This window comes from Cohnella cholangitidis (assembly GCF_014107495.1).
Lineage (GTDB): Bacteria > Bacillota > Bacilli > Paenibacillales > Paenibacillaceae > Cohnella > Cohnella cholangitidis.
The window spans coordinates 5,505,903-5,563,573 of the sequence record NZ_CP041969.1; the positions used below are offsets into that span (position 1 = coordinate 5,505,903).

The window sequence follows — 57,671 nt, forward strand, 5'->3', positions numbered from 1 at the left end:
ACCGGCGTGACGAACTTCCGGGCGATAGAATCGCTTTTATGGGTTTGCCCGAGCAGCCGTCCGTCCAAGCATTAACGCTAAGCCTGGTTCGATCCGACGTCTCCGCGCGAAGGGAAGAGAGAGATTGGCAGTTGTTGCGATTCGGGACGGGGAACATTATCCGAGAAATGCTGAATGCCCATTTGGGAAACCATCCGCTCCTGTCCGCCGAAGTGCTGGAATATTCGGACCAGGAGTTTGTCGTTATTTTCGTAGGCGATCTGACGCAGGAAGATACAAGGCAGGGATTCATCGTCGAACTATCGGATGCGATATTGGATAACATTCTTCAGTACATGAAGCTGTCCGTGCTGGCGGGGCTCGGGACCGTCCGCGGCGGGTACGATCAATTGATGGATTCTTACTTGGAAAGCCGCAGCGCGGTGGAGATCGCGGAGATGAACGAGTGGAATCGCGTATATTCTTTCGCGGATTCATCCGAGACGACGGAGCCGGGCAAGATGGTGTCCATGGACGCGGTTCGTTATCTTCACGACGCGATCTTTCAGAAACGGTGGCAGCAGGCTCACGAGCTGTGGAACCAGCTCGGCAAGGAGCTGTCGGGCGGCAACGTGTCTCTTCCGGTATGCAAAGGGGTTTGTTCCGGCATCGCAAGCGCCTTGTGGACGGCCGCGCAAACGTCCGAGATACAGGAGGAATCGGTAGGCCCCGGATTGGAAGAACTGTTGCTTAAGCTGAACCGGGCGGGTTCCGTCAGGCAAATGCTGGACGGGATGGACGTGGCGTTCGATCGGTTGATGGCTCAAATCCGGGAAGATCAGGCCGGCAAAAAAAGCAATTCTCTCGTGGAACGGGTCATCAAAGAATACATCGAAAAGTGCTACCACGAGGATATTTCGCTGGAACGGATCGCGGCTAATCTTCACGTGAACCGCAATTATTTAAGCCAACTGTTCAAGAAGGTGACGGGCGAGCCTTTCGTCACTTATTTCAATAAATATCGAATACGCAAAGCGATTGAATTGATCGGCACGGGCAAATACATGGTGTACGAGATCAGCGAGAGGGTAGCTTCCAGAACTCGACTTATTTCAGCCAGGTGTTCAAATCGATTACCGGGTACAGCCCGTCCGAATACAATCGGTAACGTATCGGACTAAGGAGCTTACGCACATGAGTACGGTATTGGAGAAGCTGAGGGCTAAGATTTCGCTCGCCTATGCGAGGCAGCGGAGCCCGGAACTCGCGCAGTCGTTTCACGCCGAATTCGACCGTTCGGGCGTCAAATTCGCCGTATCGCCGGATCGGCTGGAGAAGGTGCACGATTATGCCGTCGGCAAGCTGGCGGAATGCGTCAAGCCGGACGAGCGGGGCACGCTCGTCTTGCAGGAGGGCGGCGTCTATTTCGGCTGCTGGCTGGAAAGCACGGGCACGATTAACGCGGAAATCTTGGCGCGGTTTTGCCCGGATACGGCGCAGGCCACATTCTCGCAGTTTGCCGAGCTGCAGCGCGAGGATGGCTTGCTTCCTTATAAGGTGACGGGGGACGGTCCCGTCTTCAAGCAAATTCAATTGGTTACCCCTCCGGCAAGGAGCGCATGGAATCACTATTTGTTGAACGGACGGGACCGCTCGTTTTTGCAGAAAATGTACGACGCTCTAGCGAGGTATGACGAATGGCTGGAGACGTATCGCGATACCCGGGGAACGGGCTGCGTCGAAGCGTTCTGCGCGTTCGATACCGGGCACGACTTGTCTCCGCGATTCTGGCACGTGCCGGATACGCCGGAGCAGGACGATTCGAAGCGCTACGATCCGAATTCGCCGATCCTGCCGCTGCTTGCCCCGGATCTTACGGCTAGCGTCTATTGCAGCCGCGAATATTTGTCGTTAATGGCCGCCGAGCTGGGGCGGGACGACATGGCGCGGGTATGGAAAGACAAGGCGGCGGATACGCTCGGAAGCTTGTTCGAGCATTGCTTGGACGAGTCGGACGGGTTCTTCTACGACGTGGACAACAACGGCAGATTCAACCGGATTCAGACCGACGTCCTGTTGCGCGTGCTCGCTTGCGAGGTAGGGGACGACGAGTTCTTCGCTTCCTCGTTGTCGCGCTATTTGCTGAATACGCGGAAATTTTTCGCGAAATATCCGTTTACGTCCGTCGCCATGGACGATCCTCGCTTCGATCCGTTTACGAGCTACAATACTTGGGCGGGAGCCGTCAATTTCTTAAGCCTGATCCGGGCTCCGCATGCGTTCGAAGCGCACGGACGACATGTCGAGCTGACTTGGGCCATGCAGCCGATCGTCTCGGCGATCTCGCGCATGACCCGGTTCGGCCAGTGTTTAAGTCCATGGACGGGAGAAGAAGGATATACGGAGACTTATTCCCCGGCTATTCTATGCGTTCTGGATTATATAGAGAGATTGAGCGGCATCTTGCCGACGCCGGAGGGCGAGCTCTGGTTCACCGGGTTGATGCCGCAGACGTTGGATCATGGCGAGAAGTTAGCGGATGAAACGGCGTACAGCCGGAAGGTAGATGGTATTGTATACGAGCTTCACAATACGCGGGAGAGCTGTTCCATCTATCAAGACGGCAGATTGTTGAGCCGCTTCCCGGCAGGCACTCGGGTCGTGACGGATCGGTCGGGAGCCTTGCGCCGAATCGTCGGCATGTCCGTCCGGCCGGTGGAGGGAATTTTGCGATTCGAAGAGCGTGACATTCCATTCCGAGCCGAGGGTAACGAGACGTTGCGGTACGAGAATGGCAGCTTCGTAGTAGAATCGGCTCCGGGTGTAATTCTACCAACTTATGAGTAACTATAGATAGAGAAAGGAATGTTTGGCATGACGTTGACTAAGGAACAAATCCAAATGCGCGACCCTTTCGTCCTCAAGCAAGAAAGCGAAGGCTGCTATTATTTGTACGGTTCTACCGATCCGGATATTTGGAAGGGCAAGGCCATTGGGTTCGATGTGTACACGAGCCGGGACTTGGCGGATTGGGAGGGGCCGTTCCCGGCATTCCGCCCCGACCCCGATTTCTGGTCCGATACGAACTATTGGGCTCCTGAAGTGCACGCATATCAAGGCAAATATTATATGTTCGCCACGTTCAAGGCGGAAGGCGTGTGCAGGGGAACGCAAATCTTGGTTGCCGATCGTCCGCTCGGGCCATTCCGTCCTCTTAGCGACGGGCCGGTCACTCCCCGCGATTGGGAATGCTTGGACGGAACCTTGTATGTAGACGCGGAAGGCACGCCTTGGATCGTCTTCTGTCATGAGTGGGTGCAAGTCAAGAACGGAACCGTCTGCGCGCTGCGTTTGACGCCGGAGTTGGACAAACCGGTCGGAGAGCCGATCTTGCTATTCTCCGCGCAGGATGCCCCTTGGGTCGATCCGGTCAAGGGGAGAGCGGGCTACGTTACGGACGGTCCGTACGCTTATCGCTGCGACAACGGCGAATTGCTGCTGTTATGGTCCAGCTTCCGCCAAGGACGCTATGCGCAAGGGATCGCGCGATCGACGTCCGGCGACATTCTCGGGCCGTGGGTTCAGGAACCGGAACCGATCTTCGAAAACGACGGCGGCCACGGCATGATCTTCCGTACGTTCGACGGTCGAATCCTGCTCGCGCTTCACACCCCGAACAGCACGCCGGACGAACGTCCCGTCTTTATCGAGCTGGCGGAAGAGGATGGCTGGTTGAGCGTTCGGTAAATGTTTAATTGAAGAGAAACCGTTGCTTTAGTAGATGGGGGGTAATTCCTCCGTTTATTGAAGGGCGGTTTTTTGTATTATTAGGGCAATAGACATTTCTGGTTGATCTTTAAAAACGAATACGGTTAATGCCGTCCCGCAGACGAATATTTTAGCGACGTACACTTACGATAATGCAGGAAAAGTATTAACAGCGACCGAATATGCAACGTCACCGCCAGGTACGATCTTAACCCTTTCCGCCTCCGGCGTTAATCCATTGATTTAAAGCCCTTCCCCCTCCCCCTGTTTCTTGATTGTTATGCTTCGAAGATTCAACAAGATCATCCAATTCGAGCCCGGGCTCCGGAAGGATCACATGATAGAACACAAGTAAACTCATGCTTGGCGGGCATAACTTAGACGCTCATGCCTTTGCCAGCGTGCAGGAGATACTGCTGCTTGAGATAACATTTACGTTAGTTTAGGTGCACGTAGGCGCTGCCGCTCACCACGAATAGGAAAACGTTCGCCGGCAACCGGTAAGAGAGCAGGTCTTGCCCTTCCCACAGCACTTTATGGCGAATATCCGATACTTCGACTGCCGCTCGATTCCACTGCAGCATCTGCTCGTCCCCATTCAATGTCCGCACCTCGCTCACGATGGAAATTGCGTATTTGAGGTTATTTGAATCGACAACCATTCTCGTTACAAGGTTGCGTAAATAGATTCGAGGGATGTTAAGCAGCGTGACTCGCGGTTTTAAATTATTTTTGATACCGGAAAAGGCTTGATTTTACACGAATGTTGTCGAATTCTTTCATTATTCTTTTATTTGGTGGTTCTACAATGAAAGGGGAGACGATTGCAGTGTAACGTAAAGGAGATCGATCATGAGAAAATCGGTTTTATGCCTAGGGATGGCTTTGTTGGTGTTATGGACTTCATTGGCGCAGGTTCAACCTGCGCACGCTGAGGAAGAAGGCGGGTTTTCTTATACCGTTGCAGGAACTGCGGCTACCCTTAAGGGTTATACGGGAGGACAACTCGGAGTGAATATCCCGGCGACGTTAGGGGGATTGCCGGTAACCGTCATCGGAAGAGAAGCATTCGATGCGGACAAGCCGGGACAAACGAAAATTACGAGCGTTGCTATTCCGGACAGCGTAGCGAATATACAAATATATGCTTTTCGTAATAATAATCTCTCCTCCGTGGATCTTCCGGAAAGCTTGACGACGATCGGCGCCAGCGCGTTCGAGGGCAATTTGCTGACGAGCGTCGTTTTCCCGGACAGCATGATCTCGATCGGTAGTTACGCTTTCTATAGAAACAAATTAACTTCGATCAAGTTGAACGAAAACCTGAAGACGATATCAGGCGGCGCATTCGACACGAATCAGATCGCGAAACTGGTCATTCCGGCTGGAGTAACAAGCGTCGCCGACTACGCATTCTTTCGGAGCAATCTAACAAGCGTTACGGTACTGGGGGCTGCGACGACCTTCGGAGCAACGGCCTTTCATGAAAATCCCGCCAATATGAAAATTTTCGCAATCGCGAATTCCCCGGCGGCGACTCTTGCGGCGAGCAGAGGATACGCTTTCGTCGATGGAACGGCGTTGTTCCAAGGGGTAGAGACAGCCAAATCTCTATTGAAAGATCACTTGCCAGGTACCGGCGTAGGACAAGTGTCTGCGACCGCTCATGCGGACTTGACCAACGCGCACGCCGCAGCCAGGCTCTTCATCGACGGGATCGGGAACGCGACCGTAGCCTCAGACCTGACCTCCGCGGCCGCTCCGCTCGGAACGGCGATTTCGACTTTCGAAGCCGCGATCGTCCAAGCTGGCGATGCCACCGCATTAGGATCGAAGATCACGGAAGCGAATCAGGCGCTTGCGGACCATCCCGCGGGCACGAACGTAGGGCAGACTACCGTCGGAGCTCGCTCCGCTTTGCAAGTCGCGGTGAACGCGGCGCAGCAAGTTTACAGCCAGGCCGCCAATTATACGCAGGCTCCGCTCGATGCCGCCGCTGCGGACTTGAACGCGGCGATCGTTGCGTTCAAGGCTACGCTGATTCAGGCGGGGAGTGCGACCGCGCTAGGGTCGAAAATCGTAGAAGCGAATCAGGCGCTGACGGATCATCCCGCGGGTACGGGCGTGGGACAGACGTTAAGCGGTGATTATTACGCCTTGAAGGCTGCCGTCGACACAGCGCAGAACGTGTTCAATCAGGCTGCGAATTACACGCAGACTCAGCTCGATGGCGCGATCGCGGTCCTGGACTTCGCGATAGACACATTCGAGGCAAAAATCATTCAGGCGGGGAATGCTGCGGCGCTGGGTGCGAAGTTGGGTGATGCGCGGCAAGCGCTGACGGACCATCCCGAGGGCACGAACGTGGGAGAGACGTCCGGTGCGGATCGCACGACGCTGCTAAACGCGATTAACGCGGCGCAGGCGATCTTCGACGATGCGGCTAATCGGACGCAAGGCCAATTGAACACGGCGGTCGCGGATTTGAACGGCGCGGTTACTGCGTTTGGAGCCGTGATCGTTCCGGCGGGGAATGCTGCGGCGCTGGGTACGAAGTTGGGTGATGCACGGCAAGCGCTGACGGACCATCCCGAGGGCACGAACGTGGGAGAGACGTCCGGTGCGGATCGCACGACGCTGCTAAACGCGATTAACGCGGCGCAGGCGATCTTCGACGATGCGGCTAATCGGACGCAAGGCCAATTGAACACGGCGGTCGCGGATTTGAACGGCGCGGTTACTGCGTTTGGAGCCGTGATCGTTCCGGCGGGGAATGCTGCGGCGCTGGGTACGAAGTTGGGTGATGCACGGCAAGCGCTGACGGACCATCCCGAGGGCACGAACGTGGGAGAGACGTCCGGTGCGGATCGCACGACGCTGCTAAACGCGATTAACGCGGCGCAGGCGATCTTCGACGATGCGGCTAATCGGACGCAAGGCCAATTGAACACGGCGGTCGCGGATTTGAACGGCGCGGTTACTGCGTTTGGAGCCGTGATCGTTCCGGCGGGGAATGCTGCGGCGCTGGGTACGAAGTTGGGTGATGCACGGCAAGCGCTGACGGACCATCCCGAGGGCACGAACGTGGGAGAAGCGTCGGGACGGATCCAGCAGACGCTGCTAAGCGATTAACGCGGCGCAGGCGATCTTCGACGATGCGGCTAATCGGACGCAGACGCAATCGATTCGGCGGTCGCGGATCTGAACGGCGCAATCGCTTTGGAGCCGTGATCGTTCCGGCGGGAATCCGCAGCGCTGGGTACGAAGTTGGGTGATGCACGGCAAGCGCTGACGGACCATCCCGAGGGCACGAACGTGGGAGAAGCGTCGGGACGGATCGCAGACACTGCTAAGCGCAATTAACGCGGCGCAGGCGATCTTCGACGATTCGGCTAATCGGACGCAGACGCAACTCGATTCGGCGGTCGCGGATCTGAACGGCGCAATCATGGCATTCGAGGCTACGCTGATTTCGGCTGGCGATGCAGCCGCGTTAGGACAGAAAATCGGTGAGGCGAATCAAGCGCTCGCCGATCACCCCGCGGGAACGGGCGTGGGGCAGACGTTAATCGGTGATTTTAACGCATTGCAGGCTTCCATCGCGGCAGCGCAACAGATTTTCAATCAAGCCGCGAATTACACTGATACACAGTTGGCCGAGGCTATTGCCGATCTGAATGCGGCGCTGGCATCGTTCGAGGCAGCGATTATCCCGGCGGGGAATCCCGCGGCGTTAGCAGCCTTGTTATCCGATGCGCGGCAAGCGCTGGCGGACCATCCCGAAGGCGCGGGCGTCGGGGAAGCATCCGGTTCGGCTCGCTCCGCGCTGCAAAGCGCGATCGACGATGCCCAGGCGATCGTCGACGCCGCCGCCAACCAAACCGGAGATCGGTTAAGCGACGCCGTGGTCGCGTTGACCAAAGCCATGGCGAGATTCGAAGCCGCATGGGTCGGACTAGTCTTGACGGCGCCGGCAAACGGTCTTTACGGTGCAGGCGATACGCTGCGGTTTACGGTGTTTTACGGGTACGAGGTCACGGTGACCGGTATGCCGGTCCTTCCGCTCCGGGTAGGCGCCGATTCGGTCACCCAAACGGTGTATGCACCCTACACGGGAGCCCTCGGCACGGCGATCACAGAACTTACTTTCGAATACAAAGTACCTGCGGGACTTGCAGACACGGACGGCCTGGAGGCTGCGAACGCGTTAGAGCTCCCGGCCGGCGCGGGCATTGATCGCGTATCCGGCGGGGCAGCGCCGTTAGCGTATGTCGCTCCGGCAACGGGCGGAATTCGTATCGTGGCGATTCCACCCGAAATTACGTTGTCGACCTCGCCGAACGGATCTTCGCGTCAGGTCGTCAGCGTGACGGCCAACGTGTACGGAGAAGCCTCGGGCAATATGTTAACGGCGCTAAGATGGCTGCCGGGAAACGTTAGTACCGCAGAATTTGCCGGCGGAACAAGCGGAACTGATCTGATGGCCGCGTCGCAATTCACCGTTACCGTTAATGGCGATTATACCGTTTACGCCCAGGATGGCGCAGGTAACGAAACGGCGAAGTCCGTTATCGTCAACGGCATCAGCTCCGGCAACCCTGGTCCGTCGGCGCCGATCGTTCCCGATCGCCCCCCGACTTCTCGAACGACCGTAACGGTGCAACCGGCAGGCGGGATAATCGTCCGCGTCGATTCGTCCGACATCGAACGGACATCGCGTCCCGACGGGACGGCAATCGAACGGATACAACTATCCGAACGAATAAGAGAGCAAGTGCTAGAGGCGTTGAAGAGTATGAAGAATACGACGATCGAGATCATCGTCGACGATCGGGAAGCGGCCGTGCAAACGAAGTTCCCGGCTGCCTGGATCGCGGAAATCGCCAAAGCTTATCCGAACTCGGTTGTCGAGACGAAGCTGAATGACTCCAGCTACCGACTTCCGGTTAGCTTGCTTGATCTGGCCGCTCTGGCCAAGCGCCTGGGTACGGATGTGTCGGCTATGACCGTGAGTATCGTCCAAGAGCGGTCCGGCCAGGACATACGCCGCGAGATCGAACGGATCGGTGTCTCCCAAGGATTTGCCGTCCAATCCGACGTCATCGATTTCAAAGTAACGCTCGAAGCGAACGGGCAGACGTTGGAAGTGCGGGAGTTCGGGGGAATGTACGTCGCTCGGTCCATCCAGCTGGCGGGAGGAACAGCTGATCGCAATCTGGTCGCAGTGTACTACGACCGGGCGAACAGCCAAGTCTCTTTCGTTCCGACTAGGCTGCTAGCCGGGCCGAACGGTACGACGGAGGCGGCTCTGAACGTGCCTCACAACAGCTTCTTCACCGTAGTGGACGTGAAAGCCCGACAGTTCGCGGACCTCCAAGGACATTGGGCGAAGACGGACGCGGAGCTGCTGGCTTCCAAGCTGCTCGTGAACGGCGTAACAGCCGACCGTTTTGCGCCGGCCAGTACGCTGACTCGCGCCGAATTTTCCGCGATGCTCGTTCGCGGGCTGGGGTTGACGGCAAAAGAGGGCGAGGACGGTGTCCGGTTTGCTGACGTCTCCGCATCCGCATGGTACGCGCCTATGGTAAAGGCCGCTGTGGAGGGAGGCCTGGTAAGCGGAGTCTCTTCGGATAGGTTCGCTCCGAACGATCCGATCACCCGCGAGCAGATGGCCGTCATGATCGACGGCGCTCTGACTCTTGCCGGTTATACGGGGCAAGCGACCGAACCGACATCAGGATACGCGGATCGCGAGGCTATCGCGTCCTGGGCGCAAGCGTCGGTAGCCCGAGCGTCGGAAGCCGGCATCCTGCAAGGGACGGCCGACGGGAGATTCGTGCCGAAGGCCTACGCGACACGCGCGGAGGCGGCAGTTATGCTGAAGAGGTTCTTGTACGCTATTCATTTTATCGATTAAGCCAAAAGCGAGGCGAAGGTTGCCGTCAGCAGAAAATAAGTTTGGAAAAATCCCCACAGGAATAGCGCCGGTTCACGATGTTATCATGAGACCGGCGCTTATTCGATCGTTTCCACATATACGTTCAAATGGAGTCTCTGTTAGGAAGCCCTTTAATTGATGAAATGGAGCTGATTCAATAACCTTTCCAAGAGCACTGCCGCTTCCACCCGGTTCGTATGCGCCAAGGGTGCAAATTGATCAGCGCTGCGCCCCCGAGCCGGACCTACTCAGCTCCATTGGGCACCGCGGGACTCCGGCTGGTTGCTATTCAGGTAACGCGAGTCAATTGCGACGAGCGTTCGCTCTATGCCATCAGCGGTTACTTTGTACAGTTGGTGCGGCAGGTCGTGTCCCATGCCGTCAACCAACATTAGCTCAGCGCCCGGGATGGCAGAAGCCGTGTCCTCTCCACACGCCGGGACGAACAGGGGATCGTCCACCCCATGAATGACAAGTGCTGGTACTTTTATGGTCGCCAGCCGCGGACGACGGTCACCGGAGACGGCGATCGCAGCAATTTGTCGTCCGACACTGCCTGGATCGTAGGCTCGCCGGACTTCCTCCAGAATGAGTGCCCGATAAGCGTCTTCTTCAAACGGATAGCCAGTACCGGCGATGCGTTTGGCAAATGAGAGGCTGTGCGCCAAAAATCCTGCTTCATCCTCGAAGGGGTTCGGCGCCGGTTTAGTCATCATCGCCATGACATCCGGGGAAGCTTGCGGAAGGGTGGGATTACCGGAACTAGACATAATGGAGGTGAGTGATAAAACTCGTTCAGGGTACTCGCTGGCTGCAATCTGGGCGATCATTCCGCCCATCGACCTGCCAACGAAATGTGCCTGGTCAATTGAAAGGGCATCGAGCAGTCCGATAGCGTCGTTGGACATGTCATCTAGAGTGTAAGGGATGTCCGGTCGCTGTCCTGACATGAGAGCAGTCGCCAGTGCGTCAAAATCCAGCGCCCGATAATGGCTAAAGTGTGTCGAGCAACCTACGTCGCGATTGTCAAAGCGGATCACGCGAAAGCCCCGCGCTGCTAATATCCGACAAAACGGATCCGTCCATCGGATCATCTGGGTTCCAAGCCCGGCGATTAGGATAATAGCCTCGTCATTTTCGTTACCGAAACTGTCATAGGCCAAATCAATGCCGTTGACTTTCAGAATGTTCATGATCATGTTCTCCTCCAATTAATTCGGTATCGGAAGATCTGCCATAGGCAGAAGGCGTGAATCTTCGATCGCTGCAGTCCGATGCCCGATACCGGCCAGGTAGTCTTGATGACCTCCGCTTTCACGGAGAAACGGGAGGGTGTACTCAATATAACGGTTGAAAGCTTCGGCACCGCTGATTGGGTTCTCCGGTGTTAGTTCAGGATTGGCTATATAATCGGCAACATCGCGAAAACGCAGCAGGTTCAACATGACGATGCTGCCCTTAATGCCTCGTTGCATGAACCTCATGCCTGCGCGTTGCGATGGTTCGATGTAGGGAATGCATTAGCGGCTAATCTTTTGACATGGTTTCTGATATCAGGTGCCCAGTCATCGATGAAGTGGTAAAAACGATCCAAATCACTAGCATACAGTGCCCGCAGAGCTTCTTCGTATTGATGGAAGTTCCCGGCCATAGCTGTCATAAAGTTATACGTTGCTTCTTGCGACTCTCGGATATTGCTCTGTTTTTCTCCAGCACGGCGAGCCTCATCAATGAGTTTTCGTAATGTTACCGACGCCCTCCAGGTTGACTCTTGAGCCATTCCCAATGCCGTGGCAATAACGTAACCTCACCGGATACAACCCCCAGCTTGGGTCGGCCGACCCGCCGTGAAAGCTGGTGATTCACTTCCTTACCGGGTAAGTCACCAAACGGTTCTCCTAATCGTTTGAGCACATCATCTGTCTTCCCGCGAAAATCAACATCTACTGGCTTCCCCGTGGAATCGTCAAATAAAAGCAACTGTGTGAGGTCTCTGTCATCCAGAGCATCCTTCACTGTAGTAACAACGTGCTGTAACGAACCGCTGGCTACGACTCTCACACCCAAAAATGCCGTGCAGTATAAGCGCGTTAGGGCCATTTCTCATGCTGACCTCCTCTCTAATTACCTCATTAATTATACCCGGATAAAAATAAGGAATCAATATTACCCGGGTAAAATATATTTTATCGTTCGTTATTGAGTAAATGCAAAAGACGCGGCCTAAGAGGAACCGCGCTGTTGAGAACTATTGTTTTCTTTATGTTGTACATACTGTGTTTTGTCGCAAAACTGCCCATGGGGGCTTAGTGAGGCGTTACCAGTCTAATCATCGTGAAGAAGACGCCGGGGAAGATGCCCGGCGTCTTTCTTTTTGAACCCTAGTACGAGCGTGCTCTCCGTTAGCCTTAACCTTGTGCCGCATCCATGTTCATGTAGTTAATGGCCCACAGATGGCCGTCCAAGTCCACGAAGCCCCAATGATACATGAACCCATGATCTTCAGGTTCAGCGTGCAATTTCCCGCCCAAGGAGACCGCGGTATTCACGATTTCATCGACCTTTTCCCGGCTCTCGAAGGCCAATGCGATCGTCATCTGCGCATACTTGCTCGTATCGACGGATTCCTTCTCCGTGAGAGTATTAAAGAATGCTTGATTGATCAGCATGACCTGCAGGTTTTCGCCGATCACGATGGCTACCGAATTCTCGTTATCGGGGAATTGCGGGTTGAGTTCGAATCCGAGTCCGGTGAAGAACGCTTTCGATTGTTCTACGTTTTTTACAGGCAGGTTGAAGCTCGTGAATGCGGACGTTAATGCCATTTTCAAGACACCTCTTCGTCAAATTAGTTTGTGTTCATTTATGCCTTCGTTTATATAGACGACAGCCGATCCGGGAATTCATCGGTTTCATGGATTCGGAAGCGTAAATTTTGAAAAATAACTTGGTATTGAGTTAGGATAGTGTAGTTCTTAAGATCAAAAATAACAAATGCTGGCATGGCGTTTAAAGCTATATGATTTCCAAATTTTCAAATAAACGAATGGTCAATTCGCTCAGGCAGCCCAAATCGCGAAAATAATGGCGTATGAATGAAGTTTTGAACGTGCAGGATTTGATTTTCTTTGGTTTCGATGACGTGGATGCCCCAGGGGACCAGGCCAGAGCCCTCTTTGTCCGGCATATACTGGGCCAACGCCGGATAACCGCCATTCAACGTAATGGGCACAAATCGCGAACCTTCGCAATGCCAGCGAGTAAGCGAATAGAAGGCGGACAAATCTTCCATGCCGCGGATCCACATCTTGAAGGGCGGCATCGACATGCAGCCTTCCTCGTGGAACAACGCGACGAGCGCAGCAATATCGAATTGCTCGAAGGCCTCCACATACCGGGACAGCAGCTGCTGCTCCGGTTGAACGTCCATGCTGCTGAGTTCATCCGAGCGAAGCTGCGCCCGGTCCATCGTCTCTCGGGCTCTTTGCAAGGCGCTGTTCACCGCTGCCGGCGACATCGCCAACGTTTCCGCGATCTGCTTGGAGGACCATTCAAATACATCCTTCAAAATGAGTACCGCGCGCTGCCGCGGAGGCAAGGTCTGCAGGAGAGCGATGAAGCACAGTTGAAGGGTATCTTTGCGGACGAGCCGATCCTCCGGATTGCCCCCAAAGTCGGGAGACGGCCAGATCCAGGCAGAGTCCGGCAGCGTGTCGCGCGGCTCGACGATGGCGACGGCCGGGTCGAACAGGTCAACGGGAAGCGCGCGGCGTTTGGATTGTCTCAGCTTGTCCAAGCACAGGTTGGAGGCAATCCGATAGACCCAAGTTTTGAACGAGGAATCCTGTCTGAACGTGCTCCAGCTCTGCCAGACCCGAATACTCGTCTCTTGAACGGCATCGTCCGCATCGTCCATGGAGCCTAGCATTCGGTAACAGAACGAGGTTAAGCCCGGCTTCAAGCTTGCAAATAATGGTTCGTCAAATGCGGTCTCGTTCATCGCGGCCTCCCTTAACGTCGTAACTGAAAAAAGCTGTTGTATCTGGTTCTTCCTTCTAGTGAATTGAGTAGAAAGAAGCCATCTATCCCTTGAACCAACACTTAAATGGATATATACATTTATTTTTCGTGAAGATTGCCCTCATTCTGAAAATAACAGGAAATCTACAGTTATTTCTAAGCATCCGAGCCGAAATCGTGTTCGAATAAAGAAAATAACTGTATTTATCCTGTTATTTCATCCTGTTAGATGAATAGTAATCAATTAACTGTAGATTTCCATTTATCAACCGCAACTAAGCCAACCAGAAGTAGCCATTGCTATCTCTTATTTTTTATCCGGAACCTTAATCGACGTAATCAATTTAGGAACCTCATTACTAATATAATTCTGATAAGTAACGTTAATTAAACTTGATTTCAGCTCGTCTTTGACTTGGTCAAGCGTATGGACGGTACGTGCTTCGACTTTCATGATGTGGTAGCCGTACTCGGTTTTAACCGGATCGCTGATCTGGTTAAGCGCCAGCTCGGCTCCCGCTTTTTTGAACGGTTCGACGAAATCGGTCAGCTGCGAATCGGCATAAAGGCCGCCGGAATCTTTGGAGCCCGGATCGTCCGAATATTCTTTGGCTAGAGCGGTGAAGTCGCCGCCTGCTTTAAGCTTCTCCTGAACTTCCTTGGCGCGCGACAGTGCTTCATCATCCTTGCGAATAGATTCGCCGGTCTGAGCATTCGTCGTCGAGATCAGGATATGGCGAACGCTTGCGGTTACGAAAGCGGCGGAGTCCGCTTTGCGTTGGCGATCGTATTCGGCTTGCAAAGTTGTGTTGTCGATCATGTCCTCGAGCGCTTTGCCGGCCAGAAACTGTTGCTTAATGAAGAGCTTGAGCTCCGCTTCGGTCAGATTGGCGTCTTTCAACCGGCTGGCAAATTCTTCGTCGGCGCCGAAATAAGCTTTAACTTGTTGCAGGGCGGAAGCAACCGAGGCATTCGCTTCCTTGCTTAAGGCTTTTTCTTTCTTCGCGGCAAGCAGCTTTAGGGCGATCAATTGCTTAACAGCTGCCTCTTGGTCCGTTGGCGCGGGTTGTCCGAAGTAGAAGGTACTCGCCGCCACAAAGGCATCGTATTCTCTAGGCGTGATCGCACCGCCTTTGTATTTTGCGATTTCCGAGATGCCGATCGACACCGTTCCGGTCTTTTTATCGAAAGTCACGGGTTTGCCGGTCACTCCGGCAACGGATTTGATCGGAACGTATACCGTATCCTTATAGATAATCCCTGTTGAGCTAGCGTTAGGCTTAACCGTGCCGTCGAGCTTGAACTTCAAATCTTGCAAAATCACGTTAATCGTCTTGCTGTTAGCGGCGTAAGCCATGGAGCCCGTCACGAGCGAGCCGATCAATAAGCCTACTGCTAAACCTTTAAGCTTGTCTCTCATTAATCTCATCCTCACTTTAATAGAATAGATACTTCTTCCATTGTGACTCCTTAGCACTTGGTAATCAATAGAAATCGTTACAAGAAGACACATAAACTGTTGCCTAGATGCAAAACATACATTTAGACCGCAGCTCGCTTATTCGCAAAAGAGACTAAGTGTAGAACATACAATTAATTCCGCCGGATAGTCCGATTCGAGTGAGTTGCCGAACATCTAATTGCACTTTTTCCACTTAGGTGCTGAAATGGCGAGTTTCGATAAAATTAGCTGTATATTCTGCACTTAGCGGTTGCTGAAGCTGGCTCCCAGGGATCGTTCGCTTAGTCGGCACGGCTAATCAACCTCTCCTCTGCATAGATTTCTAAATACTTGTGTAATCTATATTAATGAGTTATACGAGTGGATTAGTGGTCTATCGAAGCTAAGGAGGAATTGACAATGGCAAACTTAAAAATAGGCATTATTCTAGGAAGCACCCGTCAAGGGCGGGTAAGTCCGCAAGTCGGGCAATGGGTGAAAGGAATTGCAGACAAGCATGGTTCGGCGGATTATGAAATCGTCGATATCGCGGAATTCAATCTTCCCTTCCTAGGAGTAGGTACGGGTCAAGAGCCGGGTTTAAAGGCGTGGTCTGAGAAGCTGTCCAGCTTGGATGGATTCGTCTTCATCGTCCAGGAGTACAATCACAGCATTACCGGCGCATTGAAGAACGCGCTCGATCTGGCTCGCGACGAGTGGAACAATAAAGCGGCAGGAATCGTAAGCTACGGGTCGACGGGCGGAGCGCGTGCGGCGGAGCATTTGCGCGGCATATTAGGCGAGCTGCAAGTCGCCGACGTTCGAGTGCATCCGACCTTATCGTTGTTCACGGATTTCGAGAACGGTTCGGTGTTCAAACCGGCCGAGCTTCACCTTAACAACGTCAACGCCATGTTGGATCAAGTGATCGCGTGGAGCGGTGCGTTAAAAACATTACGATAGTCGCAATAGACGAATCGGCGATTAACTCCCGGTATCCATTTCGGGATCAGGTCGCCGATTTTTGCTGCCTATAGACGAATGTTGTTGGAAAACAATGTAACTGTTACACTGAACCAATATGACGCGCATGTTCCCAGACATCAAACCGTAAAGGCAGGCCATTCCTATGCAAGCGCAGAAAGTCCCCTTCGGCTACGAGCCGCCGATCGAACGGAGCTCGGGCACGATGATCTACTACGATTCGTTCGAGTATACGACAGACGAGGAACTGGACGTTGCTGTCGAGACCGCGGATTCCCGTTCCTTCAAGAAGCTTGTGCTGTACCCGATCCACGAGGAAACGATGAGAAGAATGTCCAAGGACCCGATCAGCGCATACTACAAACGGGAAAAGCGACTGAACGAATGGGCGCGGGACAGAGAGAACGACAAAGTATCGATCGACGGTTGGGAAGGCAAACGCAAAAAATACACTCCGATCGATGCCGCCCTGCGACATTTGACCGAAACGCTGCCAGCCCCGCATTTTCTTTATGTCACGCCGGAGACGGCGAATCTGTTCTCTTCGTTCTCTTCCTTCGAGGAGTGGATCGTAAAGATTCGTTTAGTGTTATCTGCGGAACCGGATAGGCTGCACCCTCGGCTAGAGAAATACGGCCATCGATGGGACTGAACAAATAAAAGATGCTAATCAACCGCGCAAGCGGGATTAGCATCTTTGCATTTTAGCTCCTATTCGAACTTAATCCAATCAAAGTCCGCATATCCGTCTTTAGGAGCTCCATTCAGCGCGAGGCAGAACAAGCCGATTTTCGCACCGACCCAGCCGCCGGCGCTTGCCGCGAACTCGTACCCGAGAGGAAGGAAAGTAGCCCCGGAGTCGTTGCTATATTGGAACGTACACTTTGCTCCCTCGGATACTCTCACGCGAAGCAGCCAGTCCGTCGCAACTCCGTCGACCGGAATTTCCATGACGATGCTCTCGTTGGAGACTTCGCCTTTTTTTCCGTTCCCCGCGGTCAAAGCGAGAGAGATCCCTTGTTCGCCGCAGTAGAAGGACATGGATCGGAAGCTGTGCCCTAATACCGTGAGACCGGCGCGGAAGCCGCTGCGGTCGACCGGAATCGATAGTTTGACCGTCGCGGTAAAGATAGGCGCCGCGAACTTCTGGCACAGGACGTTCGGAGCGTCGAACAACGTGCCGTATCCCGGAACGGGTACCCCATAAAGCCGAAGCCAGCCTGGACGAGCTTCGAGCGAATGCCACTCCGGCTTCCGGTTCGCTTGCCATTGCCACTGCAAGCCCAACTCGGATCCTTCGAAATCATCATCGGCTTGAGGCACCGCAACCGGCCATACTGCGCCGACGTCGGGCTTGCGATAGCGCAGCACCGGTTCCCCGATCCCGTCTCCGTTCGTATCCACGCCCATGAGAGGCCAATCGTCCACCCAGCTCATCGGTTGAAGATGAACGATTCGTCCATACGCTTCGCGGTCTTGGAAATGGAGGAACCAGCTTTCCCCCGATTCCAGCTCGACGTATCCTCCCTGATGGGGCCCGTTGATCTCGGTGTTCCCTTGATGAAGCACGTTTTTCCACTCGTAAGGTCCCCGGATATCCTTGGCACGGAGGACAAGCTGCCAACCGGTTTCGACGCCTCCCGCCGGTGCGAATATATAGTAGAATCCGTTTCGCTTGTACAGCTTCGGTCCTTCGATCGTCGGATTGTCGACCGTGCCGTCGTATACGATCCGTCCATCGTCGAGAAGCTCGCGTCCGTCCGCGGACATGGCGCAAATCTGCAGCTTGCTCTTAATGCCGCTGCGGCTCATTGCGAAGCCGTGGACGAGATAGGCGTTGCCGTCGTCGTCCCAGAGCGGACAAGGATCGATCCAGCCTTTCACTTCCTTGACGAGATGAAGGGGGGACCAGGGACCGGAAGGGTCGCTCGCGTTCGTCATGAAGACGCCTTCGTCCGGCATGCTCACGTAAATCCAGAATTTCCCGTCATGATAACGCAAGCTCGGAGCCCAAATGCCGTCCGCATGTCGCACCCGGTCATAGTCGTAATCGCTTGGCAAAGTATCTACGGCGTGTCCGATGATCGTCCAGTTGACCAAATCTTTGGAATGAAGCACCGGCAATCCCGGAGTGCTGTTGAAGCTGGAGGAGATCATATAGAAATCTTCTCCGACGCGTATGACGTCGGGATCGGAATAGTCCGCGAACAAGATCGGATTGCGATAGCAGCCGTCTTCGGTGTCGGCTTGCCAAGGCCGTGCAGGTTGCGTGGATAGGTTGCTCATTTCGTCTTGCTCCTCTCTTATGAAGAAAAGGGCCCCGCGGAATCATTTCCTCCCGCGGAGCCCGAATACAATTATTTCGCGGCAGCTTGTGCGGCTTTTTCCGCTTCCAGCAGCTTAGCCCATTCGTTCAACATCTCTTGGGCCGTCATTTTCTTAGCCATGACTTTCTGAATCATCGGTTCGACCGTTTTCTGTACGTTGTTATAGCCCGGCAAGTAATACGGCGTACCTGCGAAGGACGTATCCGGGGAAGCGAGCAAATCCGCAGCGGATTTCATGTACGGCAAGTCTTGCACCCAAGCGTCTTTCGCTGCGTCCAAGTTAGCCGGAATTTCGCCGTAGAGCTTGCTGTAACGGCTGTTCACGTCTTTGGACAGGTAGAACGTCATGAACTTCCATACCGCGTCTTTGTCTTTCGCCGTCTTGGACATCGTAAGGCCGAGCGGCATGAGGCCCGGGTGGCCTTGCGTGCCTTTAACGGATTTCGGGAACGGAGCGGCTTGGAACTTCGTATAGTCTCCTCCGAAAGCTTTCTCGTGGGAGCTTGCGGAACCGAGGTTGTGCACGACGATAGCCGCTTTGCCCGATTGGTACGTTGCGGCAAGCTCGGTCCAGCCTTTGTTCAAATCGTCTTCCGGCGTATAGACGTTATAAGCGCCAAGATACTTGTCCACGAATTCGACGTGCAACGGATCGTTAATCGTCGCTTTGCCGTCAGCGGTGAAGTAATCTTTGATACCGGAGTAAGCGTACATGAGCATTTCTAACGTGTTGGCGCTGCCTGCGCCGCCGCGGATGCTGAGTCCGTAACGGTCTTTGGATTTATCCGTCAGCTTGGCGACGGCATCGAAAAATTGGTCCCAAGTTTCCGGGATCGGCATGCCCGCTTCCGCGAACCAGTCCGGACGAAGCCACATGTTCCAAGTTTGCGAACTGTAAGGTATCGCGTACAGCTTGCCTTCCTTCGTATCGAGCAGGCGGTTGCTTTCGATCGTGCCCGGAGCAATGAGATCCTTCTGATCCCAGCCGTCGAAGTAAGTATCGAGCGGCTCGAGAACTCCGCGAGTGATGTACTCCGCTTTGAAGTTGTTCGTAATATCCGGCGCTTGGTTGGAAGCGATCGCTACGTTGAGCTTCTGCTCGTACGCTGCAAGATCTCCCGGTACGCCTAAGTAATCGACTTTGATGTTCGGATTGGCGGTTTCGAATTCTTTAATGATTTCCTCGAAGAACGCATTGCGCTCCGGCGTAACCGCCGCCGCCCAGAAGCTGATCGTCGTTTGCTTGCCGGAAGACGCTTCGCCGCTCGCGGAAGGGGATGCCGCTTTGCCGTTGGAGCTGTTAGAACCTCCGTTATTGCCGCCGCACGCCGAAAGGACGAGAGCGAACGTAAGCAGAAGGAGAAGCGGGGATACGATCTTGCGGGCTTTCTTCAACATCTTTGGTTGACCTCCTTGAAGTAGTGTAGCTTGATTTATGTGAAAGAACGGGTCACCTTGAGGATGCCATTCTTAAACATACCACAGATAGCGGGGGGCCTGTCAGCCCTTGACTCCGCCGCCCAAACCGTTTACGAGGAAACGTTGGATGTACATGAACAGAAGGACGGGCGGGACTAGGCCGATCATGCTTCCGGCGGCCAGCTTGGCATACTCGACGCTGAATTCCCCGATCATGAACTTGAGGCCGATCGGAATCGTGAACTGATCGGGCGTCGTAATGAACGAGAACGCGACCAGGAATTCGTTCCATACGCCGATGAAAGCGAAGGCGCTCGTGGCGACGATGCCGGGCAGCACGATGGGGGCGATGATGCTGAAGATGACCCTCAACCGGCCGGCGCCGTCGACCATCGCGGCTTCGTCGATTTCCTTCGGCGTGCCGGAGATGAAGCCTTGCATGAGCAGCGTATTGAACGGAACCTGCGAGACGATATAGAACAGCACGAGCGAGTAAGGCGTATTGATCAATCCCATGTTTTTGAAGATCAAGAACAGAGGGATGATAAACAGAATGACCGGCATCATCTGCGTGCCGAGCAGCACGATCATGAACAGCCCGCGTCCGCGAAAACGAAACCGGCTCAGCGCGTATCCGTTCATGATCGACAGCAGCGTGATGAATACGATGGACACGACGGCGACGAACAGACTGTTGAAGAAGTAGGTCGAGAAGCTGTTGTCGTTCCAGACGGTCGCGAAATTGTCGAACGTGAGCGGATTCGGCCAATAGCGAATCGTCGAGCTGATAATATCTTCTTCGTTCTTGAGCGAAGTGGAGAGAGCCCAGAGGAACGGAATAAGCACGAATGCAAGCATAAGAGATAAAGGGACGTAGAACAGAACAAGCTTGGAAGCGATTTTCGAACCTTTCATGCGTTTCAATCCTTTCCTTCGCGATTCAGTCTAAGGTAGAACAAGACGAAGACGAGCAGCATGAGGAAAGTGACGACGCCGAGCGCCGAGCCGTAGCCGATGTTGCCTTCCAGAATCGCCTTTTGCATCATATAGATCGGCAAAGTGGTCGTCATGCTCATCGGTCCGCCGTTGGTCATCGTGAAGATCATGTCGATCGAGTTGAACTCCCAGATTCCGCGGAGCAAAGTCGCGAAGAGGATGCTTTCCTTCAAATACGGGAACGTAACGGATACGAGTTGGCGGAACTTGCCTGCGCCGTCGACTTCGCTGGCTTCGTACACTTCCTTGGGAATCGTCTGAAGGGCCGCGAGGAGCGTGATGGCGAAGAACGGAATTCCGCGCCATAGCTCTGCCGTGACGACCGAACCGAAGACGGTATCCACGTTCGCTAACCAAGCGATATTGTGATCGATGAACCCGATTCGTTTGAATAAATCGTTGATTACGCCGATGTGCTGGTTGAACATGAGCGACCATAGCATCGTCGTCAAGACGCCGGAGACGGCCCACGGAACGAGGGACAGCGAACGGATCAGTCCGCGCAGCTTGAAGCTCTGGTTAAGCAGCAGCGCTAGAATCAAGCCGAAGACGAGTTGCAAAGCGACTTCCGAGAATACCCACTTGACGGTAATGCCCAAGACGCTGTAGAACAGGTCGTCCTCGGTGAAAATTTTTCGGAAGTTGTCCAATCCGATGTACCCTTGTTCGTGCATCTTCGTAAAATCGTAGTTTTGAATGCTGAGGTCGAATACCCGCAAGACCGGATAGACCATAATGCCAACGATGAGCAGCAGCGTCGGGGCGATTAGGATGTAGGGTAGCCAACCCCCGTCTTGCGGCCCTGCGAACCGGAGACGTCTTGATCTTTGTTGCGTGTTTGCCTTCATGGAAGCACCTCCGGATTTCATCTTAGCCGGAATTCGGGAGAGGATGAATTCACTATCTTTCAAACGTTGTTTGTTTTTTTACACGGAAAATAAAACAAACACCCTTCTCAGGGTGTTTGCCGTTATGACGATCTACTTTTGATGTTTCTGACGATATTCGAGCGGGGAGCAGCCGGTATGCTTCTTGAACGCGACGCTGAAATACTGGGAATTTGGATAACCGACGCTTTCCGCGATTTCATAAGCTTTGCGGTCGGAATGGATGAGCAGTTCCTCGGCTTTCTCCATTCTTACGCGAATCAGGTAGTCGACGAAATTCACGTTCTGGTATTTCTTGAACAGCGTGCTCACGTACGTCGGCGTAAGATGGATGAGACCGGCGACGGTCGTCAGCGTCAGCTTCTCGTCCCCGTACCGGGAATGGATCACTTCGAGAATCCGGTTCAGCATGTTTTGATGGGACCCTTGCGAATGGCGGACGTCTTGGCTGAACGAGATCCCCGAAGACTCGGCCGCGTCCTTGAGCTGGACGGCGGCTAAAGCTTCGTTGTAGCTGTCGGGCAACAAGCCGATCGACTCTCTCACGCCGCCTACCCCTACCCGGATCGGCACCTTCAGCACTTTCGCGACGGTATCCCGGATAAGTCCCGCGACTTCCTCGATTCGCGCCGTCGTTTCGGCTTCCGACAATCCGTCGGGAAAGCTGTAGATGACGTTAATGCGCTGGTTGTAGGAGACGAAGAACAAGTCATGCCGGTCATCCGAAGGGAATAATTCCTCGCAGATATTGAGTATCGAGAACAGGAGCAGCTCGGGGTTCAGCATGGCGTAAGGACGGGAGAATCGCTTGACGTCCTCGGATTGGATGACCGCGACGGCAAATTTATCCCCCGCGAAGCGAATTCCCAGCAACGCCGATTCGCGTCGAACCCAGTCCGTCGTTCCCCCTACGCCGATCAGATCCGCGAAAAACTTGCCGCGAATGAGCGCTTGGCTTTTGCGGGCTTTTTCTTGCTCGTCCCTTTCCCGGATCAACTCTTGCCCAGCTGCCAGGACGGCTTGAAGGATGCGATCGTTGTCTTCGAATTTCATGACGTAATCCGACGCTTTCAGCTGGATGGCTTGTTTCGCGTACGCGAAATCGTCATACCCGGTCAAGAAAATCACTTTCGTGCGCGGAAGGCTTTCTTGAACGAGGCGGGCGAGCTCCAATCCATCCATGAACGGCATGCGTATGTCGGTCAGCAATAGATCCGGCGAGAGCGAACGGACGAGCTCCCAGCCCTCTTGGCCGTCCGCGGCCGTGCCGACGACCTCGATTCCGCTGTCGCTCCAGTTCACGTTTCTGCGGATCCCTTCGCGAATCCACTCATCGTCGTCCACGATCAATAGTTTAAGCATGATGGTTTCCTCCAATCGGCGCGTTGCCCGGCAAGGTGACGGTTACCCGCGTGTAGCAGCCTTCTTCGCTGTCCAGCTGCAGTCCGTATTCCGCTCCGAAATGAAGGACGAGCCGGAGGTGGACATTGCGCAGCCCGAAAGTGATCGGAGAAGGATCCACCTCCTCGGACCGGATCGACTGTTGAAGCTGGCCGAGCCTTTCTACGCTCATTCCGGCTCCGTCGTCGTATACTTCCAGAATCGCGCGGTCATGGACCCTATGGCCGGACACCCGGATCGTACATTTGCCACGCTTGTTTTTGATGCCGTGATAGATGGCGTTCTCGACGATAGGTTGCAGAGTCAGCTTCATGACCGGGAGCTCCATCAACCCTTCGTCGACGTCGATTTCGAAATCGAAATCTTTGCTGTAGCGGATGTTCTGAATAAGCAAGTAATTCCGGACGTGCTCCAGCTCTTCTCTTACGGAGATGACCTCTTTGCCGCGGCTAATGCTGATTCGGAAATATTGGGTAAGCGCGCTCACCATCGTTCGCGCCCGTTCTTTCTCGTCCATGTCGATCAAATGGCGGATAGAGCCCAGCGTGTTATACAGAAAATGCGGATGGATTTGCGATTGGAGAACGAGCAGCTCGACTTGGCGCTTTTTCTCTTGCTCGTCTCGCACTTGCTGCAGCAGCTCCTGGACGGAACCGGATAAACGGGTCAATCCGCTGGATAGAATTCCGATCTCGTTGCGGCTGTCGACATGGAAGTCGGCGCGGAAATCGCCGCGTTCGAAGCGCCTCATTTCCTTGGACAAGTAGCGAATCGGGTTCGTTAGGCTTCGGGCGAAATAAGCGACGGCGAGCACGGTAACAAGCAGGATGAGCACGGTCACGTAAAAGGAGATGTATTTGATTTGGCTCGCTTGCGCGATCAGGTCCTTCTCCGGAACGACGGCGGCTACGATCCAGCCGTTAATGGACATCGTATCGTACGTCACGGTCATCGGTTTGCCGCTATCGCTTGTTACGGCTATCGTTCCGCTTCCGCCGGACCGGGCGCGAAGAGCGGCCATTTCCGTCTCGCTGACCCGATAATGGGAATTCAGCTCTTTGGCGAACAAGACGCTGTCGGGAGTAATAAGCGCGAGCGTTCCGTTCTCGCTCACGTTCACGTTGCGCATGATCTCCAAGAAGTGGCTTTCCCTCAGGTTGATCAAGACGAGCCCGTTAACGGCGGAATCGGCACGGCCGATCATTTTGAACGTGGACAAGACGCTTCTCGGCTCTACCGTGTCGAATACGTCGTCGACGTGGCTGCCCAGCCAATAATAGCCTTTGTCGGAAGAATGGTAGCGTTCGTGCCATTCCGGCAAGGATACGCCGACGCGTTTCGGAATGAACTCCTTTTGCAGGTCGAATGAACGTCCGTTGTTAAAGGAGACGTAGATGGAGTCTATCATCTGGTAATAAGTATGGTACACTTCGTCGAACTGTTTGCGAAGCTCTATAATATCGTCGTAACGGCCGGTCTCGATCGTCTGGCGTTCTCCGGACAGGATTCGCCGGAAAGCCGGGTTTTCTTCGATGATGACCAATTGCTCGAACGCGGTATAAAATTTCTCGTTCATGAACGTAGCGGTTTGGCGTGTCGTATCCGATAACAGGATATTCGCGTTTTTCTTCAATTGCCGAACGGCGGAATAGTAAGAAAAGACGCCCGTTAACACGACCGCCAGAATGAGTATCGGTATGAAATAGAGCAGCAGTTGGGATTGAATCGAACGGTCGGACGATTTGGAAGGGGTCATCTCGGTCTCCTGGTAGTCTCTATTGTCGGTCGTCTATTAAAAATAGTATGACTTTGCGGCGCTTGTAAAGCTCTTCGAAAGTTCTATTATTTCTCAGTAGAGCGGCGCAAGAGGCTGAAACCGCAATGAACGGGGATGTATAACGGGTGCTGTGCGTTCGATTAATGGATGGGACTGCTTAAAGTTCGTAATCTCACGGGATTGGACAAGCTTGACCAGTCGAAGGAAACTTGTCCCGATCCCAATCGATTCAAGGGGGTGCCGCGGGATTACGAACCGGTCCGAATATTTTATTCAACCGATCGGGAAGAAGCCGGAACCTCGACGCTCAGAATAGAAACCCTGCCGGAAAAACGCGGATCGAAGACGCGAATGGACTCCCCCAGATCTTGCGTAACGACGAAAGGGGCAAAAAGCAACAGGTTTCTGGCAGGTCGATATTGCATCAATTGCTCCACGTCGACGGGGTCGTTCCGGAAAGTTCGAACGATTCCGCTCTCGCCGCCGATCTCATGTCTGCCTTCTACGACGACATCTTCTTTTTTCGCGTAATAGGAAATTCCTCCGGGAATCCGGTCCGCGCGAACGGCCACTTGATCGTACCCATCCTTTTTCAAATCCGCGTACACGTATGCGGAATGCACGAGCTGGAACCCGACATAGACGGCTCCTAACACCCAGAACGTCCGGAATATCCGCCGCCGATGTTCTTTAGAGCGAAACAGCAGGAGTAAGGGCAATAGAACGGCAGCGAAAGTCCAGAAAACATAGCCTTTGTTCGGAACAAACCCGCTGGCGTACCTTCGCGACGTGAAGGGCTCTAACAATCCGGTGCCCCAAGCGTTCGTCCAATCGCTAATGATATGCAGAAGCACCCCCACGACCGCGACGATGAAAATGCGGCGGTCCTTCACCCGCAAGATCGCGTAGCTCAGCAAGGAGAACATGACGGCCCAGACGGGAACCATCAGGAACGAATGGGTAATCCCCCGGTGCGACATTAAATAATCGGCGCCGGCTCTTGCCCACTGGATGTCGATGTCCGGAATGACGTTGGCGCCGACGGACGCGGCGAATAGTGCCCATTTTGTTTTCGTATCCATATTAACTTTATTTAGCGCGCCATACATTGCGACTCCGAATAACGTGTGCGTCATATAATCCATGTAGATGCGGCCTCCTCAATCAACTTCAACTACCCCTTATCATCGTCGAATTGAACGAAGGAATCAATCTCCATTATTGGGGCATAATACATACGTTCAATTCGGGATGATTACTATGAAGATAATGAGGGATTCGAATGGTTGAAAACGTGTTGCTGCTGCTGGAAATTTTGTTGGTCAATATCGTGTTAAGCGGGGATAACGCGGTCGTTATCGCCTTGGCTAGCCGCAATTTGCCCGAGCATCTCAGGAATCGGGCGATTTGGCTGGGGGCGATCGGAGCCGTCGGATTAAGGATCGTTCTGTCCATAGTAGCCGTCGCTTTGCTTGATATCCCTGCCGTACAGATCGTCGGAGCCCTTCTGCTCCTCTACATCGCCATTCATCTTCTATTGGACGACGGAGAGTCGAAAGAGGTAGAAGGGGTCGGCTCGCTGGGGAAAGCGGTAGGCATCATCCTCGTGTCCGATTTGGTCATGAGCTTGGATAACGTGCTCGCGATCGCTTCCATCGCCAAGAACAAGATGTGGCTCATGGCCGCGGGTATCGCGCTTAGCATTCCGCTTATTATATGGGGGAGCCAATTGATCCTGAAGCTGCTGAATCGGTTTCCGGCCGTCGTATGGATCGGCTCGGGCATACTCGGCTATACGGCGGGAGAAATGTTATCGGAGACTCAGGCGGTTCGCAAACTTCTACCGGTCATGGGAGCATGGGGAGTCGGCTGGTTTCCGGTCGCTGCAGCGATTTTCGTGCTCGCGGTCGCTTTTTTATGGCGGAGGATGACATCTTCCTTGCAGGGGAAAACGACGGAAGGCAAAAGATTACACTAGAATTGACAGTTTAGTTAATATGCTGAAACCCGATTGACACTTGGACTCGATGTGACTATAATAACTTCTTGGATTGAGAATTATTATCATTTTCATATTGACGATTTCAAGCTGTTGCAAAGGGGCGTTCTTAGAATGAATAACGCAAATCTACAAGACGTTCGAACGCGCATCACGGCGGTTTGCGCTATCATTTTGATTGCGTCTTTTTTTTGTCTGTTTTTCGCTTCCGCGATCTCGCAGGCGGCTTCGTCCGGTCAGCCCGTCGGAACGACGATTGCCCAGACCGAGGAGATGGTCTCCGGCATCGAGTCGGGAAATCCGGAGCAAGCATCGGCGGCTTTCGCGAAGGTTAAGAAATGGTGGACCGGCAACAAGAAGACGGTCAAGGAGAACTCGCTGGACATGGCGCTGGAGATCGACCGCCAGATCGCGAGTTTATCGTTGGCCTTTCTGAATCAAGACGAACAGGCGATCAAGGATGAGGCCGGAGCGTTGCTATTCTCGCTCAAGAATTATGCGGACGGAGCTTATACGGATAACGACGGCAAGCAAAGGATGACCTTGAGCGTATACGTCATGAAGCTGCGCGAAGCCGAAGATCTGATGAAGCGGGAATCCTGGCCCGAAGCCCAAAGCGCGGTGAAGCTGCTTCAGCGGCAATGGTTAGCCGTCGAAGGGGACATCGTCAGCCAATCGCAGACGGTGTACAATCATGCCGAGCGCGATCTAGTCTTAATGGACGCTTACCTGTCGAACGCGGACAAACAAGCGGAGGCGGCGGGAATCGCAGCTAGAATGATCGATTCCTTGACGCCGCTTATCGACGCCCAATATTCCTGGTGGGATGCCGCGTTGATTCCGATCCGGGAAGGCATCGAAGCGTTGCTGGTCGTCGGCACGTTGCTCATGTACGCCAAGAAGTCCGAGTCCAGAACCGCAAGGGCATGGGTAATCGGCGGCTCCGGCGCGGCGGTTCTCGTGTGCATCGGGGTCGGGTTCGTAGTCGCGTTCCTGCTATCATCGAGCGCTTTCGGCCATAATAATTCGCTCATTAACGGTTGGACGGGAGTATTCGCCAGCTTGCTGCTGCTTTACGTGAGTTACTGGCTGCATCGGAACTCCGACGTGAAGCGTTGGAATCAACTGCTGCAATCGAAGAGCACGCAAGCGTTATCGAACGGCAAAATGATCTCCCTTGCGCTTCTCGCCTTCTTCGCCATCGTGCGCGAGGGCTTGGAGACCGTCATTTTCCTCATCGGCATGGTAGGCAAGATGTCCGGCGGCGAGCTCGCGGGAGGCATTGCCGCAGGCTTCGGTATTCTCGCGATATGCGCGTTCGTTATGATTAAGTTGGGAACCCGCCTGCCAATCCGTCCGGTGTTCCTCGTATCCAGCGTTATCGTCTTTTATTTATGCTTCAAATTCATGGGTTCGGGCATCCATAGCCTGCAGATGGCGGGGGTTATTCCTTCGACGGTGCATGAGTATTTGCCGGAGCAGGTTACCTTCAGCCTGTACCCGTCCTGGTACAGTACGATGCCGCAATTATTGTTCGTCGCGATGGCTATCGTCGTTCTCGTTTATCAGAGAATGGCAAGCAAAGCTTCAGACAAGAACATGAAAGTGTTAACGACTAAAACGAACTAATGGGGGATTCACAATGAGTAGACAAATGAAATTGGCAAGCGTCATGCTTGCCGCAACTTTGGTGTTAGGCGCGTGCGGCAAAAACGACAACAACGAGGCTGCGGTAAGCGCGTCGCCTTCCGCATCGGCTCAACAATCCGAAGCGGCGCAACCATCGGAGTCGACATCCGGCGAGCAGAGCGCCATTCAGCAAGGCACGGCCAAGCTGCAAGAGGAAACGACCAAATTGCAAGAAGCGATCGAGAAAAAAGACGAAGCCGAAGTGAAGCGTCTGGGCAAATCCATTAACGACGCTTGGTTGGCTTACGAGAATTCCGTTCGTCAAACGTTCCCGCTTGAATACACGGAAGTAGAGAAATACGAAATGCCGATTTTCTCGGCTTCGGCATACGACAAAGTAGATTTCGACGCTTTGAAGGTAACGGCGGACAAGCTTCAGGAAGCTTTGACTAATCTTTACAACGCCAAGGAGACGACAGGCAGCGCATCGGAGCTTCTGACGAAAGCGGTAGCTAACTACAAGGTTTACGTTGAGGAGCAAGCGGACAATCTCGTAAACCAGACGAAAGTATTCGTGGAAGCCGTCAAAGCGGGCGACGCGGAGAAAGCGAAGCTGGAATATCCGAAAGCGCGCGTATTCTTCGAGAATATAGAGCCGATCGCGGAGAGCTTCGGAGACTTGGATCCGAGAATCGATGCCCGGTTGGCGGACGTAGAAGACGAGAACGCTTGGACCGGGTTCCACCGGATCGAAAAAGCCCTTTGGTTGGATAAATCGCTAGAGGGCATGGATAAATACGCGGACCAACTGGTTAAGGATACCGAGGAGCTGCGGCAAAAGGTCAAATCGATCGAGTTGGAGCCGAAATCGATGGTCGCGGGAGCGATGGAATTGCTGAACGAAGCGGCGATCTCCAAAATCACCGGCGAAGAAGAAATCTACTCCCACACGGATCTGGTAGACTTTGCAGCTAACGTCGACGGTTCGAAAACGGTATACTTAGCTATTATTCCCGCGCTTAACGAGAAGAATCCGGACTTGGCTAATCAGCTGGACCAACAATTCCAATCGCTGGAGGAAACGCTTCGCGGACACCACAAAAACGGCCAATACGTGAGCTACGATCAGTTAACGACGGAACAGATCCGCACGATCAGCGATCAAATCAGCCAGCTTTCCAACTTGATGTCGCAGACAGCCAGTATCCTCTAGTCATTAACGGGGTGAACGAATGGATTCCAAAAATAAACAAGAGGGCATGTCGAGACGCGACTTCCTGAAAATCTCTGCTTCGGTAGGAGTCGGACTTGCGATCGGCGCATCCGGGATGGCGGCGATCGAGAATGCCGTCGCTCCCGCCGACAAGACGGCGAACGGAAGCGGATACGAGCCTACGGATGAACGTATCCCGATGTACGGCGAGCATCAAGCGGGCATTATTACGCCGCAGCAAACCTACATGTACCTGGCTAGCTTTCGCTTAACGGTAACGGACCGCGACGCCCTTATTAAGGTGCTGCGCGATTGGACGAAATTCAGCGATCTCAGCACGGCGGGCGGCACGATGAGAACGGGAGACAACCCACTGCTGCCCCCGTCGGATACGGGAGAGACGCTGGATCTTCCCGCATCGAAGCTGACGGTCACTTTCGGGTTCGGTCCTACGTTCTTCAGCTTGGATGGGAAGGACCGGTTCGGCATCGCCCATAAAATTCCCCGCTTCCTGAAGGATATTCCGAGAATGCCAAGCGATAATCTCGATCCTCTCATGTCGGGCGGAGACATATGCATTCAAGTGTGCGCGGAGGATCAGCAGGTCGCTTTCCATGCGCTGCGTAATTTCATTCGGTTATCCATGGGTTCGGCGACGTTAAACTGGATGCAAGAGGGCTTCATTAGCGGCGGCCAATCGGGACAAACGCCCCGCAACCTGTTCGGCTTCAAGGACGGTACCGCGAATGCTCTTCATCAGACGCCGGACGGATACAAGGATGTCGTATGGGCAGGAGAAGACGAGCCTGACTGGATGCGCGGCGGCACGTACATGGCTTATCGCAAAGTGCGCATGTTCCTTGAAGTATGGGATCGGTCGTCGCTAAGCGATCAGGAAGACACGTTCGGCAGATATAAGGAATCCGGCGCGGCATACGGCAAGAAGGGCGAGTTCGACACGCCCGATCCGGCGCAGATGCCGATCGCGTCCCATGTCAGGTTGGCCAAAGAGTCGAAGCAGCTTATCCATCGTAGAGGTTACTCTTATACGGCGGGAGTAGACCCGAGAACGGGCAACGTGGATGCGGGGCTATTATTCATTAGTTATCAGAGAAATCCTGAAGAGCAGCTTCTGCCGATGCTGAAGCTGATGCAGAGCAAGGATGCGCTTAACGAGTACGTGTCCCACGTGGCGAGCGGGTTGTTCGCTTGTCCGGGAGGCTTGCGCGAAGGGCAGTACATCGGTCAAACGATTTTGGAATCATAACGGTGGTTAAATACGGGATTGGGCAGAGACGATATCTGCTCGATCCCTCTTTTTGTTTGCATCAAAGTGACATTTATCACAGTCGCATATTGTTAACAGTGGTTTAATTAGGATGACATCTAGGTTACGGAGGAGAAGCCTCATGCAAAAGAAGTTCGGCATCGTCAAGAAGATGGTTATCGGCATTACTGCCGCTTCCGCGGTCACTTACGGGACAAGCGCCTTTTTCCTGCTCGTTCTGAAAGACGTTTTCTCTTTCTTGCCTGGCTGGTTGTTCGTTTTACTGACTCTTGTGTTCGGAGTGTTCTGGACCGGATTATTCGGATATTTAGCCGCGAAGTGGTTGTTGCGTCCCCTATTATCGTTGACGCTGGCTGCGGAAGAAGCGGCAAAGGGGAATCTCGGCGTCAAGGTCGTCACGAATCCATCGAACGACGAGATGCAAGCGCTCGGAGAAGCATTCGAGCAGATGTTAGGGCAGCTAAGGATCATTATTGCCGGAATCAAGGATAACACGCGCCTTACGGATGCTCACGTGAGAGAACTGCAGGAAGCGATCGGTCAAGCGACGGGGCAGATCGAGCAGATGACGAACGAATCGGAAGCGATAACGTCGGGCACGCAATCGCAAGCGGAATCGGCGGAACGGTTGCATCATGACGCGGAGACGTTGTCGGACGCGGCCGATCGGATGAGCGAGGAAGCGTCGAACGCTCGCGAGAGGGCATGGCATATGAACAAAGCCGCCAAACAAAGCGAACAAGTGTTTCAATCGCTGGTCGGGGGCATGAAGCAACTGTCGGTGCTCAATCGGGAAGCGATGGACGTCGTGGCTACGCTGAACGGATACGCGAACGAGATCGGTTCGATCTCCAGCGTCGTCGGGGATATTGCAGATCAAACGCATCTGCTCGCTCTGAACGCTTCCATCGAAGCCGCTAGAGCGGGGGAGGAAGGACGAGGATTCGTCGTAGTCGCCCAAGCGGTCAAATCGCTCGCGGATGAAAGCGCCGTATCGGTCAAAAATATACGTAAACTTATTCTTCAACTGCAGGAAGAAGTATCGAGAGCGGTCGGACACATTCGAACCCAATACGAAGTGTCCGAACGGGAAGCGAAGATGGGCGAAGAATTCGCGGCGGCGTTCCGCGAGGTCAACGCGGAAGCGCAGCAGGTCGTCGGGATCGTGGAAGCGATGGCCGGGGAACTGACCCTACAGGCACAACAGGCTACCGAACAGTTGAACGAAGCGCGTCGCGTCGCCCAAGTCGCGGAGCAAATTAGGCTTGGCGCGCAGCAAGTATTCTCGGCCTCGCAGGAACAGACGGCGGTCATGCAGGAAATATCCGCTTCGACGGACTCTCTGCGAGCCAAGTCCACCGATTTGCGGAGCAAGGCGGATTTCTTCCGGTCATAATTTGATGGAGGATGTGAGCCAGATGAAGATGTTAAAAGTACCGATGAATAGAGCGACGACCGTTGCTCCCGGCAAATATCGTACGCCGGACGGAGCGCCCGCCGACATCGTGATTTTCACGATCACTTCCACGGAGCGCAAATCAAAGAAGAAGTCGCTTCCGCGAAGAGAGCTTAAAGTGTTGTTGATCAGGAGGAAAAATTGGCCGTTCGAAGGGCAATGGGCGTTGCCGGGCGGTTTCTCCGAGCCGGCCGAATCGATGTACGAATGCGCGAAGCGGGAGCTGCGGGAAGAGACGGGGATCGTTCCTCAACATCTGGAGTATCTCAACGTTTACAGCCGCTTGGGCAGGGATCCGAGAGGCTGGATGATCTCCCACGCGTTCGTCGCGCTGCTGAACGAAGCGCACCTAGCATATCGCTCCGCCGGAGACGACGCTTCCGAATTGGGATTGTTCTCGGTCGAGGAGGCGTTAAAGCTGCCGCTTGCTTTCGACCATAATGAAATTTTGAAGGATGCGTTGGATCGCGTTCGTCAGAAGATGTTAACGACGACGATCGCTAAGGAGCTGCTGCCGGAGCAATTTACGATGAGCGAGCTCTATCACGTCATCGTGACGGTAGTGCCGGAATTCGAAGAGAAAAATTTTATTCGCAAAATTACTTCAACCCAAAGCCGCAAGGGTATACTGGAAGAAGTGAGGGACCATTACGGACAGCTCAAAGGTTCCAATCGCTATTCCCAGAGAACCGCGCAGCTTTACCGGTTCACGGATTATCAGCCTCAGCTGTCCATATACAGCTAGGCTTTTTTTTTACATGCGAGAGGAGCCGTTTCCGATGAATTCCGAGAACCTGACATTGCATACCGACAAATATCAGATCAACATGATGTACGCGCATTGGAAGAGGGGATCGCTGAACGACAGGGCCGTCTTCGAGGCTTATTTCCGTAAACTGCCCTTCGGCAACGGATTCGCCGTGTTCGCGGGCTTGGAACGAATCGTCGGCTACATCCGCGATCTGACCTTTGACGATGAGGCTATCGGTTACTTGCGGGTGCAGGAAGAGAACTACGAGGAGGGCTTTCTTGAAGAGCTTCGCCGTTTCCGCTTTACGGGAAACCTGTACGCGATGCGGGAAGGGACGATCGTATTTCCGAACGAGCCGCTCATTCGGGTTGAAGCGCGTATTTTCGAGGCCCAGTTGATCGAGACGGCGATGCTGAATTTCTTGAACTATCAAACGCTAGTCGCAACGAAAGCGTCGAGGATTAAGCAGGCGGCTCCGAACGACCTTCTTCTTGAGTTCGGGACTAGGCGGGCCCAGGAAGCGGACGCGGCGATATGGGGGGCGAGAGCGGCTTATGTAGCGGGTTTTCACGCCACCTCCAACATGCGGGCGGGCATGATTTTCGGCATTCCGACTTCGGGCACTCACGCGCATTCATGGGTTCAAGGACATGACAGCGAGGAAGAGGCGTTCAGGCAATTCGCGGAAGCGTTGCCGGATCACGTGATCTTGCTCGTCGATACGTTCGATACCTTGAGGAGCGGAGTGCCCAATGCGATCAGGATTGCGGCCGAGCTGAAGCGCCGTGGCAAAAGCTTGAAAGCGATTAGGCTGGACAGCGGCGACCTGGCTTATCTTTCGAAACGCGCGCGGATCATGCTCGACGAAGCCGGATTTCCTGACGTTAAAATCGTAGCCTCCAATGATCTCGACGAGAACATTATCGCGGAGCTCAAGGCGCAAGGGGCGCAAATCGATAGTTGGGGCGTCGGCACGCAATTGATTACCGCTTTCGACCAGCCGTCGTTAGGCGGGGTGTACAAGCTCGTAGCCCGGGAGAAGAACGGACAAATGCTGCCGGTTATTAAGATTTCCGGCAATCCCGAGAAAATATCAAACCCGGGCATCAAGGACGTCTACCGCATCGTTAGCAAGAAGACCGGGATGGCGGAAGCGGATTATATCTGCATGCCCGAGGAAGAGGATATTCGCGCCGGAACGCCGATCAGACTGTTCGATCCCTTACACGCGCACCGGTTCAAAATTGTCGACGATTACGCGGCTATCCCGATGTTGCAGCCTATTTTCGTCCGGGGAAATCCGGTTTACGAACTGCCAACGCTGGACGACGTCCGCAGCTATCATCGGGATCAGCTCGCCCTATTCTGGCCGGAGCATCTGCGAAAGCTGAATCCGGAAATGTATCGCGTCAACTTCAGCCGCAAAGTTATCGACCGGAAGCTGGAGCTTCTTCAACGGTACCAAGAGCAATAAATCTGGCAAACTTATAGGAAATAAGTAGTAAGTTGCCATTAGCTAGAGCGGAATGATAGACTATAACGATAGCCAGTCGCAGACTTACACCAAGCGAAAGCAGGATGACTCCCGTGAGCATAATAAGAGTAGTAACCGATTCCACAGTCGATCTGTCCGATGAGATTTTACAGGAGCATGGCGTAGAAGTCGTGCCGTTATCGATTACCATTAACAACGAAACCTACTTAGACCGCGTGGATATTACGCCGACGGAATTTATCGCGAAGATGCAGCAATCGAACGAGCTTCCGAAGAGCTCGCAGCCCTCGGCGGGCGCATTCTTGGAAGTATACGACCGGCTTGGCGAGGACGGCAGCGAAATTATCTCTATCCATATGACCGGCGGAATGAGCGGAACGGTACGATCCGCGGAGATGGCCGCGGAGATGTCCAATTCCAAAGTAACCGTCGTGGATTCAAGATACATTACGAAGGCGCTCTCCTTTCAAGTGCTGGAAGCGGCCGCGATGGCGAAGATGGGTAAAGGAATGGCGGAGATCGTGGAGCGCCTTAATCAGATCCGCCAGCAAACCCGTTTGTTCGTGGTCGTGGATACGTTGGACAATCTAGTGAAAGGCGGCCGCATCGGCAAAGGCAAAGCCTGGATCGGCTCCTTGCTGAAGATCAAAATCATCGCCTCGCTCGATGGCGGCGAATACACTCCCGTCGCGAAAGTGCGGAGCAAGGCCCATGTCATCGATTATTTGGCGAAGGCGTTCGCGGAGGACGTCAAGGGCAAAGCGATCAAAGGCGTCGGCCTAGTTCATGCCGCGGGCTTCGAATTAGCGTCCAAGCTCAAGGAAGCGATTATCGGGCTGACCGGCTTCGACAAGATCAGCATCGAGGACACTACGCCGATTATTAGCACGCACACGGGCGTCGGCGCGATCGGTTTTACTTATTACTTCGAGTAGCGGTTATCCGCAATGGAATATTACGAATGCAAGCCAATCTTTGGTCCTCTGCGGGGTCGAAGATTGGTTTTTTTGTCACGGGGAAGGAAAGGATTTCCATGTCTTTTGTCGAATATGTGATTCGAAACCTTCGGGAATGGGAGCGATGTCCAGTGGCAATTTTGATCAACAAGCGTCATATCGTATTTATCGGGTTAGCGATTCTCGTTCTGTTCGCGTTAATTCCGCATACAGCGGCAGAGGCCAAGGAAGGCGCAGCCGCTCCAACGTTATACATTGACGGGAAACCCGCGGAATATAAGCAATTAAAGGTCAACAAACGGGTCGAAAATATGATTTCGATGAATACCGCGACGACAAAGCTTAATCTGAAGCTGAAATGGGTAACGAAGAACAAGGAATGGATTTTATCGAATGCCGGCCACACGATCCGAATGAAGCTGGATTCGACGACCGCGACCGTCGATTCCAAACAACAGAAGATTACGACGCCCGCTATCGTGAGTAACGGTACTCTATATCTTCCGTTAAGGTTTATTGTCGTTTCAGGCGGCGGGAAGTTCCATAACAACGCGGATATGCCCGTGTTTTGGGTGCTTTCCGCGGATCAGAACGCTCTTACGTCGGCGATCATGAGAAATAACGCGGATGAAGCAAAGTTATTGCTTAAGGATTGGAAGGATGCGACGATCCCGTTGGCTTTGGATGGAACGATGCCCTATAACTATGCCGTGCATAGCGTTGAAATGACGGAGTTGCTTCTGGATAAGGGGTTTCCGGTCAATTATCGGGACAATGAGTACGCTAACGTCGTCATTCGCAAAGGAGCATCAACGCTGCTCAATCAAGCCGCCTCTTATGGCGAGATCGAAGTCGTGAAAGTGCTGCTCGATCATGGCGCGGATCCGAACTTGAAGGACTCGGACGGCAGTTGGAACGCGGTGGAGTCCGCCGTCTGGGGCAGGGATCAAGCCGGAAGCGAATTATTCGCGCTCTTGGGCTACGACGCAACGGTCGAAGACTACGACCGGATTATCGAACTGTTGCAAGAGAGAATGAAACAAGGGGAGAAACAAACTTGAGAAAAGCTAAATTCTTTTTCTTTCATTCTATTCGCCTGCATCTTGTTCGTACCGACGCTAAGCGCCAATGCAGCTGAAACCGGCTCGGAGCCGGCAGCGGACATCGAGTCGTTCGAGCCGACCGTTTTGCCTAAGCCGCCCTTTCAATATTATATGAGCAAATTCGCGAATGCTGGACCGAATGCCAAGAAAACGGCGAAACTTACGCTGACCCAAAAATCGGTCAAAAGTTTCCCGTTCGACCAAAGTTATGAGGATACCGCGGCATTTGCGGCCAAGGAGTATACCGTTCCGAATTCTTTTCGGTCGATCGCAGGGAATTTGCCGGAAGGTACCCCTATCGAATACCGCGGAGAGATGCTCGTAAGGGCGATCAAAGGAAAAGACCGCGTATTTCTTATTTACGGACAAAACTTCGGGGAAAATCGTTATTTGGTCGCCATGGACAAGACGATGACCAAGACGCTGTATGCGTACGATTTCATTCATTACGCTTATTCTCCCAAGTACGTGGAGGCAGATTACGATTATATTTATCAGCAAATCCAGTGGGCCTACGAAGAGGACGGCATTCTCTACGTCTCGAATAGCCATAGGACTTATGCCAAGAGCTCGAAGGGAATGAACGGATACATTACGGCGATCCGCCTTGCCGACAATAAACTGTTATGGAGATCCGCGTCGCTAGTCAGCAACGCGCGGAGCTTCGAAGTCGTCGGGGACGTGATTGTGTCGGGTTACGGCTTCACGGCGGAGAAGGATTATCTCTACCAGCTCGATAAGAGAACCGGCAAAACGCTAGGCAAAGTCGCCTTGAAGGACGGACCCGACTATATCGGCAAACAAAACAACGATATTGTCGTATACGGATATTCGGTCGTGACCCGGTTTAAAGTTAAGTGATATCGTCTTCAAGCAGAAACCTCCAACCTCCGCTGGTATAGGCGGGATTGGAGGTTTTTCCTAACCTATCGGACATCGTTTCCTATCCTATTTTGTATAAGAGATCGTTACCGAGGTTTCGCCTTTGACTTCGGTGGATTTGGCAATCGTGAGGTAGAAAATCCAAGAGGGGGTGTTGCCCGTGAGGGAGACGCTGTCGGCAACGGGTTCATCTTCGTAGTCATACTTCTTTTCTTCCAGTTTGTTGCGATAGATCGTCGCCGTTTCTTCCAATCCGCTTGCGACGCGGAACGACAATTGGTAGAAGCCGTCTCCTTTCGTTACGCCGTCTCCCGTCCGTACGGCCGTAATCCCTTTGGCACCGTCCAAGATCGGAATATCCGCAGGCACATCCGCCGGCAGCTTGGTAACCGGGTCGGTCGCGATCGCGGATGCCGCAGGCGGCTTCGCCTTATTGTCGGTACCGTTTGAGTTCAACAGATTAGCCAAGTCTCCGCATCCGACGAGAATAACGAGCAACAGGGCAGAGAGCCCGATCGATCGTAATTTTTTGCCGAGTTCATGAATTCGCTCCTTTGCTGGGGGGTATTGATACAAATCGTATCAAATATTCGGAGCTTAAGCAACGATTTGAATGGAAGGTACCATAATAAGTTAGTACTATTCGCGCCATGCTTCTCCTCGTATGATTGCATTAACAACTTAGCGACTTAACAAGTTGAAGCAATCATTCCTAGGAGGACTTCAAATGGAAAATCAAGCTTCGAATACATCCGTTCATCCCCAGCCGAACGCATTTCACGGCCGCATAAACAATTTCTATCGCCGCAGGAATACGCCGACTTATACGTTTATGGCTTGGGCGGCTTTCGTCCTCGCGTTCGGCTTCGAGTTCGGCGGCATCTACTCTTTGAAACAGCCGCTTTCCGTTAAAGGTTATTACGCCGCTGTCGCCATTCTTCTCATTATTACCGCTTTCGTCCTGCAGAAGGTGATCAGGGACAATGACGAAGATCAATACTTGCGCGAACAGAATCCTCATCATCGTAGACGCAATACGTCGGCGTTCACTTTCCTCTCTTGGGTCGGTTTCATCTTGGCGATCGCCTTCCAATTCATCGGCTTGACCACGCTGGAAGAGCCGTTCTACGTCGTCGGTTATTATGCGATCGCCGCCGCGTTCCTTATCGTGACGAGTCTGGTGCTGCAGAAGACGATCCGGGACAACGAGGAAGACAAGCTGAACAATGGGACAATGGAAGGGTAGGGGAATTGTTGGTGCAGTGCATCTGTTGTTGCATTCATGGACGCCGAGGGCTATAATTCCAAGTGATTGATAGCTTCCAAGAATTGAATAGCCTTCTAAGCCTCAGGGTGCCTTCCGCTAGTAAGCGATAAGGTTAAAAGGGAAGCCGGCGAGATTCCGGCACGGTCCCGCCACTGTGATATAGGACGGCATCCGCCTACGGTAGTTCGAGTGCCGATCGGGGAGGTGCCGGAAGTCTATTAGTCAGATGACCTGCCCGGGGCGCAGCAGACGAAATCCTTCGCGGATAAGGATCCGGCTCACTCGGGAATATTACCTATCGCACGTAGAACTTTCGTTTCCCTGTTTGCTGACCATCAGTCCGTTTAGTACGGACTGTTTTTTTGTTTTGAGACATTCATAGCGAGTAGATTGATCGCTGCAACCGGTTGCGGCTCAACGAAGGCACTAAATCTATTTCGAGAGGAAATGAACGAATGAGCTTGAACGTCCCTTCACGAATTCAGGAAATGATTGATTCCATTAAGCCGCTGGACCAAGACGCAATGGAAGCCGCGCAGCAGCGGTTGGATAGTTTGACGAAGCCGCCGGGCAGCCTAGGCAAGCTGGAAGCCGTGGCCAAGCAAGCGGCGGGAATCACCGGAGAGAGCTTGCCGGACTTGTCGCGGAAAGCGGTAATCGTCATGGCCGGCGATCACGGCGTTTGCGAGGAAGGTATCAGCGCCTTCCCCGCCGAAGTCACGCCCCAGATGGTGCTTAACTTCTTGGGAGGCGGCGCGGCGGTCAACGTGCTGGCCCGCCACGCGGGAGCCGACGTCGTCTGCGTCGACATCGGCGTGAACGCGGACCTTGCGCACCCCCGATCTCGTCGCGCGCAAAGTCCGCAAGGGCACGTCTAACATCGCCCGCGGAGCGGCGATGTCCCGAGAAGAGGCGGTCCTAGCCATCAGCGTTGGCTATGACCTCGTATCCGAGCTCGCGGCGCAAGGAACGCGCGTCTTCGCCACGGGCGAGATGGGCATCGGCAACACGACGCCGAGCGCCGCCATCCTGATTGCTCTGGCGGGATTGTCGCCGGAGCAAGCGGTCGGCCGCGGCACGGGCATCGACGATGCCCGCCTGCTGCACAAGCGCGCCGTAATCGAACGCGCGCTTCAGGTCAATGCCGCCGACCCGGCGGACCCGCTGGACGTCCTCGCGAAGCTCGGCGGCCTGGAAATCGCCGGCCTCGTCGGCGTTATTCTCGGCGCGGCCGCGAATCGGGCCGTCGTCGTCATCGACGGCTTTATCTCTTCCGCCGCCGCGCTAGTGGCAAGCCGCTTAGCGCCGTTGTCGGTTCACTATATGGTCGCTTCGCATATGTCGCTCGAGCAAGGACATGCCCGAATGCTCGAAGCGGTCGGGCTGTCCCCGATGATTCAGATGGATATGCGGTTGGGCGAAGGGACCGGAGCGGCGTTATGCTTCCATTTCTTCGACGCCGCAGGTAAAATCATGAGAGAAATGGCAACCTTCGAGAGCGCAGGGGTATCGCAATCATGACGTGGAAGCCCTCTTTCGCCGGACTTCGGCCAGCGCGGACCCTTATGATCCAAGGCACGGCTTCGGACGTAGGCAAGAGCATTATTACGACGGCGTTATGCCGTATTCTCGTACAGGACGGCTTGTCGGTTGCTCCCTTCAAATCGCAGAACATGTCGTTGAACAGCTATGTGACCCCGGACGGCAAAGAAATCGGCCGAGCACAAGGGATGCAAGCCGATGCATGCGGAATACCCGCAACGACGGATATGAACCCGATTCTGCTCAAACCGACGACGGACCGGGCTTCGCAAGTGGTCGTGCACGGGAAGCCGTACCGGACTATGGATGCTTTCAGTTACCGTCGCGAGTATTTGGCCGAAGCGGGAATCATCGTGCGCGAAGCGCTCGATCGGCTTCGCGGCGAACACGACGTCGTCGTGCTTGAAGGCGCGGGCAGCCCGGCGGAAATCAATCTCAAGGACCGCGACATCGTGAACATGCGGATGGCGGGCTGGGCGAACGCGCCGGTTATTCTCGTGGCGGATATCGATCGCGGCGGAGTGTTCGCGTCCATCGTTGGAACGTTGGAGTTGCTGGAACCGGAAGAACGGGCCAGGGTGAAGGGGTTCATCATCAATAAATTCCGCGGGGACGTCGCTTTGCTGCAGCCGGGGTTGGATTGGCTAGAGCAGCGGACCGGGAAACCGGTGCTGGGCGTCATTCCTCATATCGATAGCTTGAAATTAGAGTCGGAAGATTCCTTGTCGATCCAGAAGCTCGCTTCGGCAAAGAATTCGAATGAGGCGTTGCTCGATATCGCCGTCCTCCGATTTCCGCGGATCGCCAACTTCACGGATATCGATCCACTAATCGCGGAGCAAGATACTTCCGTACGATACGTGACGCGGAGAGAAGAGTTCGGTAATCCCGATGCGGTCGTTCTGCCGGGCAGCAAAAATACGGCGGAAGATCTGCTGTTCTTGCGCGAGACGGGTTTGGATCGATTGTTGTTGGATTACCGGGAGCAAGGGGGGATGGATCGCGGGAATTTGCGGCGGTTATCAGATGCTGGGGGAGAAGCTGCTCGATCCCGACCGTATCGAATCCGCAAATGAAAGCTTGCCGGGTTTAGGATTCTTTCCCATGGAAACCGTATTTACGCCCGATAAGAAAACCGAGCGAGTCGCAGGCCAAGCTCTGGGTTGGCCGATTAAGTACGCGCAGGCCGAACCTATGCAATCTTCGAATCTATCGATCGAAGGTTACGAGATACATATGGGCAGATCTTCATTTATTCATGCTACCGAGCATCCCATGACGATAGGCATCGCAAGAGGAGAGCCCGCTGGACGAACTGTGCATCAAGAAGGCGCCCGCTCAGCGAACGGTAAAGTTTGGGGTACTTATATCCATGGCATTTTGCATAACGACGAGTTCCGGCGCAACTGGCTTAACGCCATTCGCGAGAGCAAAGGTTGGTTGCCGCTTGCCGGAGAGTTGCGCTTCAACGAGCAGAGAGAAGCCGAGTTTGACCGTTTGGCGGAACATGTACGACGGTTCACGGACATGCAGGCCATTTATGCCATCATGAATTTCAGCGAGGAGGCCGACCAATGAGCGGCAATCAAACGACGACAAGCGAGCTGGAGCCTTTCGGACATGGAGGGGACATCGAGACGGCATCCGGCCGCTTCGGCATACGATCGGATGCTTGGCTCGATTACAGCGCGAACATTAACCCGCTCGGTCCGCCCTCTCAGGTGATGGCCGCGCTTAACGATGCGTTTCGTTCTATCGTGAATTACCCGGATCCCGGTCATCGGCAGCTTAAGCAACTGCTGGCCGACAAGCTCGCCGTGACAACGGACAAGCTGATCATCGGTAACGGCGCGGCCGAATGCATGGCCCTTGCTCTATTGGGCTTGGACATTCGCAAAGTCGGCGTCGTCGCTCCTTGCTTCTCGGAATATACCCAGCTAGCCGAAGATTTCGGCGCGGAAGTGTATACGATTATAGGCCGGGAAGAGAACGGTTTTCGAGCGGAGCTTGCCGACCTTCTGCCTTTGCTAGCCAATGTGGATCTGCTGTTCCTCGGGCATCCGAACAATCCGACGGGACTTACCTATTCGTTGGATCAACTAAGGTCGATCGCTCGCGGCGCGGAGCAATCGTCGACCTATCTCGTCTTGGACGAAGCATTCATCGATTTCATCGCTCCCGATCAACGCGCGACGCTATTGCCGGAGCTGGACAACTACCCGCATGTCATCTTGATTCACTCCATGACGAAATTTTATGCCATCCCCGGACTTCGGTTAGGGTATGCCATCGCCGAGCCTCGGCTCATCGAACGGATGGCGCGCAAGCAAGTGACTTGGAGCGTCAACGGTTTGGCGCTTCTCGCGGGACAAGCATGCCTGCAACCGGAAGTGGCAACCTACGAAGAGCAAACGCGGGAGCTCATCGCCGGAGAGCGGGAGTTCCTGCGGGAACAATTGGTACACGGGTTAGGATGGCAAGTATGGCCGGGCGAAGCGAACTTTTTGCTGGTCAGGGTTGCCGCGCCATGGACCGCCAGCCTGTTGCAGCAAGCATTAGGGCCTAAAGCGGTCATGATTCGCAGTTGCGCCATGTACGAAGGGCTAACGGAAAGGGATATCCGCATCGCGGTACGCGGAAGAACGGACAACGAGCGGTTGCTGCAAGCCTTCCGCGAAGTGGATGAAGCAAGAGAGGGGCTTCGGTAGATGGACATCGTAATGGTTACCGGAGGCGTTCGCTCAGGCAAAAGCGCCTATGCGGAAGAACTGGTCCTTGAGCGATCGAGAAGGTTAAGCTATCAAGCCAAAGTGTTATACGTGGCGACGGGGATGCGTTCCGACGGCGAGATGAAAACGCGAATCGAGGCTCATAGGCTTCGCCGCCCGGACACTTGGGATACGCTTGAGGCTCCAGACGAGTTAAGCGCCGATTCCTACCGCGGCTACGATATCGTCCTCGTCGATACGTTGTCGGCATGGATCGGCAATCGGTTGATGGCCGTGCCGGATGAGCATTGTAGGGACGCCGGTACGACGTCGTTCATCCAATCGGAAATCCAGAAATACATAGACGAACTCAGAAATTCGAAGCTCCGCGCGGCCGTCATCGTCACGGATGAAGTGGGCTGGGGAGGAGTCGCGATGTCGCCGCTCGGCCGCTGGTTCCAAGACGTCATCGGCGAGGCGAATCAAAAGCTGGCAAGCCGCGCGGATGAAGTCGTTGCCGTGATTAGCGGGTTGCCATGGAGGCTGAAGGGATGAACGCATTCTGGCAAGCGGTAGGTTTCTTGACCCGTTTTCCCGTACCGGCTAAAGCGCAAACGACGAAAGGCTGGGACAGCAGTCCGCGCTATTATCCAATCGTCGGACTTTTGCTCGGAGCGGTTCTCTGGCTAATCGGCTGGCTTGCGGAACTAGGCTTCGGATCGATCGGTTTTACCGTTACCGCGGCGGTAACGGTCGCTTGCTGGATCTATTTGACCGGAGCGCTTCATCTGGACGGCTGGATGGATTTAGCGGATGGATTAGGCAGCCACCGCAGCCGCGAGCGGATGCTGGAAATTATGAAAGACAGCCGCGTTGGGGCGATGGGGGTTGTCGCGGCGATCGTCCTGATTATCCTTAAGGTCGCGGCTATACAACAATTGGCCGTACATGAGGAGCTCGGCGTTCTGTTGATCGTTCCCGCCATGGCAAGATTCGCGCTTGTGGGGGCGATCTATGTTTTTCCATATATTACGGCTCAAGGTCTTGGAAGCGGCTTACGCGACGGGGTTACCCGTTGGAGCTTATGGCTTAATCTGCTCTTGCTGTCGGGCGTGTCGTACGTCGTTGCCGGGATTTCCGGAGCTCTCGTTCTGGGTGGAATGCTTATAGCCGCATGGGTCTTCGGACGATCGCTCGTTCGCAAGCTGGGCGGGTTCACCGGCGACGGATACGGAGCGCTAGTCGAAGCCATGGAGACGTTCGTCCTGTTGCTGTATCTCATCCTACTGAATCATCCTATCTTTTAACAGAACAGGAGCTTATGAGAACGATATGACTCAACCTTTTCGCGATATTTCCGTTAAGAGTTACCTCTCCCCATTGTGGCCGGAGCTGGATATTCGGTTTGCGGAGGAGCATGTGCTTATTCGCAGCGAGAAGCTCCATGAAGTCGTCAGCAATGCGCCTTACCGCGGCGGACTAAGCAACGGCAACCATTTCGTGAATTGGAAAGTGCCTAGAAGCTACGATTGCTCGGACCCGGAAGCGATGATGGCGTACGAGATGCATAAGTGGGGTTATCCCGCGCAATCGGCGATCGGGTTGCAGACGGCCGCGCATATTACTCATACCTCGTTCGCGGAGGAGTCCGGGGACGAGTTCAAGCTGCTCGTGTGCGCGTCCGCCGGAACGGGAAATTCTGCTAGGGCGGGATTGATTCGAGAGACGTTCTCCGCGTACGTTCCGGGTACCGTCAACATCATGATTTTCGTTGATGGCAAAATGACGCCAAGCGCGATGGTGAACGCGGTCATCAGCGCAACGGAAGCGAAAAGCGCGGCGTTCGACGATTTGCGAATTCAAGATTACAGCCACGAGCGCATCGCAACCGGCACGACGACCGATACGGTGCTTATCGCCGTAAGCCAGTCCGACTCGTTCCTGCCCGTTCACCGGTATGCGGGAGCGGCTACGACGATCGGCAACGCGATCGGCCGGCTAGTCTACGAGACCGTTCATGAAGCCGTTCGGACGCAAGGAGAAACGTCCTCATGATAGTAGCGGCGATATTATTAGGAGCCTATGTCATCGACTTGGCGATAGGGGATCCGAGGTCGTTGCCGCATCCGGTCGTCGGGATGGGGCATGCGATTCGGAAGCTGGAGAAACCCCTTCGCGGGTTGGCTGGCAGGCAATGGTTCGGAAAGATAACGGGTTCTTCGCCGACTGAGGACGCGGAGCCGGGAGATCGGGCATTGAAAATCGTCGGGATCGCTTTCCCGTTCTTGTTGGCGGGAGGTTCGTTCGCGATCGTATGGCTGTTGCTGTATATGCTAGCCCGTATCCATCCGTGGCTTGCTTATGCGATCGAAGCTTGGCTCATCGCGACAACGATAGCGACCAAAGGGTTAGCGGATGCCGGGATGGACATCTACCGGCTGCTGAAGCAAGGAGATCTGCCGAAAGCACGTTACTCCTTGTCCATGATCGTCGGTCGGGATACGGACAAGCTGAACGAGGGCGAGGTCACTCGCGGCGCGGTAGAAACCGTCGCGGAGAACATCGTCGACGCGATCCTGTCGCCGCTGTTTTTTGCGCTTATCGGCGGTGCTCCCTTAGCGATGGCTTATCGGGCCGTGAATACGCTCGATTCGATGGTCGGATATAAGAACGAGAAATACCTTCATCTTGGCTGGGCGTCCGCTCGCTTCGACGACGTGGCGAACTGGGTTCCGGCGCGCTTATCGGCATTGTTCATCGCGATCGCCAGTTTCGCGCTGCGACTGCCGTTCAAACGGCCGATACGTACAGTGGCTCGTTACGCCAAGCTGCATCCTAGCCCGAACAGCGGGTTTCCCGAATCCGCCGTCGCGGGATCGTTAGGCATTCAATTGGGCGGGATCAACTATTACAAAGGCGTCATCTCCGACAGGGCAAGAATGGGAGAACCCTTAAATCCGCTGGAAGCGGAGCATATTCGATTGACGGTAAAGCTCATGTACGCCTGCTCGGCGATATTCGTCGTGGTTTTAGCGATCGCGGCAATCATTATTTGGTAGACCTACATAATTTTCCACTTATCGGCTCACACTGTTTACGAGTAAATTCGTGGAAGTGAGCTGATCGAAATGTGTAATCGTTTTTCGCTAACGGCTGAACTGTCGGATCTTACCGAGAATTTCCGCATTGACCGGGTTCACGTGCCTTACCTGCTGCGTTACAATATTGCGCCAACCCAACAGATCCCGATCATCCAGCAGATCGGGGAGGAACGCTGTTTGAACCAGCAGCGATGGGGCTTGATGCCCTATTGGGGCAAGAACTCGATCAATGCCAACGTCGACACGCTAGGCGACCGGAAATATTTGCGCGCGATGTTGACGAAGAAGCGGTGCGTCGTCCCTTGCAGCGGGTTTTATATTTGGAAGCAGGAAGGGAAAAGCAAGAGCGCTTGGAGAGTCGTGCACCGGAAAAAATCCACGTTCGCGATGCCCGCCCTGTACGATGTATGGTTAGATTCGGAGAAGAACGAATTCCCGATGTGCACCGTTATTACCAGGGGGTTGTCATTCGAGACGGACCAGCCCTTGCCCGTCATTCTGGACGACGAATCGTTAGAGTTATGGCTGAATCCGGAGGAAACGCGGATCGATGTGCTCCAGTCTATGCTTCAGTCGCTGCCCGACGCCGATTTCAGATCCTACCCGGTCACGCCGTTCATAGAGAACTCGTCATGGGAAACGCCGGATTGCATCGAGGAGGTTCATCCTTCGCTGGCACTAGTGAAAATTTAGCGGATGTCTTGGTAAGCAGCTACGCCTCCATGGGCAGTAGCTGTTTTTTTGCGGTTAGACCGCTCCCAGCGGCTAAGAGGGTGGAGAATTCCCTGAGAACCGGAAATAGACCGCTCCCAGCGGCTTAGAAGGCTCAAAACTCCCGGAGAACCGGAAATAGACCGCTCCCAGCGGCTTAAAAGGCTCAAAACTCCCGGAGATACGGAAATAGACCGCTCCCAGCGGCTTAAAAGGCTCGAAACTCCCGGAGATACGGAAATAGACAGCTCCCAGCGCCCTGCTCATAGTGACATGTAGGTATCGTTTTTGGCATAGTAAGCGATTTGGGCGGCATTGGCTGCTTTTTTTGTTGGCTGCAAAGCTCGAAAACAGTCGAAATTTGTTGATTAAACACGACAATTATGGTTCAATTTGTGTTGAATCTCGCGAAAATATTTCCAGCGAAACGAAGGTCGTCGACCTCGCTTACGTGATGGAAGAAGAGAGGGAATGCAGTGGAACACGTTCACGGTTCATATGACAAGCTGTTAGTTATTTTTTCTTATATCGTTGCCGTCGTTGCTTCTTATACGGTGTTGGATTTGGCCGGAAGGGTAAGCGAGACGACCGGGAGAAGCCGTGCGCTATGGCTCTCTTTCGGCGCGATAGCGATGGGAATGGGCATTTGGTCGATGCATTTCGTCGGGATGATGGCCTTCTCGCTGCACGTCCCGGTCGCTTACGATCTCGTTATCGTTTTCTTGTCGGTTCTTGCCGCGATCATTGCGTCTTTTGTCGCTCTATACGTAGTTAGCCGCGGTCGGTTAACGATCGCCCGTTTGCTTGGAGGCGGATTGCTGCTCGCGACTGGAATTTCGGCGATGCACTATATCGGAATGGCGGCCATGCAGATCGACATTACCTATGATCCGTTGTTTTTTACGCTTTCCATAGTCATTGCGATCATCGCCTCTATTGCAGCCTTATGGCTCGCGTTCTACTTCCGCAAAGGCGCGGATAGCGGAGAAGTGTGGAAGAAGCTCGGCAGCGGATTGATTATGGGAGCGGCAATCGTAGGGATGCATTATACGGGGATGACGGCTAGCCGGTTTCATGTGGGCAGTAAATCGATGTTATCCTCGGGAATGATTCTCGACCAGAAGTGGTTGGCGTATTTCATAGCGGGTGGAACTTTATTTACGCTAGGATTATCGCTGCTAGGGATATTCGTCTCGAAGCGGTTCTCGCACAAGGATTCGGAGCTCCAAGAGAAACAGAATGAAATTTATATAATGAATCAAGAACTCCGGGCGCTTAACGGGAATCTTGAAGCTTTGGTGGCGGAGCGAACGGCGCAGCTGGAGAAAGCCCACGACGAAGCGATCCAAGCCAATCTTATCAAGAGCCAGTTCTTGGCCAATATGAGCCATGAGCTAAGAACTCCGCTTAACGCCATTATCGGTTACAGCGAGATGCTTAAGGAGGAAGCGGAAGAGTTAGGCGAGCCGACCTTCGTGGACGACTTAGGCAAAATCAGCAAATCCGGCAAACATCTATTGGCGCTCATTAACGATATTTTGGACATTTCCAAGATCGAAGCGGGCAAAATGGACATTTACTACGAGTCATGCGCGTTAACGGAACTGCTGAACGATGTTATCTCGACGGTCAATCCGCTTGTGGAAGGGAACGGGAATCAACTCCTTACTCAATTCGCGGCCGGCGAGATGATCGTCGACGTGACGAAGCTAAGGCAAATATTAATCAATTTACTTAGCAACGCCAGCAAATTTTCCAAGAACGGGACGATTACGTTCGAAGTCCATCCCCAAGCCGACCAGGGCAGAGACGGCTACTTGTTCAGCGTTACCGATACAGGTATTGGCATGACGCCGGAACAGCTCGGGAAGCTGTTTCAACCGTTCTCGCAAGCCGACTCTTCCACGACGCGCAAGTATGGAGGGACGGGGCTGGGGCTGGCGATCAGCCAACGCTTCTGCCATATCATGGGCGGCGACATTAGCGTCGAAAGCCAGCCCAATCAAGGCAGCACGTTTAAGTTTTGGCTTCCGGCTTCTCCTTCCAGCGAACCTGCGACGGCCGATTTCGCGGAGTTTATCAACGGGGACAAGCCCGAGGATTCCAGCCAAGTCAGCATTCTGCTCATTGACGACGAACCGATTAATCAGCAAATCTTGCGCAGCTACTTGTCTAAGGAAGGTTGGACGCTGGCATTCGCGGAGACCGGTCAGGAAGGGCTTAAGCTCACGAAGGAGCTGCGTCCCAAAGTCATCTGTCTGGATATCCTCATGCCGAGCATGGACGGCTGGAGCGTATTGACGGCTCTCAAGAATGATCCGGAATTAGCCGATATACCCGTTGTCATCATGTCGTTGACGAACGATAAGCAGCTGGGATACTCGCTCGGCGCGTCCGAGTTTCTGACGAAACCGGTGCAGCAGGATCGTCTTATCGCGGTCATGGACAAGTACATTTCCAATCGCAACGAACACTCCGTGCTCGTCATCGAGGACGATGCGACGACAAGCGATCTGATGACCAGAGTGCTGCAAAAAGAAGGTTATGCGGTCAGGCAGGCGCACAACGGAAGAGTTGCGTTGGAAAGCATGGCCAAAGAAGCTCCCTCTTTAATTTTGCTAGATTTGATGATGCCGGAAATGGACGGCTTTCAATTCGTCGAAGCTCTCCGCAAACGAGAAGCTTGGAACAGAATTCCGATCGTCGTCGTAACTGCGAAGACGATCACTTCCGACGACCGACTGAAATTGAACGGCTACGTAAAAAGCGTCATTCAGAAGGGATCGTTCGATCACAGATCGTTATTGACGGAAATTCGCCAGTTCATGACAGGCGCTTAAGGAGCATGGAGAAAATGCATACCGTACTATTAGTCGAAGATAACGAACTAAACCGCGATATGTTGTCGAGGCGTCTTATTCGCAAAGGGTTCAAGGTTATCGTAGCTGAAGATGGGCAACAAGGGGTCGAACTCGCGACTGTTCATCGTCCGGACTTGATTCTAATGGATATGAGCTTGCCGATATTGGACGGTTGGGAAGCTACTCGACAATTGAAGAGCGCTTCCGGGACGAAGAGCATTCCGATTATCGCGTTAACCGCCCATGCGATGGCGGGCGACAAAGAAAAAGCTTATCAAGCCGGGTGCGACGATTTCGATACGAAGCCGATCGAGCTGAGCAGGCTGCTGGAGAAAATGGAAGCGGCGTTATCGGCTCCGCAATGAACAGCAAAAGGCGAAAGGTGAGAATACGATGGATAAGCTCGAGCTTAACCTAGCGAAAATATTAATCGTGGACGATCAAGAGTACAACATAAGCCTAATGGAGCGGATTCTCGTTCGAGCCGGCTTTCAACACATTCATAGCACGATGGATCCGCTACGAATCGAGCTTATGCTGGAAGAGATCGAGCCTGACATCGTGCTGCTGGATTTGCACATGCCGGGCATGGACGGGCTTCAAGTGCTTAAGATGATCCGCGAACGGACCGGTCTAGAAGGCTATTTACCCGTTTTGATGCTAACGGCGGATACGACATCCGAGGTCAGGCAGCAGGGCTTGCAGGCTGGGGTGAACGATTTTCTAACCAAACCTTATGACAGGGTGGAAGTTATTCTCCGTATTAACAATTTGCTTAGAACGAGGTTCCTCCATCTTGAGCTGCAGCAGAACAATAGCACTCTTGAGGAGAAAATTTTGAAACGGACGAACGAGCTGCAGCTAGCGAAATTCGAAATTTTGCAGGTGCTCGGGCGTGCGTCGGAATACCGCGACGACATGACGGGACAGCATACTCAGCGAGTAGGGGATCTGTCCGCATTGATCGCAAGCCAAATCGGACTGCCGAAGCAGCAGGTCGAAATGATTCGCATGGCGGCGCCTTTGCACGATATCGGCAAGATCGGCATCCCCGACGAGCTGCTCTTAAAGCCGGGACGATACGAACCGCATGAATTCGAACGGATGAAAGCCCACACGACGATCGGCGAGGGTATCCTGCAAGGAAGCTATTTCGATGTGCTGAAGCTGGCGGGAGTTATCGCAAGATCGCATCACGAGAAGTGGGACGGAACCGGTTATCCCCATGGCCTGAAGGGCGAAGATATTCCTATCGAAGCACGGATCGTCGCACTCGCCGATTTCTATGACGCGCTCACTCACGAACGCCCTTACAAAAGGGCTTGGACATCCGAGGAAGCACTCGCCGAAGTCGAAAGACAGAGAGGGCTTCATTTCGAACCGAAAATCGTGGATGCTTTTATTCAACTGTACCAGGGAAACGAGAATGAATATTTCAAGGCTGCGGGAGGGCAATCTTAAAGGGGTACGCACATATCCCAAGGAGATGATTCCCCTGTCAGACGTCAAGCTCGCGGTCATTTATTATAGCTCCACCGGCACGAACTATCAGTTGGCGCAATGGGCGGCGGAAGGGGCGAAGCAAGCGGGAGCCGAAGCGAGAGTATTGAAGGTGCCCGAGCTCGCTCCGGATGCCGCTATCGCCTCCAATCCGGCATGGAAGGCGCACGTAGATGCTACCAAAGACGTGCCTACGGTCGCGAATGCCGATTTGGAATGGGCGGATGCCTATATTTTCTCCGTGCCGACCCGGTTCGGAAATATGCCGTCGCAGATGAAGCAATTTTTCGATACGTTGGGCGGATTATGGTTCCAGGGTAAGTTGGCCAACAAAGTCGTTAGCGCGATGGCAAGCGCGAGCAACGCGCACGGAGGCCAAGAGGCGACGATTCTGTCGCTCTACACGTCCATTTACCACTGGGGAGCGATTGTAGCCGCTCCTGGGTATACCGATCCCTCTGCTTATACGTCCGGAGGCAACCCGTACGGGACAAGCGTAACCGTCGACCAGTCCGGGAAGATGGTGGAGGACGTTCGAACCGCCGTCATTCACCAAGGCAATCGGACGGCGACTGTGGCGGGATGGGTAAAGAAGGGGCTGCAAGGGTAACATAACGCGTAGACTACGAATGCCGATCTTGTCGCACCGGAGAGAGCGACGGGATCGGTTTTTATATTGAATCGGGTATAGGATACGTGTACACTTAGCTTACGCTTGTACATGCGTACATCATGAGAGGGATAGAGGCGAACCGACGATGAGCGTAACTTATAAAATAGCGGTAGCGGGCTGCGGGAACATGGCGAATACTTGGGTTAAATACGCGTTGGGACGATCGGACTCGGAGATCGTGGCGTTAGTCGACATGAAGCGGGAGTTCGCCCAATCTATGGCGGATAAGCATGGGCTAACTTGCCCGACCTACACGGATATTAAGCAAGCGATCGAAGAAACCGGAGCGAATCTCGTGTTCGATATCACGGTTCCTTCCAGCCACTATAAGATCAGCACGACGGCGATGAAGCTCGGTTGTAACGTGTTCGCGGAGAAGCCGCTTGCCGAGACGTTGAAAGAGTGCGAAGACATCATCGCCGTTTCCGATCGGACGGGGCGAACGCACAACGTTATGCAGAACAGGAGATACGATGTTCGAATTCGCGCTCTCCGCGAACTGATCGCCTCCGGTCAAATAGGCAAGCCGGGCTATGCGGGAGCGGATTTCTTCTTAGGCCCCCATTTCGGCGGATTTCGCGACGCGATGGACAGCCCGCTCTTGCTGGATATGGCGATCCATACTTTTGATCAGGCTCGGCTGATTTTGGGTGCCGACCCGGTATCCGTTTACTGCCAAGAGTTCAATCCGGTCGGATCGTGGTATGCCGGACAAGCCGCGGCGATTTGCATTTTCGAAATGTCGGATGGCTCGGTGTTCTGCTATCGGGGTTCTTGGTGCGCGGAAGGAGTTCCGACATCTTGGGAAGGGGATTGGCGGGTAACTGGCGCTAAAGGAACGGCCGTCTGGGATGGCGTGAATAACCCGTATGCGGAAGCGGTAGCGCCCGGCAATCAGGAAGGGAATTTTATGCGGGAATGCGTTCGAGTTGAGGCGGAGGTGCCTCCGCAACATAAACCGTTTCATGAAAGCTGTTTAGACGAGATGTTCGCCGCTCTGGAACAAGGAAGAAGGGCGGAAACGGATTGCCGCGACAACATTCTTAGCATGGCGATGGTACTAGGAGCGATAGAGAGCTCCAAGTCCGGGAAGAAAGTTATCATTTCAAATCTCTTGAGCTGAGCGCGAAGCTGATGCGATCATTGCGTCGGCCGTTCATACAGAGGCGTTTCTTAAACCTTGCCGGTTTAGGAAACGCCTTGTCCGAAGGGAGATTGATCGAAAGTCGGGTCTCCTCGCAAGACGTATCTAAGAAAGAGTTTCTGGATAGACAGCGGGATTCTTTTCAGGAAGTCGTGAAGAAGCTGGTTCGCTTGAATATCGAAGACTACGGATCGATCGGGAGTTCCTAATAAATGAAGTCTATTGCAACCGGGCTAACTATTGTATAATGATTGCTATCTATCATCATCGTTGCGGAGGTAGCACATTGGCTCAGTTGTACTACAAATACGGCACAATGAATAGCGGCAAGTCATTCGAAATCATTAAGGTTGCCCATAATTACGAGGAGCAGGGCAAGCCCGTTCTCATTTTCTCTCCCTCCATCGATACTAGAGGCGGAGCGGACCAAGTCGGCTCGCGCGTCGGGTTGTCCCGTAAGGCAATCCCGGTCGATATGAACACGAACATTTACGAGAGCGTTCAAATCCATCAAGCCGCGACGAAGAACAAGCGGATCTACTGCGTGCTCATCGACGAAGCGCAGTTTCTGTCCAAAACCCAAGTGCTCGAACTAGCCCAGATCGTCGACGATCTCGGAATTCCGGTCATGGCGTTCGGTTTGAAGAACGACTTCCAGAACAAGCTGTTCGAAGGAAGTTACAATCTGCTCATTCAAGCGGATAAAATCGAAGAAATCAAAACGATCTGCTGGCATTGCGACCGCAAAGCCACGATGGTCATCCGTTACCGCGACGGCGTTCCGGTTAACGAAGGCGAACAGATCCAGATCGGCGGCAACGAGGATTACAAGCCGGTGTGCCGTCGTTGCTATAACGAAGCGTTCAAACAGAAGTGAGTCGTTATTGAGGGAGACAGGGGCGGATTGCCCTGTTTTTTTGTGCCCAGAGCGAGCTTGGGAGCATAATCGCGGCACGGCGTGCCGTTATTCTGTGTTGAGGCGAGTGATTGCGGGAGATAGCGGCACGGCGTGCCGTTATTCTGTGCTGAGGCGAGCATTGCGGGAGATAGCGGCACGGCGTGCCGTTATTCTGTGCTGAGGCGAGCAATTGCGGGAGATAGCGGCACGGCGTGCCGTTATTCTGTGCTGAGGCGAGCAATTGCGGGAGATAGCGGCACGGCGTGCCGTTATTCTGTGTTGAGGCAGTGATTTCGCGAGATAGCGGCACGGCGTGCCGTTATTCTGTGTTGAGGCAGTGATTGCGCGAGATAGCGGCACGGCGTGCCGTTATTCTGTGTTGAGGCGAGTGATTGCGCGAGATAGCGGCACGGCGTGCCGTTATTCTGTGTTGAGGCGAGCAATTGCAGTAGCGTCAAGAAGTTTGTGTAGTAGGATTATCCATAGGTAGCGTAGTTACTTATTCGGTAGGGGGTTAATCTAGCGGTGTACATCTTTGTCGTTTACGTGCGCCGCAAATGGGCGACATTCGCCTTGAAAAGCAAGAAAATCAATAGTACCCATCAATCTTCGACATTTTTCGCCTCTATTTTCCAATAAAAGCGATTGCAAACAAAAATGGTAGTGTGATATAACGAGAATAATAGAACATCTAAACGTTTAGATAAACGAGGTGTCGGGTTGTCTGAGGTCGGCATAAAGGAAATCGCGGCAAGAGCGAACGTATCGACGGCTACCGTGTCGTACGTGCTTAACGGGACGCGGAACGTAAAGCTGAACACCCGCGAACGAGTGTTGCGCGTAATCGAAGAATTGAACTACAGGCCCAATAACGCGGCGCAAAGCCTGAAACGGAAGCGCACCAACACGATAGGCGTCATCGCCGAAGACGTAACGGTATTCAACGTGCCGGAAATCATCGACGGCATCAACGATTGCGCGGATAAGATGGACATGCATATTCTGCTGACGAACCTTAGGCTCGACAAACGGATCGGCCGCAATTTCGATCAGACGGATCGTTATCGCCATTTTGCGGACAATGCCGTATCGGAACTTCTTAGCAAACAAGTCGAGGGAATCGTTTATATCGGCGTTCATCCCCGCGATCTTACGGGGTTAATCGATACTTTGGGCAAACCGATCGTCTATGCCTATTGCTACACCCAAAGCGAAATATCCATCCAATACCATGATGAGCAGGCATCTTATGAGGCTATGGCCTACCTCGTGAAAAAGGGCCATAAGCGCATCGGGATCATTAGCGGAACGATGGACTCGATTCCTTCCCGGCTTCGGTTTAACGGTTACTATAAAGCGGTAACCGAATTCGAGTTGCCGTTCGACCCGCAACTGATCAAGATGGGCAACTGGGAGGCGGAATCCGGGTATTGGCTGACGAAAGAACTGATGGAGCTTGACGAACGCCCGACCGCTATTCTGGCGATGAACGATGTCATGGCCGTCGGGGTCATGCGCGCAGCGTCCGAGATGAACGTGCAAATTCCAAGAGATTTGTCCGTTATGGGATTCGATAATCGGGAGTTCAGCGACTATTTAATCCCCCGGATCACTACGATGGATTTGCCGCTTCACGAAATCGGGTATCAAGCCATGGATTCGCTTGCTCTCATGATCAAGGGAGAACAAGCCGTGCGCAAACCGATGCCCGAATGTAAGCTTATCGAGAGAGATTCCGTCGCATCCCCCCGGTTGCGATAGGTTTTTCCGCAAGAAAATCTAAACGTTTAGATTTTGAGCCTACTATCGTCCCTTATTCGTTGCCATTTAATCACACCCTTGTCCCTGAAGCAGACACTAGCATTCGCTTCTTTTTGATAGGGGTTTTTCTATTTTACCGAGAGGGGGTGATTGCGATTCGTTGAACGGCGATTTAGAGAGCAGCTTTGGCATCATGAAGGAGAAGAACCGACTGATAGCAAACCAATGATGAAGGAGGAATTGTTGATGCTTACGCCAGAGGCCCCTAGAACTAATCGTCTTTTTATTTTCGTAGCGTCGCTTTTTGTAACCGCTTTATTTGCATTCTTATGGCCAAAGATGGCTGCCGCGTACACGCTCTCCGACAGTAATTTCAACGTTCAGACCGGAACGCACGGGGAGATCACTTCATTGCAATTGGTTGGAGATTCGTTCCCGACGAATTACGTGATGAACGGCACGAACGCCCCGAATCAGAATACCGCGGATCATCAATGGCTTGGCGAATTGATGTTCAAATACAAGCTCGGAAGCGGAGCTTGGACGAATGCTTGGACAAGCAAGTCCGCCGATGGCAGAACCCAGAGCCAGAGCGGGAATACGGTGACGGTTACGTATCAGAACGCTTCCAATGCGGAGGGGATCAAAAACTTCAGAGTCGTGAACACGTACTCGCTCGTGAACGATTACTTGCTCTGGTCGATCAATATCACGAATACAAGTACCCAATCGATCGAGTTCGGAGACGTCGGGCTTCCGCTTCCGTTCAATGAATTCTGGACGGGCGGGAACAATGAGGAAATCTATGAGACAAGAGTTCTAACCCATTCGTACGTAGGAAACAACAGTTCCTACATTACCGTCGGAAGACCGAGCGGAATCGGCTCCTCCCTGCTGATGATTCCTGACGCTACTACGGGAGCGGGCTTCGAGTATCAAGACCGCTGGCGGATCGAAGAGCATCCCGGCAGCAAGTGGGCCATGGATCAAGGCGGATGGATCGAAGGGCTTAACGTTTTTTATATTCATTCGAACGTTATCAAGAGCACGAACCGGGGATACCTCCCGAATACGAGCTTGATTCTGGCTCCTAACCAAAGCAAGACGTATGCGTTCAAGTTCTTCAGGGTGGCTAACGAGAATGCCGTGAAGGACAAGCTCTATAGCGAAGGACTAGTCGATGTCACCGTCGTTCCGGGGATGATCTTCTCGACGAACATGAAAGCGAAGGTAGACCTGAGAACGACTAAACCGATTACCTCCGTAACCGCGCAGTATCCGGCGGAGACGACGATCAATTTCCTCAATTCCGCAGCCGGGGGCCACAATATCTACGAGCTCACGCTTGGCCATCTGGGTCCCAATAACATCACGGTTAACTATGGCAACGGAGAGAAAACGGTATTGCAATTTTACGCGATCGAACCGATCGACGCGGCGTTGCAGCGGCATTCGACCTTCATGGTTAACAGCACGCAATGGAACGCGCCCGGACAGCTTAAGGATAAGGTGTTCGACGACTGGATGATGGATACGAAAGCGAAGAGGAATGTCTTCAACGGCTACTGGGGATGGGGCGACGATTGGGGATATACCCACGGCCAATTCCTGGCGGAGAAGAACGTGCAGACGCCGGTCGCTTCGGAAATCACGGCAGTCGACCAATATTTGGAGACGGCCATCTGGAACTCGCTCATGGCAACGAATCATTCGGATTATCTCATCTACGATTTCCTCATGCCTGCCCCCAACACGACTCCAACCTATCGCGGTTACGCCTATCCGCACATCTACAA

Annotated in this window: 48 protein-coding genes, 4 pseudogenes and 1 riboswitch (2 of these 53 cut by a window edge); of the genes and pseudogenes, 37 read left to right on the forward strand and 15 right to left on the reverse strand. The window is 53.7% G+C overall.

Going from position 1 to position 57,671, the window contains the following annotated elements; all coding sequences use genetic code 11:
* The 3 genes in view from FPL14_RS25200 to FPL14_RS25210 are tightly spaced (at most 27 nt apart) and all read left to right on the forward strand, a layout consistent with a single transcriptional unit that may run on beyond the window.
* A protein-coding gene (locus tag FPL14_RS25200) for a response regulator transcription factor (RefSeq protein WP_182300309.1) crosses the window boundary here: on the forward strand, nucleotides 1–1,160 show its 3' portion. It extends 478 nt beyond the left edge of the window; the window shows 1,160 of its 1,638 coding nt (coding positions 479–1,638); its start codon lies off the left edge, out of view; it ends in the stop codon at nucleotides 1,158–1,160.
* A gap of 13 nt (nucleotides 1,161–1,173) precedes the next feature.
* Nucleotides 1,174–2,826, forward strand: a complete 1,653-nt coding sequence (locus FPL14_RS25205) for an MGH1-like glycoside hydrolase domain-containing protein (protein WP_182300310.1) — start codon at nucleotides 1,174–1,176, stop codon at nucleotides 2,824–2,826.
* Nucleotides 2,827–2,853: 27 nt separating this feature from the next.
* Nucleotides 2,854–3,726: a glycoside hydrolase family 43 protein gene (locus tag FPL14_RS25210; protein WP_182300311.1), complete on the forward strand. Its 873-nt coding sequence runs from the start codon at nucleotides 2,854–2,856 to the stop codon at nucleotides 3,724–3,726.
* Nucleotides 3,727–4,184: 458 nt separating this feature from the next.
* Here the strand turns inward: FPL14_RS25210 and FPL14_RS25215 are convergent, their stop codons facing one another.
* Complete coding sequence (locus FPL14_RS25215) at nucleotides 4,185–4,331, reverse strand: hypothetical protein (RefSeq protein ID WP_182300312.1); 147 nt, start codon at nucleotides 4,329–4,331, stop codon at nucleotides 4,185–4,187.
* Nucleotides 4,332–4,599: 268 nt separating this feature from the next.
* Here FPL14_RS25215 and FPL14_RS25220 point away from each other — a divergent pair, with 268 nt between their 5' ends.
* Complete coding sequence (locus FPL14_RS25220; RefSeq protein WP_182300313.1) at nucleotides 4,600–6,879, forward strand: leucine-rich repeat domain-containing protein; 2,280 nt, start codon at nucleotides 4,600–4,602, stop codon at nucleotides 6,877–6,879.
* 316 nt (nucleotides 6,880–7,195) lie between these two features.
* Nucleotides 7,196–9,664, forward strand: coding sequence for an S-layer homology domain-containing protein (locus FPL14_RS25225; protein ID WP_182300314.1), 2,469 nt, complete (start codon nucleotides 7,196–7,198; stop codon nucleotides 9,662–9,664).
* Between the two features lie 269 nt (nucleotides 9,665–9,933).
* Here FPL14_RS25225 and FPL14_RS25230 read toward each other — a convergent pair whose 3' ends face one another.
* The 6 genes and pseudogenes from FPL14_RS25230 to FPL14_RS25255 all read right to left on the reverse strand — a co-directional run bounded on the left by FPL14_RS25230 (nucleotide 9,934) and on the right by FPL14_RS25255 (nucleotide 15,125).
* Entirely contained in the window at nucleotides 9,934–10,878 is a 945-nt protein-coding gene (locus FPL14_RS25230) for an alpha/beta fold hydrolase (protein WP_229263667.1), read from the reverse strand.
* Between the two features lie 18 nt (nucleotides 10,879–10,896).
* On the reverse strand, nucleotides 10,897–11,160 hold the full coding sequence (locus FPL14_RS25235) for a hypothetical protein (protein WP_229263668.1): 264 nt from the start codon (nucleotides 11,158–11,160) through the stop codon (nucleotides 10,897–10,899).
* Nucleotides 11,161–11,165: 5 nt separating this feature from the next.
* Nucleotides 11,166–11,785, reverse strand: a pseudogene (locus FPL14_RS25240) (DUF2239 family protein).
* A gap of 308 nt (nucleotides 11,786–12,093) precedes the next feature.
* Nucleotides 12,094–12,510 (reverse strand): VOC family protein, encoded by a 417-nt coding sequence (locus tag FPL14_RS25245; protein WP_182300316.1) that lies wholly within the window; start codon nucleotides 12,508–12,510, stop codon nucleotides 12,094–12,096.
* A gap of 209 nt (nucleotides 12,511–12,719) precedes the next feature.
* On the reverse strand, nucleotides 12,720–13,808 hold the full coding sequence (locus tag FPL14_RS25250; protein WP_324617937.1) for a sigma-70 family RNA polymerase sigma factor: 1,089 nt from the start codon (nucleotides 13,806–13,808) through the stop codon (nucleotides 12,720–12,722).
* Between the two features lie 204 nt (nucleotides 13,809–14,012).
* Nucleotides 14,013–15,125: a peptidylprolyl isomerase gene (locus FPL14_RS25255; RefSeq protein WP_182300318.1), complete on the reverse strand. Its 1,113-nt coding sequence runs from the start codon at nucleotides 15,123–15,125 to the stop codon at nucleotides 14,013–14,015.
* 441 nt (nucleotides 15,126–15,566) lie between these two features.
* Here FPL14_RS25255 and FPL14_RS25260 point away from each other — a divergent pair, with 441 nt between their 5' ends.
* Together FPL14_RS25260 and FPL14_RS25265 are read left to right on the forward strand one after the other, a co-directional pair.
* On the forward strand, nucleotides 15,567–16,109 hold the full coding sequence (locus FPL14_RS25260; protein WP_182300319.1) for an NADPH-dependent FMN reductase: 543 nt from the start codon (nucleotides 15,567–15,569) through the stop codon (nucleotides 16,107–16,109).
* A gap of 166 nt (nucleotides 16,110–16,275) precedes the next feature.
* A complete protein-coding gene (locus FPL14_RS25265; protein ID WP_182300320.1) occupies nucleotides 16,276–16,782 on the forward strand; it encodes a hypothetical protein in 507 nt (168 codons plus the stop codon).
* A gap of 59 nt (nucleotides 16,783–16,841) precedes the next feature.
* Here the strand turns inward: FPL14_RS25265 and FPL14_RS25270 are convergent, their stop codons facing one another.
* The 7 genes from FPL14_RS25270 to FPL14_RS25300 all read right to left on the reverse strand — a co-directional run bounded on the left by FPL14_RS25270 (nucleotide 16,842) and on the right by FPL14_RS25300 (nucleotide 26,082).
* The gene (locus FPL14_RS25270) at nucleotides 16,842–18,416 is read right to left on the reverse strand and encodes a glycoside hydrolase family 43 protein (RefSeq protein ID WP_182300321.1); all 1,575 of its coding nucleotides are present in this window, start codon (nucleotides 18,414–18,416) and stop codon (nucleotides 16,842–16,844) included.
* Between the two features lie 71 nt (nucleotides 18,417–18,487).
* Nucleotides 18,488–19,855, reverse strand: coding sequence for an ABC transporter substrate-binding protein (locus tag FPL14_RS25275; protein ID WP_182300322.1), 1,368 nt, complete (start codon nucleotides 19,853–19,855; stop codon nucleotides 18,488–18,490).
* A 102-nt stretch (nucleotides 19,856–19,957) separates the two neighbouring features.
* A complete protein-coding gene (locus FPL14_RS25280; protein WP_182300323.1) occupies nucleotides 19,958–20,791 on the reverse strand; it encodes a carbohydrate ABC transporter permease in 834 nt (277 codons plus the stop codon).
* A gap of 5 nt (nucleotides 20,792–20,796) precedes the next feature.
* The gene (locus FPL14_RS25285) at nucleotides 20,797–21,720 is read right to left on the reverse strand and encodes a carbohydrate ABC transporter permease (RefSeq protein WP_182300324.1); all 924 of its coding nucleotides are present in this window, start codon (nucleotides 21,718–21,720) and stop codon (nucleotides 20,797–20,799) included.
* Between the two features lie 132 nt (nucleotides 21,721–21,852).
* A complete protein-coding gene (locus FPL14_RS25290; protein ID WP_182300325.1) occupies nucleotides 21,853–23,121 on the reverse strand; it encodes a response regulator in 1,269 nt (422 codons plus the stop codon).
* Nucleotides 23,114–24,916 carry a sensor histidine kinase gene (locus FPL14_RS25295; RefSeq protein WP_182300326.1) on the reverse strand — a complete coding sequence of 601 codons (1,803 nt, stop codon included), beginning with the start codon at nucleotides 24,914–24,916 and terminating at the stop codon, nucleotides 23,114–23,116. The genes FPL14_RS25290 and FPL14_RS25295 overlap by 8 nt, the downstream gene beginning before the upstream one ends.
* A 290-nt stretch (nucleotides 24,917–25,206) precedes the next feature.
* On the reverse strand, nucleotides 25,207–26,082 hold the full coding sequence (locus tag FPL14_RS25300) for a metal-dependent hydrolase (protein WP_182300327.1): 876 nt from the start codon (nucleotides 26,080–26,082) through the stop codon (nucleotides 25,207–25,209).
* 137 nt (nucleotides 26,083–26,219) lie between these two features.
* Between FPL14_RS25300 and FPL14_RS25305 the strand changes: the two genes are divergently transcribed.
* The 10 genes from FPL14_RS25305 to FPL14_RS25350 all read left to right on the forward strand — a co-directional run bounded on the left by FPL14_RS25305 (nucleotide 26,220) and on the right by FPL14_RS25350 (nucleotide 37,688).
* Nucleotides 26,220–26,915 (forward strand): TerC family protein, encoded by a 696-nt coding sequence (locus tag FPL14_RS25305; protein WP_182300328.1) that lies wholly within the window; start codon nucleotides 26,220–26,222, stop codon nucleotides 26,913–26,915.
* 135 nt (nucleotides 26,916–27,050) lie between these two features.
* Complete coding sequence (locus tag FPL14_RS25310) at nucleotides 27,051–28,565, forward strand: FTR1 family iron permease (protein ID WP_182300329.1); 1,515 nt, start codon at nucleotides 27,051–27,053, stop codon at nucleotides 28,563–28,565.
* 13 nt (nucleotides 28,566–28,578) lie between these two features.
* A complete protein-coding gene (gene efeO, locus FPL14_RS25315) occupies nucleotides 28,579–29,778 on the forward strand; it encodes an iron uptake system protein EfeO (protein ID WP_182300330.1) in 1,200 nt (399 codons plus the stop codon).
* Between the two features lie 19 nt (nucleotides 29,779–29,797).
* Nucleotides 29,798–31,045, forward strand: coding sequence for an iron uptake transporter deferrochelatase/peroxidase subunit (gene efeB, locus FPL14_RS25320; RefSeq protein WP_182300331.1), 1,248 nt, complete (start codon nucleotides 29,798–29,800; stop codon nucleotides 31,043–31,045).
* 142 nt (nucleotides 31,046–31,187) lie between these two features.
* The gene (locus tag FPL14_RS25325) at nucleotides 31,188–32,462 is read left to right on the forward strand and encodes a methyl-accepting chemotaxis protein (protein WP_182300332.1); all 1,275 of its coding nucleotides are present in this window, start codon (nucleotides 31,188–31,190) and stop codon (nucleotides 32,460–32,462) included.
* A gap of 22 nt (nucleotides 32,463–32,484) precedes the next feature.
* Nucleotides 32,485–33,267 carry an NUDIX domain-containing protein gene (locus tag FPL14_RS25330; protein WP_229263669.1) on the forward strand — a complete coding sequence of 261 codons (783 nt, stop codon included), beginning with the start codon at nucleotides 32,485–32,487 and terminating at the stop codon, nucleotides 33,265–33,267.
* Nucleotides 33,268–33,301: 34 nt separating this feature from the next.
* Entirely contained in the window at nucleotides 33,302–34,747 is a 1,446-nt protein-coding gene (locus tag FPL14_RS25335) for a nicotinate phosphoribosyltransferase (RefSeq protein ID WP_182300333.1), read from the forward strand.
* A gap of 113 nt (nucleotides 34,748–34,860) precedes the next feature.
* On the forward strand, nucleotides 34,861–35,703 hold the full coding sequence (locus tag FPL14_RS25340) for a DegV family protein (RefSeq protein ID WP_182300334.1): 843 nt from the start codon (nucleotides 34,861–34,863) through the stop codon (nucleotides 35,701–35,703).
* Between the two features lie 152 nt (nucleotides 35,704–35,855).
* Nucleotides 35,856–36,785: an ankyrin repeat domain-containing protein gene (locus FPL14_RS25345; protein WP_182300335.1), complete on the forward strand. Its 930-nt coding sequence runs from the start codon at nucleotides 35,856–35,858 to the stop codon at nucleotides 36,783–36,785.
* Between the two features lie 42 nt (nucleotides 36,786–36,827).
* Nucleotides 36,828–37,688, forward strand: coding sequence for a hypothetical protein (locus FPL14_RS25350; RefSeq protein WP_182300336.1), 861 nt, complete (start codon nucleotides 36,828–36,830; stop codon nucleotides 37,686–37,688).
* Nucleotides 37,689–37,775: 87 nt separating this feature from the next.
* Here the strand turns inward: FPL14_RS25350 and FPL14_RS25355 are convergent, their stop codons facing one another.
* Nucleotides 37,776–38,177: a hypothetical protein gene (locus tag FPL14_RS25355; RefSeq protein WP_182300337.1), complete on the reverse strand. Its 402-nt coding sequence runs from the start codon at nucleotides 38,175–38,177 to the stop codon at nucleotides 37,776–37,778.
* A 364-nt stretch (nucleotides 38,178–38,541) separates the two neighbouring features.
* Between FPL14_RS25355 and FPL14_RS30140 the strand changes: the two are divergent.
* The 20 genes and pseudogenes from FPL14_RS30140 to FPL14_RS25445 all read left to right on the forward strand — a co-directional run.
* Nucleotides 38,542–38,703, forward strand: a pseudogene (locus FPL14_RS30140) (YiaA/YiaB family inner membrane protein); the annotation flags it as partial.
* Between the two features lie 63 nt (nucleotides 38,704–38,766).
* Nucleotides 38,767–38,955: pseudogene (locus tag FPL14_RS30145) on the forward strand (YiaA/YiaB family inner membrane protein); the annotation flags it as partial.
* 88 nt (nucleotides 38,956–39,043) lie between these two features.
* A riboswitch (cobalamin riboswitch) is annotated at nucleotides 39,044–39,229 on the forward strand.
* Nucleotides 39,230–39,431: 202 nt separating this feature from the next.
* A pseudogene (cobT, locus tag FPL14_RS25365) lies at nucleotides 39,432–40,497 on the forward strand (nicotinate-nucleotide--dimethylbenzimidazole phosphoribosyltransferase).
* Nucleotides 40,494–41,594: a cobyric acid synthase gene (locus tag FPL14_RS25370; protein ID WP_324617844.1), complete on the forward strand. Its 1,101-nt coding sequence runs from the start codon at nucleotides 40,494–40,496 to the stop codon at nucleotides 41,592–41,594. The pseudogene cobT and the gene FPL14_RS25370 overlap by 4 nt, the downstream one beginning before the upstream one ends.
* Nucleotides 41,545–42,096 carry a hypothetical protein gene (locus FPL14_RS30625; RefSeq protein WP_324617845.1) on the forward strand — a complete coding sequence of 184 codons (552 nt, stop codon included), beginning with the start codon at nucleotides 41,545–41,547 and terminating at the stop codon, nucleotides 42,094–42,096. The genes FPL14_RS25370 and FPL14_RS30625 overlap by 50 nt, the downstream gene beginning before the upstream one ends.
* A complete protein-coding gene (cobD, locus tag FPL14_RS25375; protein WP_182300338.1) occupies nucleotides 42,093–43,226 on the forward strand; it encodes a threonine-phosphate decarboxylase CobD in 1,134 nt (377 codons plus the stop codon). The genes FPL14_RS30625 and cobD overlap by 4 nt, the downstream gene beginning before the upstream one ends.
* Nucleotides 43,227–43,781, forward strand: a complete 555-nt coding sequence (locus FPL14_RS25380; RefSeq protein WP_182300339.1) for a bifunctional adenosylcobinamide kinase/adenosylcobinamide-phosphate guanylyltransferase — start codon at nucleotides 43,227–43,229, stop codon at nucleotides 43,779–43,781.
* The gene (gene cobS / locus FPL14_RS25385; protein WP_182300340.1) at nucleotides 43,778–44,533 is read left to right on the forward strand and encodes an adenosylcobinamide-GDP ribazoletransferase; all 756 of its coding nucleotides are present in this window, start codon (nucleotides 43,778–43,780) and stop codon (nucleotides 44,531–44,533) included. The genes FPL14_RS25380 and cobS overlap by 4 nt, the downstream gene beginning before the upstream one ends.
* A 25-nt stretch (nucleotides 44,534–44,558) precedes the next feature.
* Nucleotides 44,559–45,281 carry an adenosylcobinamide amidohydrolase gene (locus FPL14_RS25390; protein WP_182300341.1) on the forward strand — a complete coding sequence of 241 codons (723 nt, stop codon included), beginning with the start codon at nucleotides 44,559–44,561 and terminating at the stop codon, nucleotides 45,279–45,281.
* The gene (cbiB, locus tag FPL14_RS25395) at nucleotides 45,278–46,285 is read left to right on the forward strand and encodes an adenosylcobinamide-phosphate synthase CbiB (RefSeq protein ID WP_182300342.1); all 1,008 of its coding nucleotides are present in this window, start codon (nucleotides 45,278–45,280) and stop codon (nucleotides 46,283–46,285) included. Before FPL14_RS25390 ends, cbiB begins: the two co-directional genes overlap by 4 nt.
* Before the next feature lie 69 nt (nucleotides 46,286–46,354).
* Nucleotides 46,355–47,020: an SOS response-associated peptidase gene (locus tag FPL14_RS25400; protein WP_182300343.1), complete on the forward strand. Its 666-nt coding sequence runs from the start codon at nucleotides 46,355–46,357 to the stop codon at nucleotides 47,018–47,020.
* A 494-nt stretch (nucleotides 47,021–47,514) separates the two neighbouring features.
* Nucleotides 47,515–49,878 carry a response regulator gene (locus FPL14_RS25405; RefSeq protein ID WP_182300344.1) on the forward strand — a complete coding sequence of 788 codons (2,364 nt, stop codon included), beginning with the start codon at nucleotides 47,515–47,517 and terminating at the stop codon, nucleotides 49,876–49,878.
* Between the two features lie 14 nt (nucleotides 49,879–49,892).
* Nucleotides 49,893–50,264 (forward strand): response regulator, encoded by a 372-nt coding sequence (locus tag FPL14_RS25410; protein ID WP_182300345.1) that lies wholly within the window; start codon nucleotides 49,893–49,895, stop codon nucleotides 50,262–50,264.
* A gap of 28 nt (nucleotides 50,265–50,292) precedes the next feature.
* On the forward strand, nucleotides 50,293–51,360 hold the full coding sequence (locus FPL14_RS25415; protein WP_182300346.1) for an HD-GYP domain-containing protein: 1,068 nt from the start codon (nucleotides 50,293–50,295) through the stop codon (nucleotides 51,358–51,360).
* Between the two features lie 34 nt (nucleotides 51,361–51,394).
* Complete coding sequence (gene wrbA / locus FPL14_RS25420; RefSeq protein WP_182304161.1) at nucleotides 51,395–52,009, forward strand: NAD(P)H:quinone oxidoreductase; 615 nt, start codon at nucleotides 51,395–51,397, stop codon at nucleotides 52,007–52,009.
* 148 nt (nucleotides 52,010–52,157) lie between these two features.
* The gene (locus tag FPL14_RS25425) at nucleotides 52,158–53,195 is read left to right on the forward strand and encodes a Gfo/Idh/MocA family protein (RefSeq protein WP_182300347.1); all 1,038 of its coding nucleotides are present in this window, start codon (nucleotides 52,158–52,160) and stop codon (nucleotides 53,193–53,195) included.
* A gap of 92 nt (nucleotides 53,196–53,287) precedes the next feature.
* Nucleotides 53,288–53,425: a hypothetical protein gene (locus tag FPL14_RS25430; protein WP_182300348.1), complete on the forward strand. Its 138-nt coding sequence runs from the start codon at nucleotides 53,288–53,290 to the stop codon at nucleotides 53,423–53,425.
* A 77-nt stretch (nucleotides 53,426–53,502) separates the two neighbouring features.
* Entirely contained in the window at nucleotides 53,503–54,093 is a 591-nt protein-coding gene (locus FPL14_RS25435) for a thymidine kinase (protein WP_182300349.1), read from the forward strand.
* A gap of 741 nt (nucleotides 54,094–54,834) precedes the next feature.
* Entirely contained in the window at nucleotides 54,835–55,875 is a 1,041-nt protein-coding gene (locus tag FPL14_RS25440) for a LacI family DNA-binding transcriptional regulator (protein WP_182300350.1), read from the forward strand.
* A 339-nt stretch (nucleotides 55,876–56,214) separates the two neighbouring features.
* Nucleotides 56,215–57,671 carry the 5' portion of a DUF5695 domain-containing protein gene (locus FPL14_RS25445; protein ID WP_182304162.1) on the forward strand. It continues 2,515 nt past the right edge of the window, so 1,457 of the gene's 3,972 nt are visible here — the first part of the coding sequence; its start codon is at nucleotides 56,215–56,217; its stop codon lies beyond the right edge, outside the window.

Bases quoted from the DNA above. Each gene is read 5' to 3' on its own strand.
- efeO (WP_182300330.1), top strand. From the start codon at position 28,579: ATGAGTAGACAAATGAAATTGGCAAGCGTCATGCTTGCCGCAACTTTG.
- cbiB (WP_182300342.1), top strand. From the start codon at position 45,278: ATGATAGTAGCGGCGATATTATTAGGAGCCTATGTCATCGACTTGGCG.
- FPL14_RS25225 (WP_182300314.1), top strand. From the start codon at position 7,196: ATGGCATTCGAGGCTACGCTGATTTCGGCTGGCGATGCAGCCGCGTTA.
- FPL14_RS25260 (WP_182300319.1), top strand. From the start codon at position 15,567: ATGGCAAACTTAAAAATAGGCATTATTCTAGGAAGCACCCGTCAAGGG.
- FPL14_RS25255 (WP_182300318.1), bottom strand. From the start codon at position 15,125: ATGAGAGACAAGCTTAAAGGTTTAGCAGTAGGCTTATTGATCGGCTCG.
- FPL14_RS25300 (WP_182300327.1), bottom strand. From the start codon at position 26,082: ATGGATTATATGACGCACACGTTATTCGGAGTCGCAATGTATGGCGCG.
- FPL14_RS25235 (WP_229263668.1), bottom strand. From the start codon at position 11,160: ATGCAACGAGGCATTAAGGGCAGCATCGTCATGTTGAACCTGCTGCGT.
- FPL14_RS25220 (WP_182300313.1), top strand. From the start codon at position 4,600: ATGAGAAAATCGGTTTTATGCCTAGGGATGGCTTTGTTGGTGTTATGG.
- FPL14_RS25265 (WP_182300320.1), top strand. From the start codon at position 16,276: ATGCAAGCGCAGAAAGTCCCCTTCGGCTACGAGCCGCCGATCGAACGG.
- FPL14_RS25330 (WP_229263669.1), top strand. From the start codon at position 32,485: ATGAAGATGTTAAAAGTACCGATGAATAGAGCGACGACCGTTGCTCCC.
- FPL14_RS25370 (WP_324617844.1), top strand. From the start codon at position 40,494: ATGACGTGGAAGCCCTCTTTCGCCGGACTTCGGCCAGCGCGGACCCTT.
- FPL14_RS25215 (WP_182300312.1), bottom strand. From the start codon at position 4,331: ATGCTGCAGTGGAATCGAGCGGCAGTCGAAGTATCGGATATTCGCCAT.
- FPL14_RS25390 (WP_182300341.1), top strand. From the start codon at position 44,559: ATGACTCAACCTTTTCGCGATATTTCCGTTAAGAGTTACCTCTCCCCA.
- FPL14_RS25400 (WP_182300343.1), top strand. From the start codon at position 46,355: ATGTGTAATCGTTTTTCGCTAACGGCTGAACTGTCGGATCTTACCGAG.
- FPL14_RS25205 (WP_182300310.1), top strand. From the start codon at position 1,174: ATGAGTACGGTATTGGAGAAGCTGAGGGCTAAGATTTCGCTCGCCTAT.
- FPL14_RS25290 (WP_182300325.1), bottom strand. From the start codon at position 23,121: ATGCTTAAACTATTGATCGTGGACGACGATGAGTGGATTCGCGAAGGG.
- FPL14_RS25415 (WP_182300346.1), top strand. From the start codon at position 50,293: ATGGATAAGCTCGAGCTTAACCTAGCGAAAATATTAATCGTGGACGAT.
- FPL14_RS25325 (WP_182300332.1), top strand. From the start codon at position 31,188: ATGCAAAAGAAGTTCGGCATCGTCAAGAAGATGGTTATCGGCATTACT.
- FPL14_RS25335 (WP_182300333.1), top strand. From the start codon at position 33,302: ATGAATTCCGAGAACCTGACATTGCATACCGACAAATATCAGATCAAC.
- FPL14_RS25245 (WP_182300316.1), bottom strand. From the start codon at position 12,510: ATGGCATTAACGTCCGCATTCACGAGCTTCAACCTGCCTGTAAAAAAC.
- FPL14_RS25295 (WP_182300326.1), bottom strand. From the start codon at position 24,916: ATGACCCCTTCCAAATCGTCCGACCGTTCGATTCAATCCCAACTGCTG.
- FPL14_RS25305 (WP_182300328.1), top strand. From the start codon at position 26,220: ATGGTTGAAAACGTGTTGCTGCTGCTGGAAATTTTGTTGGTCAATATC.
- FPL14_RS30625 (WP_324617845.1), top strand. From the start codon at position 41,545: ATGCTGGGGGAGAAGCTGCTCGATCCCGACCGTATCGAATCCGCAAAT.
- FPL14_RS25410 (WP_182300345.1), top strand. From the start codon at position 49,893: ATGCATACCGTACTATTAGTCGAAGATAACGAACTAAACCGCGATATG.
- FPL14_RS25310 (WP_182300329.1), top strand. From the start codon at position 27,051: ATGAATAACGCAAATCTACAAGACGTTCGAACGCGCATCACGGCGGTT.
- FPL14_RS25275 (WP_182300322.1), bottom strand. From the start codon at position 19,855: ATGTTGAAGAAAGCCCGCAAGATCGTATCCCCGCTTCTCCTTCTGCTT.
- cobS (WP_182300340.1), top strand. From the start codon at position 43,778: ATGAACGCATTCTGGCAAGCGGTAGGTTTCTTGACCCGTTTTCCCGTA.
- efeB (WP_182300331.1), top strand. From the start codon at position 29,798: ATGGATTCCAAAAATAAACAAGAGGGCATGTCGAGACGCGACTTCCTG.
- FPL14_RS25380 (WP_182300339.1), top strand. From the start codon at position 43,227: ATGGACATCGTAATGGTTACCGGAGGCGTTCGCTCAGGCAAAAGCGCC.
- FPL14_RS25270 (WP_182300321.1), bottom strand. From the start codon at position 18,416: ATGAGCAACCTATCCACGCAACCTGCACGGCCTTGGCAAGCCGACACC.
- FPL14_RS25280 (WP_182300323.1), bottom strand. From the start codon at position 20,791: ATGAAAGGTTCGAAAATCGCTTCCAAGCTTGTTCTGTTCTACGTCCCT.
- FPL14_RS25210 (WP_182300311.1), top strand. From the start codon at position 2,854: ATGACGTTGACTAAGGAACAAATCCAAATGCGCGACCCTTTCGTCCTC.
- FPL14_RS25285 (WP_182300324.1), bottom strand. From the start codon at position 21,720: ATGAAGGCAAACACGCAACAAAGATCAAGACGTCTCCGGTTCGCAGGG.
- FPL14_RS25425 (WP_182300347.1), top strand. From the start codon at position 52,158: ATGAGCGTAACTTATAAAATAGCGGTAGCGGGCTGCGGGAACATGGCG.
- FPL14_RS25230 (WP_229263667.1), bottom strand. From the start codon at position 10,878: ATGAACATTCTGAAAGTCAACGGCATTGATTTGGCCTATGACAGTTTC.
- cobD (WP_182300338.1), top strand. From the start codon at position 42,093: ATGAGCGGCAATCAAACGACGACAAGCGAGCTGGAGCCTTTCGGACAT.